General features: G+C 71.4%; 57 protein-coding genes and 1 riboswitch (2 of these 58 cut by a window edge). Of the genes, 30 read left to right on the top strand and 27 right to left on the bottom strand.

Annotated features, from left to right (window positions below; all coding sequences use genetic code 11):
* Both LX12_RS10345 and LX12_RS10350 read left to right on the top strand, forming a co-directional pair.
* A protein-coding gene (locus LX12_RS10345; protein WP_253654442.1) for a GAF domain-containing protein crosses the window boundary here: on the top strand, positions 1 to 433 show its 3' portion. The gene continues 287 nt to the left of window position 1, outside the view; only the last 433 of its 720 coding nucleotides appear in the window; its start codon lies off the left edge, out of view; it ends in the stop codon at positions 431 to 433.
* The gene (locus tag LX12_RS10350) at positions 430 to 1209 is read left to right on the top strand and encodes a GAF domain-containing protein (protein ID WP_253654443.1); all 780 of its coding nucleotides are present in this window, start codon (positions 430 to 432) and stop codon (positions 1207 to 1209) included. The genes LX12_RS10345 and LX12_RS10350 overlap by 4 nt, the downstream gene beginning before the upstream one ends.
* Positions 1210 to 1240: 31 nt before the next feature.
* Here LX12_RS10350 and LX12_RS10355 read toward each other — a convergent pair whose 3' ends face one another.
* The 4 genes from LX12_RS10355 to LX12_RS10370 all read right to left on the bottom strand — a co-directional run bounded on the left by LX12_RS10355 (position 1241) and on the right by LX12_RS10370 (position 4891).
* Positions 1241 to 1609 (bottom strand): FKBP-type peptidyl-prolyl cis-trans isomerase, encoded by a 369-nt coding sequence (locus LX12_RS10355; RefSeq protein WP_253654444.1) that lies wholly within the window; start codon positions 1607 to 1609, stop codon positions 1241 to 1243.
* Positions 1609 to 2925, bottom strand: coding sequence for a citrate synthase (locus tag LX12_RS10360; protein ID WP_253654445.1), 1317 nt, complete (start codon positions 2923 to 2925; stop codon positions 1609 to 1611). The genes LX12_RS10355 and LX12_RS10360 overlap by 1 nt, the downstream gene beginning before the upstream one ends.
* A 72-nt stretch (positions 2926 to 2997) precedes the next feature.
* The gene (locus tag LX12_RS10365; RefSeq protein WP_253654446.1) at positions 2998 to 3945 is read right to left on the bottom strand and encodes a PfkB family carbohydrate kinase; all 948 of its coding nucleotides are present in this window, start codon (positions 3943 to 3945) and stop codon (positions 2998 to 3000) included.
* 19 nt (positions 3946 to 3964) lie between these two features.
* Positions 3965 to 4891, bottom strand: a complete 927-nt coding sequence (locus LX12_RS10370) for an aldose 1-epimerase family protein (protein WP_253654447.1) — start codon at positions 4889 to 4891, stop codon at positions 3965 to 3967.
* Positions 4892 to 4954: 63 nt separating this feature from the next.
* Here LX12_RS10370 and LX12_RS10375 point away from each other — a divergent pair, with 63 nt between their 5' ends.
* The 5 genes from LX12_RS10375 to LX12_RS10395 all read left to right on the top strand — a co-directional run bounded on the left by LX12_RS10375 (position 4955) and on the right by LX12_RS10395 (position 8741).
* A complete protein-coding gene (locus tag LX12_RS10375; protein ID WP_253654448.1) occupies positions 4955 to 5620 on the top strand; it encodes a 5-oxoprolinase subunit B family protein in 666 nt (221 codons plus the stop codon).
* A complete protein-coding gene (locus tag LX12_RS10380) occupies positions 5617 to 6492 on the top strand; it encodes a 5-oxoprolinase subunit C family protein (protein WP_253654449.1) in 876 nt (291 codons plus the stop codon). Before LX12_RS10375 ends, LX12_RS10380 begins: the two co-directional genes overlap by 4 nt.
* Positions 6493 to 6547: 55 nt before the next feature.
* A complete protein-coding gene (locus tag LX12_RS10385; protein ID WP_253654450.1) occupies positions 6548 to 7540 on the top strand; it encodes an oxygenase MpaB family protein in 993 nt (330 codons plus the stop codon).
* 162 nt (positions 7541 to 7702) lie between these two features.
* Positions 7703 to 8002, top strand: coding sequence for a DUF1540 domain-containing protein (locus tag LX12_RS10390; protein WP_253654451.1), 300 nt, complete (start codon positions 7703 to 7705; stop codon positions 8000 to 8002).
* Positions 8003 to 8195: 193 nt separating this feature from the next.
* On the top strand, positions 8196 to 8741 hold the full coding sequence (locus LX12_RS10395) for a TetR/AcrR family transcriptional regulator (RefSeq protein ID WP_253654452.1): 546 nt from the start codon (positions 8196 to 8198) through the stop codon (positions 8739 to 8741).
* 34 nt (positions 8742 to 8775) lie between these two features.
* Here the strand turns inward: LX12_RS10395 and LX12_RS10400 are convergent, their stop codons facing one another.
* Complete coding sequence (locus LX12_RS10400; protein WP_253654453.1) at positions 8776 to 11820, bottom strand: MMPL family transporter; 3045 nt, start codon at positions 11818 to 11820, stop codon at positions 8776 to 8778.
* 77 nt (positions 11821 to 11897) lie between these two features.
* On the opposite strand from LX12_RS10400, the gene LX12_RS10405 reads away from it, so the two are divergent.
* Complete coding sequence (locus LX12_RS10405) at positions 11898 to 12425, top strand: DUF4442 domain-containing protein (protein WP_253654454.1); 528 nt, start codon at positions 11898 to 11900, stop codon at positions 12423 to 12425.
* Here LX12_RS10405 and LX12_RS10410 read toward each other — a convergent pair.
* The 3 genes from LX12_RS10410 to pdxH are packed head-to-tail and all read right to left on the bottom strand — an operon-like array spanning position 12346 to position 15084.
* Complete coding sequence (locus LX12_RS10410) at positions 12346 to 13149, bottom strand: phosphatase PAP2 family protein (RefSeq protein WP_253654455.1); 804 nt, start codon at positions 13147 to 13149, stop codon at positions 12346 to 12348. The two genes, LX12_RS10405 and LX12_RS10410, sit on opposite strands and share 80 nt — an antisense overlap.
* Positions 13150 to 13171: 22 nt before the next feature.
* The gene (locus tag LX12_RS10415) at positions 13172 to 14437 is read right to left on the bottom strand and encodes an MFS transporter (protein WP_253654456.1); all 1266 of its coding nucleotides are present in this window, start codon (positions 14435 to 14437) and stop codon (positions 13172 to 13174) included.
* Positions 14437 to 15084: a pyridoxamine 5'-phosphate oxidase gene (gene pdxH, locus LX12_RS10420; RefSeq protein ID WP_253654603.1), complete on the bottom strand. Its 648-nt coding sequence runs from the start codon at positions 15082 to 15084 to the stop codon at positions 14437 to 14439. The genes LX12_RS10415 and pdxH overlap by 1 nt, the downstream gene beginning before the upstream one ends.
* Before the next feature lie 117 nt (positions 15085 to 15201).
* On the opposite strand from pdxH, the gene LX12_RS10425 reads away from it, so the two are divergent.
* On the top strand, positions 15202 to 15600 hold the full coding sequence (locus tag LX12_RS10425; protein ID WP_253654457.1) for a hypothetical protein: 399 nt from the start codon (positions 15202 to 15204) through the stop codon (positions 15598 to 15600).
* Between the two features lie 94 nt (positions 15601 to 15694).
* On the opposite strand, the gene LX12_RS10430 is transcribed toward LX12_RS10425, so the two are convergent.
* Positions 15695 to 17347: a catalase gene (locus tag LX12_RS10430; RefSeq protein WP_253654458.1), complete on the bottom strand. Its 1653-nt coding sequence runs from the start codon at positions 17345 to 17347 to the stop codon at positions 15695 to 15697.
* A gap of 126 nt (positions 17348 to 17473) precedes the next feature.
* Here LX12_RS10430 and LX12_RS10435 point away from each other — a divergent pair, with 126 nt between their 5' ends.
* The 4 genes from LX12_RS10435 to LX12_RS10450 all read left to right on the top strand — a co-directional run bounded on the left by LX12_RS10435 (position 17474) and on the right by LX12_RS10450 (position 21757).
* On the top strand, positions 17474 to 18622 hold the full coding sequence (locus LX12_RS10435) for a citrate synthase 2 (protein WP_253654459.1): 1149 nt from the start codon (positions 17474 to 17476) through the stop codon (positions 18620 to 18622).
* Between the two features lie 52 nt (positions 18623 to 18674).
* Positions 18675 to 19820, top strand: coding sequence for a phosphoserine transaminase (gene serC / locus LX12_RS10440; RefSeq protein ID WP_253654460.1), 1146 nt, complete (start codon positions 18675 to 18677; stop codon positions 19818 to 19820).
* A 101-nt stretch (positions 19821 to 19921) separates the two neighbouring features.
* Positions 19922 to 20953, top strand: a complete 1032-nt coding sequence (gene sepH, locus LX12_RS10445; protein WP_253654461.1) for a septation protein SepH — start codon at positions 19922 to 19924, stop codon at positions 20951 to 20953.
* Between the two features lie 21 nt (positions 20954 to 20974).
* On the top strand, positions 20975 to 21757 hold the full coding sequence (locus LX12_RS10450; RefSeq protein ID WP_253654462.1) for a DUF6928 family protein: 783 nt from the start codon (positions 20975 to 20977) through the stop codon (positions 21755 to 21757).
* A gap of 156 nt (positions 21758 to 21913) precedes the next feature.
* Here the strand turns inward: LX12_RS10450 and LX12_RS10455 are convergent, their stop codons facing one another.
* Positions 21914 to 22189: a DUF2537 domain-containing protein gene (locus LX12_RS10455; RefSeq protein WP_253654463.1), complete on the bottom strand. Its 276-nt coding sequence runs from the start codon at positions 22187 to 22189 to the stop codon at positions 21914 to 21916.
* Positions 22190 to 22255: 66 nt separating this feature from the next.
* Between LX12_RS10455 and LX12_RS10460 the strand changes: the two genes are divergently transcribed.
* Positions 22256 to 23671, top strand: a complete 1416-nt coding sequence (locus tag LX12_RS10460) for a phytoene desaturase family protein (RefSeq protein ID WP_253654464.1) — start codon at positions 22256 to 22258, stop codon at positions 23669 to 23671.
* Between the two features lie 10 nt (positions 23672 to 23681).
* Here LX12_RS10460 and LX12_RS10465 read toward each other — a convergent pair whose 3' ends face one another.
* On the bottom strand, positions 23682 to 24512 hold the full coding sequence (locus LX12_RS10465; RefSeq protein ID WP_253654465.1) for a TrmH family RNA methyltransferase: 831 nt from the start codon (positions 24510 to 24512) through the stop codon (positions 23682 to 23684).
* Between the two features lie 158 nt (positions 24513 to 24670).
* Positions 24671 to 25918: an MFS transporter gene (locus LX12_RS10470; protein WP_253654466.1), complete on the bottom strand. Its 1248-nt coding sequence runs from the start codon at positions 25916 to 25918 to the stop codon at positions 24671 to 24673.
* Between the two features lie 90 nt (positions 25919 to 26008).
* On the opposite strand from LX12_RS10470, the gene LX12_RS10475 reads away from it, so the two are divergent.
* Together LX12_RS10475 and LX12_RS10480 are read left to right on the top strand one after the other, a co-directional pair.
* The gene (locus LX12_RS10475) at positions 26009 to 27232 is read left to right on the top strand and encodes a GNAT family N-acetyltransferase (RefSeq protein WP_253654467.1); all 1224 of its coding nucleotides are present in this window, start codon (positions 26009 to 26011) and stop codon (positions 27230 to 27232) included.
* A gap of 7 nt (positions 27233 to 27239) precedes the next feature.
* On the top strand, positions 27240 to 27872 hold the full coding sequence (locus tag LX12_RS10480; protein WP_253654468.1) for a maleylpyruvate isomerase family mycothiol-dependent enzyme: 633 nt from the start codon (positions 27240 to 27242) through the stop codon (positions 27870 to 27872).
* Positions 27873 to 27995: 123 nt separating this feature from the next.
* Here LX12_RS10480 and LX12_RS10485 read toward each other — a convergent pair whose 3' ends face one another.
* The 3 genes from LX12_RS10485 to LX12_RS10495 all read right to left on the bottom strand — a co-directional run bounded on the left by LX12_RS10485 (position 27996) and on the right by LX12_RS10495 (position 31363).
* A complete protein-coding gene (locus LX12_RS10485; RefSeq protein WP_253654604.1) occupies positions 27996 to 29255 on the bottom strand; it encodes an MFS transporter in 1260 nt (419 codons plus the stop codon).
* Positions 29256 to 29341: 86 nt separating this feature from the next.
* Complete coding sequence (locus LX12_RS10490; protein ID WP_253654469.1) at positions 29342 to 29773, bottom strand: Rv0880 family HTH-type transcriptional regulator; 432 nt, start codon at positions 29771 to 29773, stop codon at positions 29342 to 29344.
* Positions 29774 to 29878: 105 nt separating this feature from the next.
* The gene (locus LX12_RS10495) at positions 29879 to 31363 is read right to left on the bottom strand and encodes an NCS2 family permease (protein WP_253654605.1); all 1485 of its coding nucleotides are present in this window, start codon (positions 31361 to 31363) and stop codon (positions 29879 to 29881) included.
* A gap of 103 nt (positions 31364 to 31466) precedes the next feature.
* On the opposite strand from LX12_RS10495, the gene LX12_RS10500 reads away from it, so the two are divergent.
* Positions 31467 to 31748, top strand: coding sequence for a DUF2530 domain-containing protein (locus tag LX12_RS10500; RefSeq protein WP_253654470.1), 282 nt, complete (start codon positions 31467 to 31469; stop codon positions 31746 to 31748).
* Here LX12_RS10500 and LX12_RS10505 read toward each other — a convergent pair.
* From LX12_RS10505 to LX12_RS10515, 3 genes are read right to left on the bottom strand one after another with little or no spacing between them, the layout of a single operon-like run.
* Positions 31687 to 32271 carry a phosphatase PAP2 family protein gene (locus tag LX12_RS10505; RefSeq protein WP_253654471.1) on the bottom strand — a complete coding sequence of 195 codons (585 nt, stop codon included), beginning with the start codon at positions 32269 to 32271 and terminating at the stop codon, positions 31687 to 31689. The genes LX12_RS10500 and LX12_RS10505 overlap by 62 nt on opposite strands.
* Complete coding sequence (locus LX12_RS10510; RefSeq protein WP_253654472.1) at positions 32268 to 35033, bottom strand: sacsin N-terminal ATP-binding-like domain-containing protein; 2766 nt, start codon at positions 35031 to 35033, stop codon at positions 32268 to 32270. The genes LX12_RS10505 and LX12_RS10510 overlap by 4 nt, the downstream gene beginning before the upstream one ends.
* A gap of 11 nt (positions 35034 to 35044) precedes the next feature.
* Positions 35045 to 35848, bottom strand: coding sequence for a DUF3027 domain-containing protein (locus tag LX12_RS10515; RefSeq protein ID WP_425581080.1), 804 nt, complete (start codon positions 35846 to 35848; stop codon positions 35045 to 35047).
* A gap of 246 nt (positions 35849 to 36094) precedes the next feature.
* Here LX12_RS10515 and LX12_RS10520 point away from each other — a divergent pair, with 246 nt between their 5' ends.
* Positions 36095 to 37951: an MFS transporter gene (locus LX12_RS10520; protein WP_372504976.1), complete on the top strand. Its 1857-nt coding sequence runs from the start codon at positions 36095 to 36097 to the stop codon at positions 37949 to 37951.
* The gene (locus LX12_RS10525) at positions 37939 to 38478 is read left to right on the top strand and encodes a DUF2771 family protein (RefSeq protein WP_253654473.1); all 540 of its coding nucleotides are present in this window, start codon (positions 37939 to 37941) and stop codon (positions 38476 to 38478) included. Before LX12_RS10520 ends, LX12_RS10525 begins: the two co-directional genes overlap by 13 nt.
* Before the next feature lie 22 nt (positions 38479 to 38500).
* Here the strand turns inward: LX12_RS10525 and LX12_RS10530 are convergent, their stop codons facing one another.
* Complete coding sequence (locus LX12_RS10530; RefSeq protein WP_253654474.1) at positions 38501 to 38914, bottom strand: cold-shock protein; 414 nt, start codon at positions 38912 to 38914, stop codon at positions 38501 to 38503.
* A 187-nt stretch (positions 38915 to 39101) separates the two neighbouring features.
* On the opposite strand from LX12_RS10530, the gene LX12_RS10535 reads away from it, so the two are divergent.
* The 5 genes from LX12_RS10535 (at position 39102) to LX12_RS10555 (ending at position 42408) form a co-directional block, all read left to right on the top strand.
* A complete protein-coding gene (locus tag LX12_RS10535) occupies positions 39102 to 39344 on the top strand; it encodes a hypothetical protein (RefSeq protein ID WP_253654475.1) in 243 nt (80 codons plus the stop codon).
* Positions 39341 to 39874, top strand: coding sequence for a flavin reductase family protein (locus LX12_RS10540; protein ID WP_253654476.1), 534 nt, complete (start codon positions 39341 to 39343; stop codon positions 39872 to 39874). Before LX12_RS10535 ends, LX12_RS10540 begins: the two co-directional genes overlap by 4 nt.
* Positions 39871 to 40965 carry a GTP 3',8-cyclase MoaA gene (gene moaA, locus LX12_RS10545; RefSeq protein WP_253654477.1) on the top strand — a complete coding sequence of 365 codons (1095 nt, stop codon included), beginning with the start codon at positions 39871 to 39873 and terminating at the stop codon, positions 40963 to 40965. Before LX12_RS10540 ends, moaA begins: the two co-directional genes overlap by 4 nt.
* Positions 40962 to 41228 (top strand): MoaD/ThiS family protein, encoded by a 267-nt coding sequence (locus LX12_RS10550; protein WP_253654478.1) that lies wholly within the window; start codon positions 40962 to 40964, stop codon positions 41226 to 41228. Before moaA ends, LX12_RS10550 begins: the two co-directional genes overlap by 4 nt.
* A gap of 345 nt (positions 41229 to 41573) precedes the next feature.
* Positions 41574 to 41771: riboswitch (cyclic di-AMP (ydaO/yuaA leader) on the top strand.
* Between the two features lie 10 nt (positions 41772 to 41781).
* Entirely contained in the window at positions 41782 to 42408 is a 627-nt protein-coding gene (locus LX12_RS10555) for a transglycosylase family protein (protein WP_253654479.1), read from the top strand.
* 273 nt (positions 42409 to 42681) lie between these two features.
* Here the strand turns inward: LX12_RS10555 and LX12_RS10560 are convergent, their stop codons facing one another.
* Genes LX12_RS10560 through LX12_RS10575 form a run of 4 tightly spaced genes read right to left on the bottom strand, consistent with a single transcriptional unit; the run spans position 42682 to position 44260 of the window.
* Positions 42682 to 43113 carry a molybdenum cofactor biosynthesis protein MoaE gene (locus LX12_RS10560; RefSeq protein ID WP_372504977.1) on the bottom strand — a complete coding sequence of 144 codons (432 nt, stop codon included), beginning with the start codon at positions 43111 to 43113 and terminating at the stop codon, positions 42682 to 42684.
* Positions 43110 to 43586: a molybdenum cofactor synthesis domain-containing protein gene (locus LX12_RS10565; RefSeq protein WP_253654480.1), complete on the bottom strand. Its 477-nt coding sequence runs from the start codon at positions 43584 to 43586 to the stop codon at positions 43110 to 43112. The genes LX12_RS10560 and LX12_RS10565 overlap by 4 nt, the downstream gene beginning before the upstream one ends.
* Positions 43579 to 44007, bottom strand: coding sequence for a cyclic pyranopterin monophosphate synthase MoaC (gene moaC, locus LX12_RS10570; RefSeq protein ID WP_253654609.1), 429 nt, complete (start codon positions 44005 to 44007; stop codon positions 43579 to 43581). Before moaC ends, LX12_RS10565 begins: the two co-directional genes overlap by 8 nt.
* Before the next feature lie 58 nt (positions 44008 to 44065).
* On the bottom strand, positions 44066 to 44260 hold the full coding sequence (locus LX12_RS10575; protein WP_253654481.1) for a hypothetical protein: 195 nt from the start codon (positions 44258 to 44260) through the stop codon (positions 44066 to 44068).
* A 42-nt stretch (positions 44261 to 44302) separates the two neighbouring features.
* Between LX12_RS10575 and LX12_RS10580 the strand changes: the two genes are divergently transcribed.
* Together LX12_RS10580 and LX12_RS10585 are read left to right on the top strand one after the other, a co-directional pair.
* Entirely contained in the window at positions 44303 to 46717 is a 2415-nt protein-coding gene (locus LX12_RS10580; RefSeq protein ID WP_253654482.1) for a helicase-associated domain-containing protein, read from the top strand.
* 62 nt (positions 46718 to 46779) lie between these two features.
* Positions 46780 to 48450, top strand: a complete 1671-nt coding sequence (locus LX12_RS10585) for a DNA repair helicase XPB (RefSeq protein ID WP_253654483.1) — start codon at positions 46780 to 46782, stop codon at positions 48448 to 48450.
* Here LX12_RS10585 and LX12_RS10590 read toward each other — a convergent pair.
* Both LX12_RS10590 and LX12_RS10595 read right to left on the bottom strand, forming a co-directional pair.
* Positions 48442 to 49317 carry an LppU/SCO3897 family protein gene (locus LX12_RS10590; RefSeq protein WP_253654484.1) on the bottom strand — a complete coding sequence of 292 codons (876 nt, stop codon included), beginning with the start codon at positions 49315 to 49317 and terminating at the stop codon, positions 48442 to 48444. The genes LX12_RS10585 and LX12_RS10590 overlap by 9 nt on opposite strands.
* Before the next feature lie 9 nt (positions 49318 to 49326).
* On the bottom strand, positions 49327 to 49911 hold the full coding sequence (locus LX12_RS10595; RefSeq protein ID WP_253654485.1) for a hypothetical protein: 585 nt from the start codon (positions 49909 to 49911) through the stop codon (positions 49327 to 49329).
* Between the two features lie 51 nt (positions 49912 to 49962).
* Between LX12_RS10595 and LX12_RS10600 the strand changes: the two genes are divergently transcribed.
* Positions 49963 to 51123, top strand: a complete 1161-nt coding sequence (locus tag LX12_RS10600) for a pyridoxal phosphate-dependent aminotransferase (protein ID WP_253654486.1) — start codon at positions 49963 to 49965, stop codon at positions 51121 to 51123.
* A gap of 132 nt (positions 51124 to 51255) precedes the next feature.
* Entirely contained in the window at positions 51256 to 51888 is a 633-nt protein-coding gene (locus tag LX12_RS10605) for an alpha-ketoglutarate-dependent dioxygenase AlkB (RefSeq protein ID WP_253654487.1), read from the top strand.
* A gap of 7 nt (positions 51889 to 51895) precedes the next feature.
* On the opposite strand, the gene LX12_RS10610 is transcribed toward LX12_RS10605, so the two are convergent.
* A complete protein-coding gene (locus LX12_RS10610) occupies positions 51896 to 52777 on the bottom strand; it encodes an oxidoreductase (protein WP_372504983.1) in 882 nt (293 codons plus the stop codon).
* Between the two features lie 76 nt (positions 52778 to 52853).
* Here LX12_RS10610 and LX12_RS10615 point away from each other — a divergent pair, with 76 nt between their 5' ends.
* The gene (locus LX12_RS10615; RefSeq protein ID WP_253654489.1) at positions 52854 to 53807 is read left to right on the top strand and encodes a threo-3-hydroxy-L-aspartate ammonia-lyase; all 954 of its coding nucleotides are present in this window, start codon (positions 52854 to 52856) and stop codon (positions 53805 to 53807) included.
* A gap of 43 nt (positions 53808 to 53850) precedes the next feature.
* Positions 53851 to 54870 (top strand): LLM class flavin-dependent oxidoreductase, encoded by a 1020-nt coding sequence (locus tag LX12_RS10620; RefSeq protein ID WP_253654490.1) that lies wholly within the window; start codon positions 53851 to 53853, stop codon positions 54868 to 54870.
* A gap of 288 nt (positions 54871 to 55158) precedes the next feature.
* Here LX12_RS10620 and LX12_RS10625 read toward each other — a convergent pair whose 3' ends face one another.
* Positions 55159 to 55895: the 3' portion of an adenylate/guanylate cyclase domain-containing protein gene (locus LX12_RS10625; protein ID WP_253654491.1), read on the bottom strand. It continues 898 nt past the right edge of the window; 737 of the gene's 1635 nt are visible here — the last part of the coding sequence; its start codon lies off the right edge, out of view; the stop codon is at positions 55159 to 55161.

Raw genomic sequence — 55895 nt, forward strand, 5'->3', positions numbered from 1 at the left:
CTTCCGCGCGGAGGTGCGGGCGATGGACATCGGGGCCGTGTTCGTGGTCCCGGTCAGCGCCGACGACTTCACCGTCGGGGTGTTGGAGCTCTACCGCCGTCGTGCCGGCGACCTCACCCACGACGAGCGGCAGGCCGCGCAGGTGTGTGCGCGCCTGGCCGCGGTCACCATCCGACACAACGTCGACGAGGTCGCCGAGAGCGCCGACGCCGTCGAGGAGTTCATCGAGGACACCCACGAACACCTCGGCCGCGACGACGTCCACGTCGCGGCGGGCATGATCGCGGTGCAGCTCGGCGTCAGCACCGGCGCGGCCTTGGAACTGTTGAAGGGGGCCGCGTTCCGGCTCGGCCGACCCATCAGCCTCCTCTCCGGGGAGATCGTGACGCGCAACCGGACCTTCCGCGAGATCGAGAGCGAGTACCGACCGTGAGCGACCAGACCAGCGGCGTCACGACGGGGACCGTGCCCGGCCACTCGGTGGTCGCCGTCGCCGACATCGTCCACAGCCTCACCCGACCGTTCGACGTCGCCGAGTTGATGGACGCCGTCGCCGACGCCGCCCGGCGTGGGTTCGCGGCACAGTCGTCGGCCGTGGTCGTCCTGGACCGCACCCGAGAGCCGGTCCGCGCCGAAGCCGTGGCCGCCGCGGGCGACGCGTCGGCCGTCGACGACCCGAGCCTGTCGACCTCGGGGCCGGGCCTGACCGCTGCCGGCGACGGGGCGCTGGCGGTGATCGGTGACCTGGACGAACAGAGCGACCGCTGGCCGCGGTACCGGGAACACGCGCGCGACGCGGGTATCCGTGCGGTGCATGCGTTCCCGATCCGCTTCATGGACCGGCCGGTCGGATCGGTGGTGGTGCACACGGCGGATCCGTGGGGCCAGAACCGACCGGTGATGCTCGGTCAACTCCTGGCCGACCTGGCCGCGATCGCCCTGTCCGCGGGGATCACCGACGCGCAGCCCGCCACCGTCGAGGTCGTGGTCGACCGCCTGATCCGGGACAACCGGACCATCGCGACGGCGGTCGGGATCACCGCGGCGACAATGGATCTCGACCCGGTCGCCGCGCGACGCGAACTGCGGCGCCTCGCGGCCGCGCACCAGGCACCGTTCGCAGCGCACGCGCGTGCGCTGGTGGACGCGCACGACCGACGGCCGGGCGACCACGGCGGACTGCTGAGCGACCCCTACACCCGCAGCTGACCCGCGCGGGGTGGGCGTCCGACCGGTCGGGTCAGCCGACGCCGAGGAGGTCGATGACGAAGACCAGCGTCTTGCCCGACAGCCGGTGGCCGGCTCCCGCCGGCCCGTAGGCCATCTCCGGGGGCACCGTGAGCCGGCGGCGGCCGCCGACGCGCATTCCCGGGATGCCCTCCTGCCAGCCCACGATGAGGCGGTCGAGCGGGAAGTTGGCCGACTGGCCACGGTCCCAGGACGAGTCGAACTCCTCGCCGGTCTCGTACTCCACCCCGACGTAGTGCACGTCGACGAGTCCGTGCGGTACTGCCTCGTCGCCGTCGCCGACGATGATGTCCTCGGCGACGAGCTGCGTCGGCGCGGGGCCCTCGGGGAATTCCACCTCGGGCTTCTCGTTCTGGGCCATCAGCGATCACCCATCCCGACGAAGTCACGCTCGGTGTAGCCGGTGTAGATCTGGCGCGGTCGGCCGATCTTCGTGGTCGGGTCGGAGTTCATCTCCTGCCAGTGCGCGATCCACCCGGGCAGGCGACCGAGCGCGAACAGCACCGTGAACATGCGCGTCGGGAAGCCCATCGCGCGGTAGATCAGGCCGGTGTAGAAGTCGACGTTGGGGTACAGCTTGCGCTCGATGAAGTAGTCGTCGGAGAGCGCGACCTCCTCGAGCCCCTTCGCGATGTCGAGCAGGTCGTCGGTGACGCCGAGCGTCTCGAGGATCTGGTCGGCCGTCTTCTTCACGATCGCCGCGCGCGGGTCGTAGTTCTTGTAGACGCGGTGCCCGAAGCCCATGAGCTTCACGCCCGGCTCCTTGTTCTTCACGCGCTTCATGAAGTCGGTGGTGTCACCACCGCCGGCCTTGATGTCGTCGAGCATCTCCAGGACGGCCTGGTTGGCGCCGCCGTGCAGCGGGCCCCACAGCGCGTTGATGCCACCGGAGATCGAGGTGAACAGGTTGGCCTGCGACGACCCGACCAGGCGGACGGTCGACGTCGAACAGTTCTGCTCGTGGTCGGCGTGGAGGATGAAGAGCATGTCGAGCGCCTTGGCGACCCGCGGGTCCACCTCGTAGGGCTCGGCGGGGAAGCCGAACGTCATCCGCAGGAAGTTCTCCACCAGCGACAGGGAGTTGTCGGGGTAGAGGAACGGCTGTCCGACCGACTTCTTGTACGCGTAGGCCGCGATGGTCGGCAGCTTCGCCAGCAGGCGGATGGTCGAGAGCTCGACCTGCTCGGGGTCCTTCGGGTCCAGGGAGTCCTGGTAGTACGCGCTCAGCGCGTTGACGGCGCTGGAGAGCACCGGCATCGGGTGCGCGTTGCGCGGGAACCCGTCGAAGAACCGCTTGAGGTCCTCGTGCAGCAGGGTGTGCCGCTGGATACGGGTGGTGAACTCCTCGAGCTGCGACGCACTCGGCAGCTCCCCGTAGATGAGGAGGTAGCTGACCTCGATGAACGTCGACTTCTCGGCGAGCTGGTCGATCGGGTACCCGCGGTAGCGCAGGATCCCGGCCTCACCGTCGATGTAGGTGATGGCCGACTTCGTCGACGACGTGTTCACGAACCCGCCGTCGAAGGTGGTCATCCCCGTCTCGGACAGGAACTTGCCCAGCGCGACGCCGTCGGCACCCTCGGTGGCCTCGACGATGGGGAGGTCGACCGCTCCCCCCGGGTACTCGAACTTCGCGGACCGGGTCTGCGACCCGTCAGACACTGCTTCGGCGGACACTCGGGCCCCTTTTCGACTGGCTGGACCCGTCTCGTGAACGGTGATCCAGGTGTGCGTATCCCTGCCTTCACGCTAGTCGCTGGTCAGCTCACCCGCCCACGGAGGGTCGGCGCCGGCCCGCGACACCGTGATCGCGGCCGCACGGGCGGCGAACGCGGCCGCCGCGCGCCAGTCGTCGTCGGTCAGACGACGGACGGCGTCGACGCCGAGCGCGTCGTGGCGGTCGAGCCAGTGCAGCAGCGCACCGACCGTCGTGTCGCCCGCGCCGATCGTGTCGACGGCGTCGACCGGGGGCGCCGGGACGGCGACCGTCCCGGACGCCGTCGACACCGCGATCCCGTCGGGTCCCCGTGTCGAGATCACCGCCGCCACACCGGCGTCGAGCCAGTCCTGCGGGTGCGAGCCGTGTGGACCCTGTGCGAGCCACTCGGCGTCGTCGTCGGAGACCTTCACGACGTCGACGGTGCGCACCCACTCGGTGAACCGGCGTCGGTAGCCGTCCGCGTCGTCGATGACGGCGCTGCGGATGTTCGGGTCGAGCATGACCAGGCGCCCACGGTCGTGGTGTTCGGCCATCATCTGCGCGTACACCGACGCGCCGGGCTCGAGCACCAGCGACAACGTGCCGAAGGCCAGTGCCCCCACCGACTCCGGCAGCGATCCGGGATCGGTCACCCGACGGTCGGCGGTTCCCTCGACGTAGAAGCTGTAGGCGGCGGACCCGTCGGCACCGATGGTGGCCAGCGCGAGAGACGTCGGCGCCGGGTCCCGCTGGACCAACGCGGTGTCGACACCGGCATCGCCCAGGGAGGCCATCAGCGCGTCGCCGAAGTGGTCGGTGGAGACGCGGGAGAAGAACGACACCGACGACCCCAGTCGGCCGAGGGCGATCGCGGCGTTGAACGGGCCGCCCCCGGGGGCCGGCTGCAGGGGCGCGAGCCCGCGCGCGTCGGAGTCACGGCCGCGCGCGTCGAGGACCAGGTCGACCAGGGACTCGCCGCAGACGACGATCCGGCTCACGCGGACGCACCCGTCCGGCTCATGCCGCCGAGTCCCGGTGTCGCAGACCCCACTCCCCCGACCAGGTCTGCCCGGGCTCGAGGACGATGAGGTCGTCGCCGGAGGCCAACGCGTTCGGCGGCGCGGTCATCGGTTCGACCGCGACCGCCCGACCCCGGCCCGGGAAGCCCTGGTCGTGGTCGGGATCGGCGGTGAACACCTGCGCCCACCGGAACCCCGTGTCGGTCCACAGTTCGGTCGCGCGGCCGTCGGGGTCGGTGAGGGTGGTGACGTGTCGACCGTCGGTGTCGGCGAAGTCGGTGAAGGGGGTGTCGAGCCATACGCCGGCGAGCGCCCGTCCAGAGCGGAAGTCACCATCGGTGTCGTCGACCGGGACCGGATCACCCTGCGGCAGCTGTCGTTCCGGGTCCAGCGGCAGTGTCTTCGCGGCGGACAGCGTGAGCGTGCAGTCGTCGACCGGCGCGTCGCCGGCGCGGACGAACGTGTGGAACCCCAGGGCGAAGGGAGCGCGAACGTCGCCGCTGTTGGTCACCGTGCTGGTGACCGTCAGCCCGGTGGCCGCGTCCACCGTGTAGTCGACCACCAGGGTGAGGTCGAAGGGCCAACCGGGATGCCGCCCGATGGGCACACCGAGGGTGACCGAACGCTCGGTGGCGTCGTACAGCGACCACTCGACGGTGCGGACGAACCCGTGGTTGGCGTTGTTGCGGTCCTTCTCGGTGATGTCCAGGTGGTGCTCGACACCGTCGAAGACGAATCGGCCGTCGGCGGTGCGGTTCGGCCACGGCGCGAGGACCAGACCTGCGGACAGCGGCGGCTTCTCGTCGGGACGCACGGGCGGCGACTCGGTGAGCAGTCGGCCCGCGTGGCGGACCTCGCGCAGACCGGCGCCCTGCGAGACCACCACGGCCGAGTAGTCACCGGCGGAGACAGCGAACTCACCCACGGTCCGAGTCTGGCACACCGGAACGGTCCGTCGGCCCGGACTCGGGGGTCGTACGGTGAGGCGGTGCGCGAGACACCGGCCGGCCACGACGCACTGCTGCTCGACTTCGCCGACGACGAGATCCCCTGGCGTCGCGCCCTGCACGCCGGACGGACACTGCGGGCGGCGGTCGAGGACGGTCGACTGCCCCACGTCGTCGACGTGATCCCGACCGCGCAAGCCGTGCTCGTGCAGTCCCGGCCCGGCGGCGGCATCGACCGGCTCGGCGTCCATCGGGTGTTGCGCGCCGCGGGGGACCCGTCGACCGAGGTGGACGCGCTCGACCCCGAGCCCGTCGAGATCCGGGTCGTCTACGACGGTGACGACCTCGACGCCGTCGCCGACCGTCTCGGCACCGATGTGACCGGGGTCGTCGCCGCACACACCGGGATCCTCTGGCGCGTGCAGTTCATGGGCTTCGCACCGGGTTTCGGCTACCTCGTGCCCGACGAACCCCCGGACGACCCCGTCGTCGAGAGGCTGTGCTCGGTGCCCCGGCGCGCGGAGTCGCGGACGACGGTCCCGGTCGGCGCGGTCGCCGTGGCCGCGGGCCACTCGGCGGTGTATCCCCGGTCGTCACCCGGGGGATGGAACCTGCTGGGGCGCACCGACGCCGCGCTCTGGGACCTCGACCGCGACCCTCCCGCACTGCTCGAGCCCGGTCGTCGGGTGCGGTTCACGGCGTCATGAGCGCCCTCGTCGTCGCCGACCCCGGCCCCTTCACCACCGTCCAGGACCTCGGCCGCCGTGGCTACGCACATCTCGGCGTGACCCAGTCGGGTGCGGCGGACCGCGGGTCCGCCGCGACCGCGAACCGGTTGGTGGGCAACCACTCCCGCGCCGCGGTGCTGGAGGTGACGGTCGGTGGCCTGCGAGCCGTCGCGGAGGGGACCCTCACCGTCGCGGTCACCGGAGCGCGGTGCCCCGTCACCGTTGCCGGCACGCCGGTCGGCCACGCGTCGACGGTCGTCGTCCCCGACGGGGCTCTGATCGAGGTGGGCACGGCCGTGTCCGGCCTGCGCGCCTACCTCGCGGTGCGTGGCGGCATCGAGGTCCCGCCGGTGCTCGGTTCGCGCTCCACGGACACCTTGTCGGGGATCGGTCCCGACGTGGTGGCCGCGGGCGCGCGACTGCCGATCGGCACCGACACCGTCGGGTGGCCGAGCGAGACCATGGCGTTCGGGGACATCGGATCCGACGACGACGAGGTCGTCGTGCTGCGCTCTGTTCGCGGGCCCCGCGACGACGCCCTTCTCGATCCCGCGGCGCCGACGATCGGCGACTGGCTCGTCGATCACCGCAGCGATCGTGTCGGGGTGCGACTCGAGCGGGACCCGGACCGTCGCGACCCGCCGCTCGAACTGCGGCCCGGCCGCGACGAGGTGCCGTCGGAGGGCGTGGCCCTCGGTTCTGTTCAGGTCCCGCCGAGCGGGCAACCGGTGCTGTTCCTCGCCGACCACCCCGTCACCGGCGGCTACCCGGTGGTCGCCGTGCTCACCGCCGACTCCACCGACCGCGCCGCCCAGCTCGTCCCCGGACAACGGGTGCGCCTGCGTACCTGACCCGGGACAGCACCACCGTTGACCGAGGTTTGAGACGAGAATACGATTTCGTCTCATGACGTCGTCCCCACCGGCCACCGATGTCGCGTCCTTCGGTCCGCACTCCGCGAGCTGGCGGTTCTTCGGCGGCTGGCACGGCATGCTCATGGGTCTGTGGTCGGGGTCGATGCAGAACATGCACCCCAAGCTCGGCGAGGCGGTGTGGGTGCACTCCGACTTCTTCGGCGAGCGGTGGCAGCGCCTCATGCGATCGCTGTACCCGATCATCGGCGTCGTGTTCGACCCCGCCGGCGAGTCGGGCCGGGTGGAGACCGGACACGAGATCCGCGACTACCACCGCGACATCAAGGGCACGATGCCCGACGGATCGCGCTACCACGCCCTCGACCCGGACGTCTTCTATTGGGCGCACGCCACGTTCTGGTACGGCGCGGTGCGGTGCGCCGAGTACTTCGGCCCGCCGATCACCGAGGCCGACAAGCGGGCGATGTTCGCCGAGTCGAGTGCCTGGTACGCCCGGTACGGCGTCAGCATGCGGCCGTGCCCCGAGACCTACGAGGACTTCCTCGCCTACTGGGACCACATGTGCCGGGAGGTGCTGAAGGATCACCCCGCCGTCCGCACGGTCCTCGACATCTCCGAACTGCCCCCGCCCCCGTTCCTGGCGTGGATGCCGGCCCCCGTGTGGCGACAGCTCGCGAAGCCGGTGGGTCGCGGATTCCTGTGGATCACCACCGGTCTCTACGACGAGCCGGTGCGCGCCATGCTCGGACTCGAGTGGTCGTCGCGGGACGAGAAACTCCTGCGGTTCCTGGGCCGCTGGTTCGACCGCGGCTTCCGTCTGCTCCCCCACCGCCTGCGTCTGCACCCGCGCGCCCGCGACGGATGGGACAGGGCCACAGGACGTCTCGCGCCCGACGCCCCCGTGATCGAGACACCCGCACGCAACCTCCCGCCGCGCAGCGAGTGGGGATCGTCGATGCACTACTGCCCCGTGACCGCCGCCCGTCGGGCCGATCTGCCGTGGGAGCGCGCCGTCGAAAAGTGAGGTAAGGGTTGCCTTTTGGCGACGATGTCCGATTTCGAAGGGTTGCCTGACCTTGCTGGTGGAGTGTCCGGAACTTCCCTATCGTTCCGGTCAGACACGCGGTTCGACGATCCGCATCGCGTCGTCGACAGCCCGATCGACAGCGAGATCACGGAGGTTCACATGGCCACTCTCGAGATGCCCCACGTCAGCGAGTGCAGTGTCAGCAGCTGCTCCTACAACCACGACGGCTGCCACGCCTTCGCCATCAACGTCGGCGGCACCAACGGCACCGCCGACTGCGGAACCTTCATCCCCCTGTCCGTCAAGGGTGGCCTCGACGTCGTCTCGCCGCAGGTCGGCGCCTGCCAGCGGTCGGACTGCCAGTACAACTCGAACCTCGAGTGCACGGCTGCCGCGGTCCGCATCGGCGCCGGCGAGAGCTCCGACACCGCGAACTGTCTCACCTACAGCAAGGCCTGACGACACCTCGCACCCGATCGACGAGAACGCCCCGCCCCATCGGCGGGGCGTTCTGTCGTCGGCAGCAGGTCTGCACCCGCCGGACGGCCGAGACCGATCGATCTCTGCACCCCGTCCTGCGGACTATGCTCGCGCACGTAGTCGACGGACAGGGAAGCGCGTGATGGCACGACGGGGCGAGACACGAAGACGGATGGTGCACAGCGCCATCGGGCTGATGCAGCGGCGCGGTGCCGCCGCCGTCACCGTCGACGCAGTCCTCGCCGACAGCGGCGCCCCGCGCGGGTCGGTCTATCACCACTTCCCCGGCGGCCGTGACGAGATCGTGGCCGCGGCCCTGCAGGCGTCCGGCGATGTGATCGGCGCGATGCTGACATCCCCGGGCCACCGCGCCCCTGCCGAACTGCTCGACCTGTTCGTCGACTTCTGGACCCGCCAACTCCTCGACAGCGACTTCACCGCGGGGTGCCCGGTCGTCGGGGCCGCGGTCAGCGGGCCCGAGGTCGACCCGCACCTCGCCGAACTGGTCGCGGACATCTTCGCGACCTGGCACCGCACCCTCGCGGCGGCATTGACCGAGAGCGGGGTCGACGAGACCCGCTCCCGGACGCTGGCCTCGACCGCCATCGCAGCGGTCGAGGGTGCGTTGCTGCTGTCGCGGTCGCAGCGATCGATGGATCCCCTGCACGACGTGGCGGGCGAACTCCGCACCCTCCTCGAGGCGGCCATTCGCTCCTGAGCCCCGTCAGCCGGGCCGGTGTCGCGAGCTTCTCTCAGGCCCGGGCCGGCCACCAGATGCGGTTGCCGATTGCGGCCATCGCCGCCGGCACCAGGACGGTCCGCACGACGGCGACGTCGAGGATGAGGCCGACGCCGACCGTGAAGCCGATCTGCAGCAGGTTGATGACGGTCGCGCTCATCAGCGCGAACATGGTGACCGCGAATACGACGCCGGCGGTGGTGATCACGCCACCCGTCGTTCCGAACCCACGGATCACGCCGCCGATCATCCCGTGACGCGCGTGTTCGCGGATGCGGGATGCGAACAACATGCTGTAGTCGGCACCGACCGCGACGAGCGCCATGAACGACACCGGGATCACCGACCAGTCGAGGTCGACACCGAGAAGGTGCTGCCAGAACAGGATGCTCACGCCGACGGTGGCCCCGAACGACAGCAGCACTGCCGCGACGAGCAGAACCGGCGCGAGCAGACTGCGCAGCAACAGGATCAGGATCGCGAGGACAGCCAGCACCGCGACAGCGGCATACAGGGCGAAGTCGCGCTGCACCTGCCTGTTCATGTCCGCCGACAGTGATGTCAGGCCTGTCGACGACACCGCCGCGTGCTCGAGCACGGTGCCGCGTGCACCGGCGCGGGCGGCATCGACGATCGTGCCGACCTCCGACAGCGCGCGATGGCCGTAGGGGTTCGTCGATCGGATCACCAGCATCCGCGCCGACCGGCCGTCGGGGGACATGAGCAGTCGCGTCCCCGCGACGAAGCGAGGGTCCGACAACGCCTGCGGCGGCAGGTAGAACCCGGCACCTGCACCCGACCGTGTCGCGTCGGACATGGTGGTGAGATAGTCGCCGGCCCGGCGCAGTCCGGCGGTGAGCTCGGCCGTGAGCGTGACGGTCTGGTCGGTGCCGGCTTTGGCCTGGCGGAGTCCATCGGCGAGGCTGTCGAGCCCTGTCGACAGCCGCGAGACACCATCGGTCAGGTCGCCCAGCTGCGCCCTCAGCTCCGCAGGCGACCGTCCGTCGAGACGGTCGAGCAGAGTCTGCAGCTGCGACAGTCCGGTCCGCAGTTCGGGGAGCAGGGCATGTGCCCGCGCGACCGCGGCCGACGGCGCCGACGCCGCCGAGGTCGCCCCGCGCAGAGCCTGTCCCGCTCGCCCGCCGGTCGCCCGGTCGACGGCCAGGAAGGCGGCGCGGGCCGCGGCGCAGGCAGGGTCGCGAGCGCAATCCGGGCCGTTCGCACCCGCCAGCATCGGACCGAACACCGATCGCAGTCCGTCGGCCGCAGCGGCGGAACGTCGCGCATCGTCGTCGATGTCGGTGAGCAGCGCCGACACCGTGTCCGCGAGCGCGGCCAGCGTCCGCACGCTCGACGGGAGGGTCATGGTCCCATCGGAGGCGATCGCGATGATCCGTTCCGCGGTGCCCACCGCGGAGAGGACGCCGTCGGCGAGCGAGACGACCTCGTCGGTCCCCGCGACCAGCCGCGGCATCTGCCGGGCCGCCTCGTCGGCCCCGTCGCGCAGCGCGGTCACGCCGGTCGCGAGCCGCTGCAGTTCGGGGGTGGCCGCCTCGACGCGACGATGCGCGTCGGTGAGCTGTCCGCCGACGGCCCCCGTCGAGAACCCCGTTGCCGACTCGGCCAGGGGGCGCCCGTCCGGCCGCGTGATGGACCGGACGTACGCGATCCCCGGCGCCTTCGACACCGACATCGCCATGAGCTCCAGGGCCGCGAGATCGGTCGTGTTCCGCATGTCGTGATCACCCCGCACCAGCAGGTACTCGGGGACCACCTCGTTGACACCCCAGCGCTCGCGGACCAGGTCGTAGCCACGCGTCGAGTCACTGCCGTAGATCTGCACCGACGACTCGTCGTAGCTGACGCGGAAGGTGGGGATGACCGCGGCGAGCGCCAGCAGCACCACCATGGCGGCCACCGCCAGTGCGCCGGACCGACGCACGACGCCCGCCCCGACACGGCGCCACCGGCGCTCGGTCGACGCGCGCGGCTCCAGGTGTCCGCGCCGCGCGGCCACGGACATCAGTGCCGGGGTCAGGGTGAGGCACACAGCCATCGTGACCAGGACTCCGAGCGCCGTCGGCGGGCCGGAGGTGCGGAACATCCCCACCTGGGTGAACGCCATGGCGCCGGCCGCGGCGGCGATGGTCGCGGCCGACGCCACGACGATGGCCGACGTCCGGCCCGTCGCCTCCGCCACCGAACCGTCCGGGGATCGACCCCGTCGGCGGGCATCGTGGTGGCCGGCGATGAGGAAGATCGCGTAATCCGTTCCGGCACCGAGGATCAGGGCGGTCATGATCGCGATCGAGAAATTCGAGACCCCGACCACGTCGTGGAGACCCAGGAGCGACACGATCGGGCGTGCCACCCCGAGCGCGACGCCGATCGTGATGAGCGGGACGAGCGCGGTGATCACCGACCGGTAGGCGACCACCAGCAGCAGGGTGATGAGCAGGACCGACACCGCGGTGATGATCAGCAGCGACAGGTCGATCGAGCTGAACAGGTCGGCCAGGGTCGGCGACGGCCCGGTGTAGTGCACCCGGAGACCGTCTGGGCGCGGTATGTCGTCGACGAGGGCGCGGATCGCCACGGTGCTGTGATGCGCCCGTGTGCTGCCGACGTCGCCCTCGGCCGCGACCGTGAGGTGCACGGCCTTGCCGTCGGGACTGCGCGCCGCTGAGCGGGTCGCGGGGTTCCCGTCCATGTCGAGGACGTAGGCGACGTTCTCGTGGTCGGCGGTGAGCCGGTCCACGAGCGTGCGATACCACCGCTCGTCGGCCGCATCGAGACCGCCGTCGTCCGCAGCCACGATGCTCCCGAGCGCGGTCGACGCGGGCGAACCGAAGTCGCGCGACATCGCCCGCAGGGCGTCCTGGGAGGGCATGTCCGACGGCAAGAACGGCGCCGACCGCTGGGCAACCGTCGACTCCAGTTGCGGCACGGCGACATTCAACCCGGCGGCGAGGACGACCCAGAACGCGATGACCCACCACCGACGTCGCGCCATCTCCTCGCCGATCCGCGCGAACCGGGCACTCCGTCCGTGCGCCATGCGTCCCCTCCCGATCAACCACCGCGTGTTTATTATGGTGTGACGCATAGTAACGTTTACATGACAGGAGTCCAGTGATGGCGAACACACCCACGACGCTGCGCCGGGTGATGCGATGGTGGCCGCCCTACCTCGGGGCCGGCGTCCGTGTGGTCGAGGCCGACCCGGCGGGCCGGCATCTCACCGTCGAGCACCGCGTCACGCGGTGGACACGCAACGCGTTCGGCACCGCGTTCGGCGGGACGATGGCATCGATGACCGACCCGTTCTTCTGCCTCCTGATCGCCCACCGACTGGGATCCGGCTACAGGGTGTGGGACACACAGGGACACATTGTGTTCCGCACTCCGGGACACGGTCGGTTGCGCGCGACGTTCGTCGTCACCGACGAGGACCTCGCGCAGATCCGCGAGGCCACCGATGAGGGACAGAAGCATCTGCGGTGGTTCCGCACCGCGATCGTCGACGAGTCGGGAACCGTGGTCGCGGATGTCTCCCGCGAGGTCTACGTCCGACGGGCGCGGGTCACCACGTCCGAGCAGGCACCTCACGAGGAGTCCCCGACGCGTGCGGACCGACCGACCGGCGGGACGGTCCGAGGGTGAGCAGCGCGAAGACGACCGCGGCGACCACGCCGACCACGGCGAGGATCGGGTGCCCGGTGTACGCGGCCCACAGCAGCGGTCCGACCAGTCCGACGACGGCGGTCCCGACCGCGGCGACCGGCCCCCACCCGCGCTCCCGCGAGGACGTCGGGACCAGGATGAGCAGCGCGCCGACCATGAACAGGGACCCGATAACGTCGCTGGGCCGGTGCGCCCCGACCTCCATGAGCCCCTGGCCGACGACGGTGACCCACATCGCGCCGACGACGGCCATGATCGGGGCGAGCGGTCGCGGCGCCGCGCGGATCGCCGCGGCCACACACCCCGCCGCCGCGGCGGTGTGCCCGCTGGGGAAGGTGTTGTAGGCGGCCCGGACGATGTCGATGAGTTCGGGCCGGGGCAGGATGACCGTCCGGAGAGCCCGGGCGACCACGACGCCGACGACAGGCAGCACCAGCAGCGGGATGATGCTCGCGCGCCGGCGGGACAGCAGCCCCAGCCCGATCACCACGACACCCGCGACCACCCACAGCCGGGGGTCGGTGACGCGTTCGAAACCGATGCGGTGCAGCAGCTCTCGCCACGAGCTCGCGCCGAACATCTCCTCGTAGAGCCGCTGGTCGGCGGACTGCCCGCGTCGGGTCCAGACGGCGACCAGATAGACCGCGGCCATCCCGGCGAGCAACACGATGCTCCCGGTGACGCGCGCGGCCATCTCCTTCATCGACGCAACGGTACCGGCGTGGTCAGTGGGTCACGCGGTAGCGCACGAAGGCGGGCACGGCCAGCGCGGCGACCATCGTGAACACCACGACGAGGATGCCGCCGCCCGCCGTGGTGACGGCCACACCCGCGACGGCGGCGACACCTCCGTGGGCGACGTCGGCGATCCGTGGCCCGCCCGCGACGACCACCGTGAACACACCCTGCAGACGCCCGCGGACGTCGTCGCTCGCGGCCGACTGCAGCATCGACTGTCGGAACGCCGCCGACGCCATGTCGGCCGCACCACCGACCATGAGCAGCGCGATGACGATCGGCAGGACGGGCAGAGCCGACCCGCCGGCGAACGCGACCGCGACGCCCGCCCCGGCGATCGCCAGACCCCACACGACGATGCACACGATCACCGCGAGTCCCTGCCGCTGCACGCGGGACACCCAGCCGGAGAACACACCTCCGACGACGGCACCCGCACCGATGGCCGCGAACAGCAGCGCGAACGCGAGGCCGCCGTCCTCGGGACCCCCGAAGTTCTCATGCGCCATCTGCGGGAACAGCGCACGCGGCATGCCGAAGACCATCGCGATGAGGTCGACGACGAACGACATGAGCAGCACCTTGTGACCGCGCAGGTAGACGAAACCGTCGATGACCGAGCGCAACCCGGCCACGCGCGGCGTCGACGCGTCCCGGTCGGGCCTGAGCGACGGCAACGCGATGACGGCCCACAGCGTCGCGAACAGGAAGATGGTGTCGATGAGGTAGAGCGTCGAGTAGCCCAGTTGCGGGATGAGGGCACCGCCCACGACGGGCCCGACGATGGCGCCGGCCTGCATGACGGTCATGTTCAGCGAGTTGGCGGCGGGCAGGTCGACGATCGGCACGATCTTCGGCAGGATCGCCGACTTCGTCGGTTGGTTGACCGCGAAGAACGCCTGCTGCACGGCGAACAGCGACAGGATCACCCAGACGTTGTCCAGCCCGACGGCCGCCTGCAGCCAGAACAGCGCGCTGCAGCCGATCAGGCCCAGGGTGGTGATGATGAGCAGGATCCGGCGGTCGACGACGTCGGCGACGGCGCCGCCCCAGAGGCCGAACACCACCAGCGGGACGAGACCGAACAGCCCGGCGAGCCCGACATAGGCAGAACTGCCGGTGACGGAGTAGATCTGGGCGGGGACGGCGACGACGGTCAGCTGCGCGCCGATGACCGTGACGATGTTGGCCGACCACAGTCGGCGGAACTGCGGACTGCGCAGCGGCGCGGTGTCGGCGAGGAGGCGCGCCATCAGGGCTGCAGGCGCGCGACGGTCCACCCGTCGTCGGTCCGCGTGGCCCGCACCCGGTTGTGCAGACGGTTGGCGCGACCCTGCCAGAACTCCACTGTCGTCGGCCTGATGCGGAACCCACCCCACCCGTCGGGCAGCGGGACCGGGCCGTCGTCGTCGGAGGCGCCGAACCGCCGCTCGACTTCGTCGGCGCGATCCCGCAGCGCCTCCCGTGAGGCGATGGGTCGGGACTGGTCGGAGGCGACGGCCCCCAGCCGCGAGCCACGCGGGCGGCTCTCCCAGTAGGCGAGCGTCTCGTCCCGGTCGACGCGGACGACCGGTCCTCGCACGTGGACCTGCCGCTCCATCGCGATCCACGGGAACGTCGCCGATGCGACGGGCCGCCGCTCGAGGTCGCGTCCCTTGTCGGACCCGAAGTTGGTGTAGAACACCACGCCCCGCGCGTCGACACCCTTGCAGAGAACCGTCCGCGTCGACGGCGCGCCGTCGGTGTCGACGGTCGCGACGACCATCGCGTTGGGCTCGGGCACGCGGGCCTCCACGGCCTCGGCGAGCCACCGCTCGAACAAGTCGAGCCAGATGGGGTCGCCGGTCAGCCAGTCGGGTTCCAGATCGTCGTCACCGCCGGGTTTGTACCCGACACGCATCGCCGAGACGTCCACCGAATCGCCATCCACGTGCCCCGACGCTACTCCGGCGTGCCGTGGCGCTCGCCGCGAGAGGCGGTCTGTTAGGCGTGCGGCATCGGTGGGTATGCGTGATCCATGACCACGATCACCGACACCCCCTCCGCCGACGCCGTCCGCACCGCGCTCCCCCGCGTGTTGGGGGCCGTCACCGCCGCCTACAGCGCAGCGTTGCTCGTCCGGCCCCGACTGCTCGCGAAGCCGTGTGGCTTCGCCGCCACCGACGAGGTGCCGCGGTCGGTCGCCGTGCTCGTCCGTGGGATCGCCGTCCGCGACCTCGCGAGCGGTGCCGCGATGGTCGCCGCGCCGCAGGGCGAGCCGCTGCGGGCCGGCATCGCGGTGCGCGCCGCCGCCGACTTCGGCGACGCCATCGTGTTCGGGACCGGCCTCACCCGACAGCGCGCCCCCAAGATCGCCGGTTTCGCGGCGGTGTGGGGGGCGCTGTGCGCGGCGAGCGGGGTCGTCGCCCGCACCTGAGGGTGATCGCCCGCTCCGTCACGGTCTCGCCACGCCGGCCCGAGTTCGCCCGCGACAGGCTGCGGGCGAACCCGGGATCCGGTGGCGAATTGACTCAGCCCCCGACCACCACGTGCTCGTCGGGGACGCAGTGCGTCATCGTGAGACCGGTGACGTCACGGGGTCCGTTGGCGCCCAGGTTCGCCTGACGCTTCTCCTCTTCGTCGGAGAGTGTCTGCGACGGCAGCGGCTCGAGGTCGCGGACGGCGTCGGCGGAGATGCCCAGGCCCTCCCCGACGCGGCCCCCGAGCTCGTCGTCGGCCATGAGGAAGTGCCACACCATCCGCTGCTGCACCTCGGGCACGGCCTCACCGATGTTGGCGACGAGGTTCGCGACGAGGTCGTCCTTCTCCCACTCCTCCATCAGCTGATAGCGCTCACCGGCCTGCTGGTAGTCGTTGGTGAGCGGGATTCGTGCGCGCGTCACCCGTCCGGTGATCTGCGAGCCGATCTCGTCGGGTGACGCGGCCTGCGCCTCGCGCAGTCCGCCGGTGACCGACGGCTCGTAGTTGACGTGAGGATTGGCCCCGGCGTCGTCGACGCCGTACATCATCGGCCCGCCCTGCTGATTCGTGCGGACCGGCGCCTTGGGCTGGTTCACGGGCAGCTGCAGGTAGTTCGGTCCGACGCGGTAGCGCTGGGTGTCGGAGTAGGAGAACGTGCGGCCGACGAGCATCTTGTCGTCGGAGAACTCGAGCCCGTCGACGAGGACGCCGGTGCCGAACGCGATCTGCTCGTTCTCGGCGAAGTGGTGGGCGACGTTCGACGTCAACGTCATCCGACCGACCAGCTGCGGCGGGAAGTCGTTCTCCGGCCACACCTTGGTGTCGTCGAGGGGGTCGAAGTCGAGCTCGGGGTGTTCCTCGTCGGACATGATCTGCACCAGCAGATCCCACTCCGGGAACTCGCCGGCCTCGATGCGGTCGTAGAGGTCCTTGCTCGCGTGGCCCAGGTCGTTCGCCTGGATCGCGGCCGCGTCGGCCTCGGTGAGACTCGCGACGCCGACGGTCGGCATCCAGTGGTACTTGACGAGATGGGTCTCCCCGTCGGCGTTCACGCGATAGGTGTTCACCCCGAAGCCCTGCATGGTCCGGTAGTTCGCGGGGATCCCCCTGGGCGAGAACAGGTTGACGAGCATGTGCGTCGCCTCGGGCGTCTGCGACATGAAGTCGAAGATGCGGGCCGGCTCCTGGCGGAACGTCACCGGGTCGGGCTTGAGGGCGTGGATGACGTCGGGGAACTTGATGGCGTCGCGAATGAAGAAGACGCCCAGGTTGTTCCCGACGAGATCCCAGTTCCCGTCCTCGGTGTAGAACTTCACCGCGAAACCGCGGGGGTCGCGCGCGGCCTCCGACGAGTCCCGGCCACCGATCACCGTCGAGAAGCGGATGGCCAGGTCGGTGCGCTTGCCGGCCTCGGAGAAGAGCTTCGCGCGGGTGTACCGCTCGATGGGCTCGTCGCCCAGCTTCCCGGTCGCCTCGAAGTGCCCGTAGGCGACCGCGCCCCGCGCGTGCACCACGCGTTCCGGGATGCGCTCGCGGTCGAAATGACTGATCTTCTCGAGGAAGTGGTAGTTCTCCAGCGTCGCGGGACCACGGGCGCCGACGGTGCGCTGGTTCTGGTTGTCGGCGACAGGATGGCCCTGGCGCGTGGTGAGGACCTCACGGTCGTCGTCGGGGGCGGGTCCCTGGGCAGCGGTGTCGGTCATGGGCCTTCCTCGGGTCGAGTGCAGATGGCACGCGGATGCCCATCGACCCGGGGACTCAACCGTGGTGCATCGCCGGAGCACTACAGTCCAGGTGACAGCGTGAGATCTCCCGGAGGAGTCACCACCATGGCAGGTACCGCAGAGACGCCGACCAGGTCAGCGGGGGTCCCCGACGACTTCGTCCCCGGCCTCGAGGGCGTCACCGCCTTCACCACCGAGATCGCCGAACCGGACAAGGCGGGCGGCAACCTGCGCTACCGCGGTGTCGACATCGAGGACCTCGTCGAGAACCACGTGACGTTCTCGGACGTGTGGGCGCTGCTCGTCGACGGCCGGTTCGGCGACGGCCTGCCACCGGCCGAGCCGTTCCCGCTACCGGTGCACACCGGCGACGTCCGCGTCGACGTGCAGGCCGCGCTGGCCATGCTCGCGCCGATCTGGGGGTACCGCCCGCTGCTCGACATCGACGACGCGACCGCCCGCGACAACCTCGCCCGCGCGTCGGTGATGGCGCTGTCCTACGTCGCGCAGTCCGCCCGCGGGATCCACCAGCCCGCGGTGCCGCAGGCCGAGATCGACGGCTGCGACACCGTCACCGCCCGCTTCATGACGCGGTGGAAGGGCGACCCGGACCCGAAGCACATCCGCGCGATCGACGCCTACTGGGTGAGCGCCGCCGAGCACGGCCTCAACGCGTCGACGTTCACCGCCCGCGTCATCGCATCGACCGGTGCCGACGTCGCGGCCTCGCTGTCGGGGGCGATCGGCGCGATGTCGGGACCGCTGCACGGTGGCGCCCCGGCGCGCGTGCTGCCGATGATCGAGGAGGTCGAGCGGACCGGCGACGCCCGCGGCCTGGTCAAGGGCATCCTCGACCGCAAGGAGAAGCTGATGGGCTTCGGGCACCGGGTGTACCGGGCCGAGGACCCGCGCGCCCGCGTCCTGCGCCGCACCGCCCAGGAGTTGGGTGTCCCCCGCTTCGAGGTCGCCTCCGCGTTGGAGCAGGCCGCCCTCACCGAGCTGCGCGAACGTCGACCCGACCGCGCGATCGAGACCAACGTCGAGTTCTGGGCCGCGGTCATCCTCGACTTCGCCGAGGTGCCGCCGCACATGATGCCCGCGATGTTCACCTGCGGCCGGACGGCCGGCTGGTGCGCGCACATCCTGGAGCAGAAGCGTCTGGCCAAGCTCGTGCGGCCCGCCGCGCTGTACGTCGGCCCCGGCCCGCGTCGCCCCGAGGACGTCGTCGGCTGGGAGTCGGTCACCACGCACTGATCGCGCCGACCGGCCGGTCTGAGGCGTCGGCCCGCCCACTACGATCGACCACATGAGCGACACGACGACGGCGCCGATCCCCATCCCCGCCGATCTCCTGCCCGCCGACGGCCGATTCGGTTGCGGCCCGTCCAAGGTCCGCCCCGAGCAGCTGCAGTCGCTGGTCGACACCGGCGCATCCGTGTTCGGCACGAGCCACCGCCAGAAGCCGGTGAAGAACGTGGTCGGGCGCATCCGGGCCGGTCTCGCCGAGCTGTTCTCGCTGCCCGAGGGCTACGAGGTGGTCCTCTCCAACGGCGGCACCACCGCCTTCTGGGACGCCGCCGCGCTGGGTCTCGTCGAGAAGAAGTCGCTGCACCTCACCTACGGCGAGTTCTCGTCGAAGTTCGCCTCGGTGACGAAGAAGGCCCCCTTCCTCGACGACCCGACCGTGATCTCGACCGACCCGGGCACCGCGCCGGACCCCGCGGCCATCACCGCCGAGCAGGCCGCCGACGTCGACCTCATCGGCTGGGCCCACAACGAGACCTCGACCGGCGTGGCCGTCCCGGTCTCGCGGCCCGCGACCGCCGGTGACGCGCTCATCGCCATCGACGCCACGTCCGGCGCCGGCGGCCTCCCGGTGGACGTCGCCGACACCGACGCCTACTACTTCGCCCCGCAGAAGTGCTTCGCCTCCGACGGCGGCATCTGGGTCGCGCTGCTCAGCCCCGCGGCCCTCGATCGCATCGCGCGGATCGGCGCCACGGACCGCTGGGTGCCCGAGTTCCTGTCGCTGCCGACCGCCGTCGACAACAGCGGCAAGGACCAGACCTACAACACCCCCGCCGTTGGTTCGCTGCTGCTGTTCGCGAACCAGGTCGAGTGGATGCTCGCCCAGGGCGGCCTCGACTGGTGCGTGCAGCGCACCGCCGACAGCAGCTCGCGCCTGTACGACTGGGCCGAGAAGAGCGAGTTCGCACGGCCGTTCGTCACCGATCCGGCGCTGCGCAGCCAGGTCGTCGGGACCATCGACTTCGACGACTCCGTCGACGCCGCGGCGGTGGCGAAGACGCTGCGCGCCAACGGTGTCGTCGACACCGAGCCCTACCGGAAGCTCGGTCGCAACCAGCTCCGCATCGGCATGTTCCCGGCCATCGAGCCCGACGACGTCACCGCGCTCACGCAGTGCATCGACCACGTCGTGGCCGCTCTCTGAGCAGTCGGCACACCCGTATCGGACCTGCGTGTCGGGGCCCTGCGGGGTGGTCGCTGCACTAGAGTCGGATGAACCCCGAACTCTGGTGGTGAGGAGGGCAGATGCGCGAACTGCGTGTCATCGGCGTCGACGCCGAGAGTGGTTCGGTGATCTGCCGCGACCCCGTCTCCGGTGAGGAGTTCACCGTTCCCGCCGACGATCGCCTCCGTGCGGCGCTCCGTGGCGACATCTCGCGGATCGGGCAGATCGAGATCGAGATGGAGAGCGCGCTGCGTCCGCGCGAGATCCAGGCGCGCATCCGTGCCGGCGCCTCGGTCGCCCAGGTGGCCGCCGCCGCCGGCGTATCCGTCGACAAGATCGACCGCTTCGCACACCCGGTGCTGCTGGAACGGTCGCGCGCTGCCGAACTCGCGGCGTCGTCGCACCCGATCCGTCTCGACGGTCCCGCTCTGTCCACCCTCGGCGAGGTCGTCGCCGCGGCACTCGGTGCCCGCGGACACGACCCCGACAACACCGAGTGGGACGCCTGGAAAGGCGACGACGGCCGCTGGGTGGTCGCCGTGTCGTGGCGCGTCGGTCGGTCGGAGAACCGGGCGCACTGGCGCTACCTGCCCGGGTCGAGCGGGGGCACCACGGAGCCGCTCGACGAGACCGCCGACGAACTGACCGACGCGGACCTCACGCGACCGCTGAGCGGATCCGGGTCGGTCGTCTCCCTGGCGACTCCGCCGACCGCACGTCCGTCCGGCCGGCCGACACCCGTCTCCGGCGAGGTCACCCTGCCCGCGGACGACGTCATCCACGCGCAGCGGTCCCGGTCGCGACACACCGACGACGAGACGGTGTTCGAGGACCCGTCACCCGAGATCGCCGCCGCTGCAACCGATCTCACGCCGGCGCGTCGGAACGACTCGATCGAGGACCTCGAGGCCGCCGACTTCGACCCCGACGACGTCCCCACCCGTCGTACCGCGGAGGCCGACGCGCCCACCGACACAACGGACGACGAGTCCGAGAGTGCGACCCCCGCCGCCCCGGCACCTGCCCGCAGGCCGCGGAAGGCCTCCCGGAAGCCGTCGGTCCCCGCGTGGGAAGATGTGCTCCTCGGGGTGCGCAGCAACGGCAGCCAGTAGGACACGACCGGAAGGGTTGGTGTGGGAGCAAACGCGGGGATGCTCTGGTTCGTCGACAGCGACGACCCGATCGCCGATCTGCAGTTCGGTGTCCGCAACGATCCCGACGCCGCCGCACGCCTCGCGCAGACCGTCGTCGGCGACTCCGTCCTGATAGCCCGCGGTGAGACAACCCTGGATCGCGCGGCCACGACGGACGACGAGGTCTCCGTCGGTGTGTTCGGTCGGATCGCGGTGGTCGTCGGCGCCCCCGTCGCGACCGACTTCCCGTCGCAGCTGCCCGATTCCGTCATCGGGGCGCGACCGGCGAAGGTCGTGCACCTCGTCGTGACCGATCTCCAACGATCCTTCGGCGCGTTCGCGTCGTGGGAGAACGGCACTCTCCGACGGTCGTTCGCGTCGAACCCGGTCGACATCTCCGAGAACATCGGACTGCCCTACGTCTTCGAGCGGGAGTTCTGGGCCGGCGAGCGACCCCTGCGCTACAGCGAGGGCGCCATGCCCGATCCGCAGGCGCTGCCGTTCCACCCCACCGAGTTCGCCGACCACGCGTCGACACTCTGGGTGGGCCTGCGTCTCACGCCGCCGTTCGGCCCCGACGTCATCTCCCCCGAGGCGATCCCGGTGTCGCGCTTCGCGATCCGTCCGCCGGGCCATCAGCCGACCGCCGACGATCTCCGTGAGCCCCGTCGTCCGGAGCCACAGACCGCCCCGCCGCAGGACAGCGAACCCGAGGCCGGCGGTGACGACGACGTCTCGGCGCCGACGAAGGTCGCGCGCTGGTTCGGTTTCGGACGTCGCTGACGGGCGGGACATCCCGGGCGGCGCCGGCGGCGTCCTGCGCGCGCCGGCACCGGCCGGAGATCGCCGAGTTCGCCACACCCCACGAGTTCTGCGGCGAGATCAGCAGTGGCTCGATTATACGTTCGGTGCGCTAACTATCGTCAAGCGTGGGTCTGCTCACCGCACCGCGGCCAGTGCGGTCGCGATCACCAGCCCGACCACCAGACCGATCAGCGCACCGGACCCGATCCAGCGCAGCACCGGCCGACGCCGCCACACCCAGGCCGACGGTCCCAGGCCCCCGCAGACCACGACGACGGCGAGGACACCGAGGATCCTGCCCGCCTCGGCCACCACGCTGTAGACGCCGGCGACCACCCCGGCGACCACGACCGCGCACACGGCGGCCAACGTGATGCCCGGTCCCCACGGGGTGGGCTCTGCGGCGGTCATCTGCCCATTCTCGCGCCGGACCGCCGTCCCGGGGACGCGACGTGCCGGTCGGCTACCGTCGAGTCCATGACCACCGCCGTCGTCGTCGGTTCCGGCCCCAACGGCCTGGCCGCCGCCGTCCACCTCGCCCGGTCCGGGGTGTCGGTGACGGTGCTCGAAGCCGCGAACACCATCGGCGGCGGCACCCGGTCCGGTGAACTGACCCTGCCGGGCCTGATCCACGACCACTGTTCGGGGTTCCACCCGCTCGGCGTGGGCTCACCGTTCCTCGCCGGCCTCGATCTGGAGCGATACGGCCTGCACTGGGACCACGCCCCGATCGACTGCGCCCATCCCCTCGACGACGGGACGGCTGCGCTGCTCCACCGGTCGATCGACACGACGGCCGACGGCCTGGGACGCGACGGCGCCCGGTGGCGCGCCCTCGTCGGACCCCTGGCCTCCCGCTTCGACGACCTCGCGTCCGAGGTGATGCGCCCGATCGCTCATGTGCCGAGGCATCTTCTCGCGCTGGCGACGCTCGGCCCGCGTGCCCTCCCACCGGCGTCGGTGACGATGCGACTGTTCGGCACACCGCAGGGACGCGCCGCATTTGCCGGCTCCGCCGCCCACGCCTACACGCGCCTGGACCGACCGCTGACGTCGGCGGTCGGGCTGATGCTCGCCGCCTCCGGGCACCGGTTCGGGTGGCCGGTCGCGCGGGGTGGATCCGCCTCGATCACCAACGCGCTCGCCGCGATGCTCACCGATCTCGGCGGGACCGTCGAGACCGGATGTCACGTGCGGTCCGCGGCGGAGATCCCCCGCGCCGACGTCGTCCTCCTCGACACCTCACCGGGCGTCGCCGTCGACATCTACGGTGACGCCATCCCCCACCGCATCCGCAAGGCCTACACACGGTTTCGTCGCGCGCCCGGTGCGTTCAAGGTGGACTACGCCGTCGAGGGTCCCGTGCCGTGGGCGGCCGAGGGGGTGGCCTCGGCGGGGACCGTCCACGTCTGCGGCGACGCCGACGAGGTGGTCGAGGCCGAACGCCAGGTGTCTGCGGGCGTCATGCCGTCGCGGCCGTTCCTCATCGTCGGGCAGCAGTACGTCGCCGACCCGACGCGCTCGGCCGACGGCCTGAACCCGCTGTACGCCTACGCCCATGTGCCGCACGGGTTCACCGGCGACGCGACCGAGACGATCACGGCGCAGATCGAGCGGTTCGCACCGGGCTTCCGCGACCGGATCCGCGCGACCACCGTGACGACGACGACCGAGTTCGCGCAGTCGAATCCGAACCTCGCCGGGGGCGACGTGATCGGTGGCTCGAACGGCGGGCTGCAGGTACTGCTGCGGCCGCGTCCCGCGATCGACCCGTACGCCACCGGCGTCGACGGCGCGTACCTGTGCTCGGCCTCGACGCCGCCCGGCGCCGGGGCACACGGGATGTGCGGCTACAACGCGGCCGAGTCCGCGCTCCGGCACCTCCGCCGCTGACCGGGAGACCTCACCGGGCGGCGCGGGCGTAGAACGCGATGGCCGCGGCGGTCGCGACGTTGAGGGAGTCGGTTCCGCGGGCCATCGGGATCCGGGCGCGGACGTCGCCCGCCCGCATGGCGGTCTCGGACAGTCCGGGGCCCTCGGCGCCCACCATGAACGCGACGCGGTCGGCGTCGACGGCGTCGGCGAGCGCGACCGCGTCGGGATCCGGGGTCAGCGACACGACCGTGAAACCGTTGTCCCGCAACGCATGCAGATCGCCGGGCCAGTCGTCGGCGGGCGCGAACGGCACGAGGAGAGCGTGTCCCATCGACACACGGACAGCGCGGCGATAGAGCGGGTCAGCACATCCGCGTCCGAAGACGACGGCGTCGACGCCGAGTCCGGCGGCGTTGCGGAAGATGCTGCCGATGTTCTCGTGGTCGTTGACGCCCTCGAGGACCGCGATCGTGCGGGCGTCGGCGACGACGGCGTCGAGGGACAGACGCTCGGGGCGTCGTGCGACGCCCAGCACGCCACGGTTCAGGTGGAACCCGACGATGTCGGCCATCACCTCCGCCGACGCCCGATAGAAGGGGACCCCGTCGACGGACGCGTCGGTGAGGTCGTCGGCGAGTTCGGCTCGACGCTTCTCGACGCCCAGGAAGGCGTGCGGCGCGAACCGCGACGCGATCATCCGCTGCACCACCAGCACACCCTCGGCGACGACGAGTCCGCGTCCCGGTCGGCCACCGGGGAGCACCGGCAGGTCGGGACGGCGGTCGACGGAGTTCAGGTCACGGAAATCGTCGACCCGCGGGTCGTCGGGATCGGCGATGTCGATGACGTCGACGGGCATCACGCCAGTCTGCCGGATGTGCTCCGACCGCCCACCCGATGGTTCCGGCTGCCCAACGAACGGTCCCTGCTGCCCAACAAATGGCGTACCCCCGTTCGTCGGGCGGCTGGAACCGTCTGTTGGGCGGTTGGAACCGTCTGTTGGGCGGTAGGAGCACTTCAGTGGGCGGTCGCGTCGGCCTTCTGCGTGTCGTCGTCGATCCGGGTCTGCTCCCGCCACGCCAGCACCCCGGCCGTCAGAGCGAGCGCCGACACCACGCAGGCGAAGACGATGCCGGCCGTCTTCACCCCGACAGCCCGCGACAGCAGGCCCTCGGCGACGACGGGGATGCTGATCGCGATGTAGGTGATGACGAAGTAGGCCGACGTCGTGGCGGCCTTGCGGTCGGCCGGTGCGCCGGTCGCGATCCCCGACAGCCCCCGGGCGAACGCGACGCCCTGACCGAACCCACCGACCAGACCGGCGGCCGCCAGCAGTTCCCAGTGCCCGGCGAGCAGCGTCGCGACCAGCAGCGCCATGCCGGCGATCATCATCGTGATCGCGACGATCTCGGACACGCGGTCGTCGAGCGCGCGACCCGCGATCTGACCTGCCAACGAGCCGCCCATCACCGCGGCGACGAGCAGCGCCTGGCCGATCACCGAGTCGACGCCGGCGAAGCGCGACGCGATCGTCGGCGCGAGGGCGGTGAACAGGCCCATCACGGCGAAGCCCGCGAACCCCAGGATGGCCGCGCGCACGAAGAACGCCCGGATCTCCGCCGGGACGGTCAGCGGCATCAACCCGAGCTTCTCGTCGCGGTGGCGACCGCGGGTCTCGGGGACCGCGACGATGATCAGCGCCGCCACGACCATGAGCCCCAGGTGCACCCAGTACGTGGTCCGCAACGGGCTCGGCGCCCAGGTGACCAGCAGCGACGCGAGGATCGGGCCGAGGCCCAAACCACCGATGGTCGCCAGACTCGCGAGCAACGGCGCCCGCGCGGACAGACGCCCCTGCGCCATCTCGATGATCGCGACCGACGCGGTGCCGACGAACACGCCGGCCGACAACCCGGACACGACGCGCGCGACCAGGAGCACCGCGGTGTCGTCGGCGAGGAGGAACACGACGTCGCTGGCCGCGGCGAAGAACACCCCCAGGGCAAGCACGGGCCGACGCCCGAGGACGTCGGACCACGTGCCGAACGCGATGAGCGCCGCGAGGACGCCGACCGCGTACATGGCGTACACCACGGTCACGGTGAGCAGGGAGAACCCGAACTCGCGCTCGTAGTCGGCGTAGAGCGGGGTCGGCATCGTCGTGCCGACCATCACGGTCGCCAGCACGATCATCAGGCCGACGGTCTGCGGCGCCCGGCTCCCGCTGCCCGTCGTCGGAGCGGCGGAGGTGGTGGCTGAGGACATGGGATGTACAAGCCCATCGGGGCGTCCGACCATTCCGCGTGGTCAGCAGCGGTACCGGGACGTCTTCGTCACACCCGATAGGTTGTGACGGTGACCGACTCCGAACTCGTCCTGCGGCGGGCCACCGACGACGACTGGCCGGCGATCATCGCGGCCGACGCGCGCGCGTTCGCGTTCATCCACCCCCTCGACGCCGAGGCCGAGGCGGACATCCGCAGCAAGCTGCGCGACGGCGACGTGGTGGTGGTCTACGACGAGTCCGGTCCGGTGGGTCCCGTGCTCGCCGGTGTCGCGATGTTCTATCGCATGACGCTGACGCTGCCGGGCGGCGCGCGCGTCGACCTGCCGGGGCTGTCGTGGGTGTCGGTGGCGGCGACACACCGTCGCCGCGGCATCCTGCGGCGGATGATCACCGAGCTGTTCGACCAGTGGGAGCGGGAGAAGTCGGTCTTCTCCATCCTCACCGCCAGCGAGGCCACGATCTACGAGCGGTTCGGTTACGGGCCCGCGTGTTTCGAGCAGAAAGCCGAGATCGACCTGTCGAAGGCGGAGCTCCGGGAGCCGCCGCCGGCCTGGACGCCGGTGCGGTTCGCGACCGCCGAGCAGGTCCGTGAACTCGTCCCCGACCTGCACGACCGCTGGGCGTCGATGAACCCGGGCGCGATCGTGCGGTCACGGGTGTGGTGGAACATGATCTTCGCCGACCGGGAGATGTTGCGCGACGGGCAGAGTGCGCTGCACTATCTCGTGCACCCCGACGGCTACGCCAGCTACCGGATCAGCCACGAGGGCGGGAAGGCCTCGGCGAACGTGTCCGAGTTCTTCGCCGTGACCGACGCCGCCCACACGGATCTGTGGCGGGTCCTGCTCGGGCTCGACCTCATCCCGACGATCCACGTCTCCATGCCCGTCGACGATCCGCTGCCGATGAAGCTGACCAACCTGCGGGCGCCGAAGATGACGGCGCTGTCGGACTCGATGTGGTTGCGCATCATCGACATCCCCGCGGCCCTCGAGGCGCGCACGTACTCCGAGGACGTCGACGCCGTGCTCGAGATCACCGACCGGTTCCGCGGCAACGGCGGGCGTTTCGCGTTCACGGTCCGCGACGGTGTCGCGACGGTCTCGGTCACCGACGACCCGGCGACGGTGCGGATGGACGTGTCGGTGCTGTCGAGCATCTACCTCGGCGGCTACCGCGCAACGGAGTTCGCGGCCGCCAACCGGCTGTGGGCGTCGGACCACGCCACACTGTGCGAATTGGACCAGGCCTTCCTCACGGATCGGAAGCCGTTCTCCGGCACGTTCTTCTAGGAGCGCGATGGACGACGCACAGATCTTCGCCGCGATCGCCGACGAGCGCCGTGTGCTCGCCGATGTCCTCGACGGGCTCGACGACCGGCAGTGGGCGACGCAGTCGCTGTGCGGTGCGTGGGATGTCCGGGGCGTCGCGGCGCATCTCCTCGGGCCCACCGTCACCGGCATCCCCGAGGTCCTCTGGCTCGTGCTCCGGGCGCGGGGGAACTTCGCGAGGTCGAACATGGCGCTGACCGACCGCGTCGTCGCCAAGTACGGCGCCCGGCTCCCACAGATGCTGCGCGCCAACGCCGATCACCGGTTCACGCCGCCCGGCGGCGGTCCGATCGCACCCCTCACCGATCTGCTGATCCACGGTCAGGACATCCGTCGTCCGCTCGGACTCGCGCGGTCGTTCGACCCCGACCGGCAGCGCGCCGCGCTCGACTTCCTGACCTCCCCCGCCTCGCGCCGCGGGTTCGCTCCGCTGCGCCTGCCGATCCGGTGGGTCGCCGAGGACATCGGCTGGGAGTCGGGGACGGGAGCGACGGTGTCCGGCACCGCCGAGGCCGTGATGCTCGCCCTCACCCGACGTCCCGTCGTCCTCGACGAGCTGTCGGGTGACGGCGTCGGCGTCGTTCGCACCGCCCTCCACTGACCGGATTCACCACGGCGCAGGCGATTTTTGGCACGGTCGGCGGGATCCACCGCACGGTCGGCGGGACCCACCGCACAGTCGGCGGGATCTGGTGCACGCTCGGCGGCGCGGGAACGCAGCTGATCAGCGCGTGACGCCGACCTCGGCGGTCGCGTCCGGCGTCGTCACCGCGTCGTCTGTCGCCCGGACCCTTCTCTGTGCAGCCGCACCGAAGACCGCGGCCGCCGCCACCGCCGAGACCGCGCTGATCGCTCCACCCACGACGAGCGGCGCGCGGGGGTCGGTGACCTGGGCCAGCCAGCCGAGCAGCGGGCTGCCCAGCGGCGTCCCGCCGAGGAACGCGAGCATGTACACGCCCATCACCCGTCCGCGCATCGACGAGTCCACCGACAGCTGGACGATGTTCATCGCCGCCGTACTGAAGGTGAGCTGCGCGGCGCCCACGGGGATCAGGACGACGGCGACGAGCGCGAACGTCGGCATCAGTCCCGCGACCACCTCGAGGACACCGAACGCGATGGCCGCGATCATCAACTGCCGCACCCGTGCGGGGCGCTTGCGCCGCGCCGCCATGGTCGCCCCGGCGAGTGTCCCCACCGCCAGCACCGTCGACAGCAGCCCGTACCCACCGGCGGATCCGGCGAAGGTGTTCTTCGTCAGCAGCGCCAGCGACAGCGGGAAGTTGAGCCCGAACGTCGACACGAAGAAGACGGTGGTGAACAGGGCGACGAGGTGCGGTCGGGCCCGGATGTAGCGCAGTCCCTCGACCACCGAGCTCCGGCCACGGGCCCTCTCGCTGCGGTGGAGTTCCCCGGTCCGCATCATCAGCAGACCGGTCAGCACCGCGACGAACGTCGCCGTGTTGACCAGGAACACCGGCCCGGTGCCGATCGCCGTGATGAGCACCCCGGCGATCGCCGGCCCGATGATGCGGGCGGTGTTGAACGTCATCGAGTTGAGCGCGACCGCGTTCGGCAGGTGCTCGGGTCCGACCATCTCGACGGTGAAGGACTGGCGGATCGGGGCGTCGACCGCCGAGATGCAACCGAGCGCCAGGGACAGCGCGTAGACCTGACCGAGCGTCGCGACGCCGAGTGTGTCGGTGACACCGAGGATCAGCGCGCACGCGGCCATGCCGATCTGGGTCAGCATCAGCAGCTTCCGCTTGTCGAAGCGGTCAGCGAGGGCGCCCGCGGGCATGGACAGCACGGCCGTCGGGCCGAATTGCAGGGCCATCACGATCCCGATGGCGACGCCACTGTTGCCGGACAAGTGCAGAACCAGCCAGTCCTGGGCGATCCGCTGCATCCACGTCCCGACCAGCGATACGACCTGCCCGCCGGCCCACAGACGGTAGTTCCGTACCCCGAGGGACGAGAACATGGTGGGCAGCGGCACTTGATCGATGGTAACCGCCACTAATCAGAAGGGTCGCAACCCTTCCGCGCACATCCGCCGAAGCGGACGGATCAGTCGTCGCCGGCGACGATCCCGGACATGATCTCGACGGCGCTGCGCAGGGTCGCCTGCTCCTCGTCGCCGAGCTTCGCGAGCTGACCGCGAAGCCACGCCTCGCGGGCGTGGGTCTCGTCGGCGATGACCTTCTGCCCCAGGTCCGACAGGGTGACGATGATCTGGCGGCCGTCGGTGGGGTGCGGGTCGCGCTTCACCATGCCGAGGTCGGCGAGGGAGGCGATGACGCGGGTCATCGACGGCGGCTGCACGCGCTCCTGCGCGGCCATGGCACCGGGCGTCATAGGTCCCTGTTGCGACAGCGTGTTCAGAGCGGAGAGCTGGGTCAGCGACACGGTCGACGTCGCGCGGCGTCCGCGCAGGTGCCTGGCCAGGCGAACGACTGCCAACGACAGGTCACTGGCCAGATTGTCGTCTTTCCCACTCACGGGCTCAACAATAGGACACCGCAACTGGAATGCACGACGAACTACCGATGCGAACACGCCGGTCGCGGCGGCGCGTCGCGGCGTGTCCCTCGCACGGATGACAGGTCAGGAGTCGATCAGCGACTCGATCGGGCCTTTCGCGAAATACAGGACGAACAGGACGGCGACCACCCACAGCAGCGGGTGGACCGAGCGGACCTTCCCGCGTGCCGTCGCGAGCACCACCCAGCTGATGAACCCGACGCCGATGCCGTTGGCGATCGAGTAGGTGAACGGCATGACGACGATGGTGAGGAAGCACGGCAGCGCTACCTCGAACCGGGTGAGGTCGATGTGCCGGATCTGGGCGATCATCAACGCGCCCACCACCACCAGCGCCGGCGCCGCCGCCTCCAGCGGGACGATCGAGTACAGCGGCGTGAAGAACATCGCGACGAGGAACAGCACGCCGGTGACGATGTTCGCCAGACCGGTCCGCGCTCCCTCCGCGATGCCGGACGCGGACTCGACGAAGACGGTGTTCGACGACGATGACGCGGCGCCGCCGACGATGGCGCCGGCGCCCTCGACCGCGAGTGCCCGGCCGATGTTCGGGAGGTTGCCGTCCTTGTCGGCCAGACCTGCCTCCCGGCCGAGACCGGTCATCGTGCCCATGGCGTCGAAGAAGTTCGACAGCACGAGGGTGAAGACGAACACCGACGCCGACAGCACACCGATCCGCACGAACGCACCGAACAGGTCGACGTCGCCGACGAGCGAGAGGTCGGGCAGATCGCCCACGGCCTTCGGCCACTCCGGGATGTTCAGGCTCCAGCCCGACTTCCCGTTGCCGGACGCGGGCAGGTCGGCGAACGCCTGCACGATCACCGCGATGATCGTGGTGACGACGATGCCGATGAGCAGTCCGCCGCGGACCTTGCGGACCACGAGCACGCCCATGATGAGGACGCCGAGCACGAAGATCAGCGTCGGCAGGGTGGTGATCGAGTTGCCGTTGCCCAACCCCACCGGGACGGTCGTGCCCGCGGCGTCGGGGACGCGGGTGACGAAGCCGGCGTCGACGAGGCCGATGAACGCGATGAAGCAGCCGATGCCCGCCGCGATCGACGCCTTCAGCTCGGTCGGGATGGCGGTGAACACCCGCGTCCGCAGACCGGTCACCGCGAGCAGCACGATGATGATGCCGTCGATGACGACGAGGCCCATCGCCTCGGGCCAGGTGACCTGGGGGGCGATGCTCACGGCGAGGAGGCTGTTGATGCCGAGCCCGGTCGCGATGGCGAACGGGTAGTTGGCGATGGCCCCGAACAGGATCGACATGATGCCCGCGACGAGCGCGGTCACGGCCGCGACCGCGGCGATCGGCAGGACGTTGCCGAGGACGTCGGCGTTGCGCTCGCTGCCGGCGACTCCACCGATGATGATCGGGTTGAGCACCACGATATAGGCCATCGTGAAGAATGTGACGAGGCCGCCGCGGACCTCCTGCCCGAACGACGAACTGCGTTCGGTGATCTGGAAATAGCGGTCCACCCGGCCGCGGACACCGTGGGGTGTCTCGGTGGGGGTCTCGTCCGTGGTCGTCGCCAGCTTGTCGAGCTCCTCCGACACGCCTACCTCCTCGCCTCCGCGGAGGAGGCCACCCGGGGGCGGACGTTGTCCACCCGTCGCGGGGGACCTTACGCTGGCCGTCGTGAGCACGAACGACGGTCCGCAGCCCTCCGGCCCACCCGGCCCGGACGACCTGCCCCGTCTGCCGCACTGGCTGGCCGAACCGGCGAACGTCGTCTACGTCGGGATGGCCTGCTGGCTGGTCGCTACCATCGTCGTGGCCGCGGCCGGGATCGGCTCCACCTCGACTCTCGTCAGCTGCCTCGTCGGGCTGGCGGTCGGCCTCTTCGGCACGACGATCTTCACGCTGCAGCGTCGCTCGAGTCGGCGGGGCGACCGCGCCGCGCAGCGCGGCCTCGACTGACCGCTCCCCCCACCGCGAGCGCCATCACGACCCACAGCGCGCCGATGACCCATCCCGCGACGACGTCGGTGGTCCAGTGGACGCCGAGATAGACACGGCTGGCACCGATCAGGGCCGACGCGACGGGTGCGACAGCGAGGACCGCCGCGTGGGCCCGCACCCACGTCGACGTCCGCCATGCCGCGACCGCCACGAGTCCCAGCACGATCGCCGACATCATCGCGTGGCCCGACGGGAACGAGTACGTGTCGATGGCGAGCACGCGGAACCGCTCCGGCGGTCGCGGGCGGGCGACCCCGTACTTCAGTGCCTGCATCAGCAGCCAGCCGGTCGCCGACCCCAGCAGGACGGTCAGGGCGAGCGCCCGGTGACGTCGCCACAGGACCACCGTCGCCACCACCGCGATCAGCGTCATCGCTGCCGTGTTGCCCACCGTCGTGATCACCCGGAAGACCGACGTCAGCCAGTCGACGCGGTGGTCGGCGACCCACTCGGTGACGTCGCGGTCGAGGCCTGGGGTCATCGTCGGGTCCCGTCGTCGCGTGTGAGGTGGTGGATCCCGGCGTCGTCGACCCACCAGTCGACCTCGACGGTCCGGCGCACACCGTCGCGCTCGACGTCGAGGCGCAGCACGTCGTGCAGGCGCACCTCGCCGGACGGGAGCCCGATCCCGCGAGCCACCGCGAACGCCAGGGACGCGGGGTCGTCCGACCACGTGGACGGCACGCCGGGTTCGGTCGGGGTCACACGCAGGGCTTCCGACGCGGTCGGGAGGTCGAGCACCGTGGCGAGGTCCCGAGCGGCGTCGGCGGTGACGGGCGGGGTGAGGACGACGGCGTCGGCCGCACCCACCGCGGGCAGCAGCCAGGGCAGGTCCACCACGACACCGTCGGTGGTGGCGCCGCCGGTGACCGCGCGCACACGGTCGGGCGGGTCGAGCCGGTCCAGGTCCAGATCACCTCGTCGGTGCGCGCGGACCAGCGCGGCGTGCGCGGCGGCGGCCACCCCCGGCGTGACGGGGCGGGCGGGGTCGCCGAGACGATCCACGACGAGCGCGGCGAGGTCGGTCGTCGTGATCTCCGTGCCCGCGAACGCGGTCGCGACGGCAGCGGCGTCGGGGTGGTCGGCGACGTCCAGGAGACCGGTGAACGTGGTGTCGTCGGGTGCGCGCAGATGGCCGAGGGGCACCCCGTCGAGCCGGGCGAACCGTCTCAGCCACCAGGCGGTGTACCCGTCGGGATCGGCCATGGCGTCCCGACAGTCGGACTGCGCGGCGAGCAGCGACAGCGCCTCCCGCCATCGGTCCGGGTCGACGAGGTCGAGATCGCGGACGGCGACGACCCGCTGCGGCTCGTCGGCACGCGTGTCCCACCAGAGGTCCTCGTCGGGCAGGTCGTGGTCGGGACCGACGGGCATCTCGTCGGTGACGACGGTGAACCCCCAGCCGACGCCGATGCGCCGCAGCACATCCGGCCCCCACCGGTCGACGCAGGCGTCGGCGACGACGCCGAACGGCGAGTCGTCGACGAGCACACCCCGCAGCGGGCTGTCGGGGAGGAGGAGTTCGTCGGCGGGACGGTCCTCCCCGTCGCCGTCGGGCAGTGGCAGACCACCGAGCCACGGCGGGGTCGGTGCGTCGGTATCGGCGGCGACGAGAGTCAGGACCGCCTGGACGACAGCGTCGTCGGGGTCGCCGTCCTCCAGGACGGCCTGCAGCGCCGGGTCGTCGAGGACCTCGGCCACCGAGACCCGTCGGGCCCCGAGGCGGTCGAGCAGCGGGTGGTCGGCGTCGGGGTGCACGGTGGCGATCCAGGAGATCTCGACCTCGCCGAGCGCGGCGGCCACCTCGGGCGTCGGTGCGTCCACGACGACGAGCCCTCGCGCCCCGACCGCCATCCGCCCGTCGGCGCGCGGGACGGGGACGGTCGCGATCGCCTCGCGCACGCGGTCGTCGACGACGACCGGCGTCAGCGCCTCGTACAGGTCGCGCCACCACGTCGGCGGGCGATCGGTGCCGGTGAGCGTGTCGCACAGCGCATCCCACGACAACTCCGTCACGCCGACGGACCGCAGCAGCGACAGCGCGGCCTGATCGCCCAGGCTCGGGTGGCCGACACGGGCGTCGAGGACACCGTCGACGATGTCGGCGAGCAGGTCGATGAGGGCGGCCGGGGCGCCGGGGACGACCACGGCACGCTCGGGTGCGACGACGTCACCGGACGCGGTGGGCAGCCACGGCCCGGAGGTCAGGTCGGCGACGACGGCGGCGCGCAGGCCCGCGTCGACCGGACCGGCCGGGATGGTCGGGGTCGGGACGGCCGCGAGTCGCACCGCGGGGTCCAGCGCGAGAGCGAGCCGGTGGTATCCGAGTGCGACGGAACCGATCTCCGCCGACGGGTCGAGCGTGCGCCGGTCCGGCGTCAGGGCGACATCGGCGACACACAGGGCGGGCACCGTCAGTTCCACGTCGGTGACCGTGGGTGCGTGCAGACGTTCCAGTTCCAGGGGTCGCGGCGTGGCTGTGGTCCCGGGCATGAGCCACCGTGAACCACGCGTCGTGATCTGGACCCACGACCGGTCGCCGACGGTGAGCTCGTCGTGGGCGGGGTCGTCGATGGTCTCGACCGTGCGCCGAACGGCTGTGCCCTGCACGGTGATCGACTCCAGAGCGAGGAGCTCGACCAGCAGCATCGGGGCCTGCTCGGCGGCGGCGGCCACGAGCGCGTCGGCGTCGGACCGCGGCGTCAGCACCACCTCGGTGTCGAATCCGTCCCTGGGCGGCGTCGGATCGGGCCAGGCCAGTCGCAGCAGCGGCGCCCGGACGACCGGGTCGGCGATGCCGTCGGCGGCCAGAGCGTCGGCGGTGCGCGCACGCGAGAACAGCACTCCCCCGTCGCGCGACCGGACGGCGACCTCGTCGGCGACCGCGGCGACGGCGCTGAACCCGACGCCGAACCGTCCGACGGTCGCGTCACCGGCCTTCGCCGAGACCCGCAGCGCGGCCAGCGATCGCACGCCGGCGGCGGTGAGCGGTTCACCGGTGTTGGCGACGCTCACCGTGCCGTCGTCGCGGAGGCGGATGTCCAGTCGCCCCGGCGATCCGGCGATGGTCGCGGCGTCGGCGGCGTTGGCGGCGAGTTCGGTGACGACACGGTCGCGGTAGCCGATGCGCGCGAGGTCGTCCTCGGCGGCGGCGTCCTCGGCCAGGCGGGTGGGCGAGGCGGCCCACGCCGCGAGCACCGTCGCGCGGAGCGACGCGGTGTCGAACGGGTCGTCGGGCGTCACCGCCGACAAGATCAGCTGCGGCTGTCGGTGGCGACGGCGTCGGGGGCGACGACCTCGATGGCGCCGTCGTCGTAGGCTTCGTAGGCGGGCGAGCCCTCACCCGACGGTGCGACGGCGTCGGAGTGTGCGCCGCAGCCGTACTCCGCGGACACGACGTGCCCGTCGGCGGCGTACTCGTTCGCGCAGACCCCGAACGCCACCCGCAACGAGCCGGCCAGCGGCAGGTAGAAACCGCATGTACCGCACGAGAAACGGGTCGCGGCCGCCATCTCGCTGTCGGGTCCGTGATCGCCGGTGTACCAGCGGTCGGCGGCCTCGTCGCGTCCTTCGCGGCTCAGCACACGACGGCGGCCCAGTCCGAGCGCGAGGTGGATGTCGGTGGCCTCGTCGAGCAGTCCGGTCGACTCGAGCTCGGCCGCGTCGACGTGGTTGGGGACCAGACGGGGGTCCTCGGGTGGCGCGGCGAGCGTGTCGCCGGGTCCGAGATCGCCGGGCGCGATCCGCTCCGACCACGGCACCCAGTCCGGTGCGGTGAGGGCATCGCCGCCGGGCAGCAGCGCGACCTCGCTGACCGTCACGACGGGCTCACCGTCGGCGTCGTCGGCCGGGCACGTCGCGAGCACCACACACCAGACCCACCCGCGGTAGCCCGGCAGATCGGCGGAGAAGTAGTGGGTGACGGTGCATTCGCCCTCGACGACCGCGTCGAGGTGCTCACCCACCGAGGTCTCACCGACGGCGACGGCGGCGTCGCGCGCGACGTCCACGGCGGCGGAGACGGTGGCCTCCAGGCGTGCGCGGACCTCGGGGTCGATCGCGGGCCGTTCGTCGGCGACGGGAGCGGCGTCCGCGACGTCGGCCGTCGTCTCCGGCGCGGATGTCGGAGAGGCGTCCGACGGCTCGTCGGCGGGCGGGGTCGTCTGCGAATCGGCGTCGGTCACGTCGGTGTCCACGCCCTCCAGTCTGCCGTATCCGCACCTCGTGGCGCCGCTGCGGGTGCAGGCGCGGCCTGGTCGTCACGCCGCGTGGCACCGTGCGACGCCGTCGCGGCATAGGGAAGAATGGACCCGATGAACCGGCCTGGCGACCGACGCGCGGACGCACCCCGGCGCTCGCGGTTGGATCCGCGTGAACGCCGCGGTGACGCCACCCGCCGGATGCCCGGTGCGCCGCGCCGCCCCGAGGAACACCCCGGCGCCGTGAACTACCCCGTCGACGAGGGACGAGAGGCCCAACCGCGTCGTGGTGGTCGGCCGCAACCGCCCCCGGGCCCACCACGCCGCGGCCCGTCGAAGGCCGACGCGTACCGGCCGCCCCCGACCCGCAACCCCCACCTCGACCCGATCGACGCTCCTCGTGTGGACGACGAGCGGGAGCACGAGGCCGCGCCGCCCGGTCCGTTCGGTCCCGACGGCCGCGCCATGCCCCGCAAGCTGACCGTGACGCGCGTGGCCGCGTTCCGCGGTCGCCAGCTGACGTCGAAGGGTGTCGGGCGGGTGCGCGCCGCGGCGACCGCCGACGGCGCCGACCGGTCGGGACTCACCGCGCTGACCCTGCCCGTCGTCCTCAACTACGCGGTCGACGCGGCGATGACGGTCGCCCTGGCCAACACGCTGTTCTTCGCCGCCGCCAGCGCGGAGAGCAAGGGCAAGGTGGCGCTCTACCTGGCGTTGACCATCGCCCCGTTCGCGTTGATCGCGCCCCTGATCGGGCCCATGCTCGACAAGCTGCAGCGGGGACGTCGCATCGCGATGGCGACCACGTTCGGACTGCGCGCCCTGCTCGCCCTGCTGATCATGGCCAACTCCGGGTGGGACCCGGCCTCGAACCAGCTGACCTACGACCCGTGGGTCCTCTACCCCAGCGCGCTGGGGCTGCTGGTCCTGTCGAAGTCGTTCGGCGTCCTCAAGTCGGCGGTCACCCCGCGCGTCCTGCCGCCGTCCATCGATCTGGTCCGGGTCAACTCACGGCTGACGACGTGGGGGCTCGTGGCGGGCACCGTCATCGGCGGCGCGCTGGCTGCGCTGTTCGAGACGGCGCTGGGACGCGTTCTGCCCCTGCACCTCCCGGGCGCGTTCGTGCTGCTGCTGATCCTCGCCGCGGTCGCGTCGTACGCGTGCATGCGCATCCCTTCCTGGGTGGAGTCGACCGCGGGCGAGATCCCGACGACGCTGACCTACCACGGCGAACCGCCCGCACCCGAGCCGCGCCGCAAGTCGTTCACCCCGGCGGCACTCGCCGCGACCATGCGCCAACCGCTGGGACGCCATGTCCTGACCGGGCTCTGGGGCAACGGGACCATCCGTGTGCTCACCGGCTTCCTCACGCTGTACATCGCGTTCTACGCGAAGTCGAACCAGGGCAACCACTCCGGCTGGGTCCAGCTCGCGCTGATCGGGTCGGTCGGTGCGGCCGCCGGCATCGGCAACTTCGTCGGCAACGCCGCCGGTACCCGCCTCGAACTGCGCAATCCGCAGCGGATCGTCGTCGCGTCGACGGCGGCGAGCCTCGCCGTGTGTGTGCTGGCCGCGGTGTTCGGGTCGATCGTCCTCGCGGCGCTCGCCGCGCTCGTCGCGTCGGGCACCAGCGCGATCGGCAAGGTCTGCCTCGACTCGTCGATCCAGAACGACCTCCCCGACGAGTCGCGCGCCTCGGCGTTCGGGCGGTCGGAGTCGGTGCTGCAGCTGTGCTGGGTGCTCGGCGCCGCGCTCGGTGTGCTGCTGCCGCCGACCCTGTGGATCGGGTTCACCGTCGTCTCGGTCATCATGGCGATCGGAGCCGTGCAGACGATCGTCACCGACCGCGGGGCGACGCTGGTCCCCGGACTCGGCGGCCGTCGTCCCGACCAGGCCATGCCGACCGGGGGCATCCCGATGGGCACGCACGGCGGACGGGAGGAGAGCACGTGGGCTCGCTGACGCGAGGCGAGAAGAAGTTCGGGCTGATCGCGGCGGCGGTGATCCTGGTCGCGGCGCTCGTCGTCGTCGGGTCGGTCTACCTGCTCACCCGCGACGGGTTCGACGAGAAGCCCTACGTGCAGGCCACCACCGGCAAGCGCCTGGTCACCGTCGAGCCGACGATCTTCTGCGGCATCGACCTCTCCGACTGCGAGCAGGGCGAGCCGGGCACGTTCGCCAAGAAGCTGCCCGTCCCGGCCGGACAGAGCGTCCTGGTGTCGGTGAGCAAAGAGATCGCGTCGGCGCCCTGGGTGCTCACCCTCGAGTACCTGACCCCGCGCGGTTTCGAGCAGCGCCCCCCGCAGTTCTTCGCGCCGAACGAGAAGTTCTCCTTCACCGCGCGCTCCACGCCCGACGCAGTCCTCAGCACCGTCGAGGTGCGGCTGCCGTCGAGCCGCGTCGACACCTCCGGCGCGCCGATCACCCGCGCCTTCTGGTCGATCAGCACCCTGCCGCCGGGCACGAAGGTCCCCGCAGGCGCGTCCTAGACGGCCTGCGACGTCGCGCGACTCAGTGGTCGAGTTCGCGCGCGACCGCGCGGACGACCTCCGAGATGCGCTGCGCGGTCTTGCGGTCGGGGTAGCGGCCCTTGCGCAGGTCGGGCTGGACCTTCGCCTCGAGGAGCGTGATGAGGTCGGCGACCATGCCGTGCAGCTCGTCGGGGGTGTGGCGCTTGGCGGCCTCGCGGGCCGCCTCACGGTGGTTCTTCGCGACACTCGGCGCGGGGTCGAGCACGGTCACCGACAGGGCCTGGGGTCCCCGTCGGCCGGCGGCCATGCCGAACTCGACGCGCTGGCCGGGCTTGAGGGACTCCACACCACCGGGCAGCGCGCTGGACCGGACGTAGACGTCCTCACCCTCGTCCTGCGAGAGGAAGCCGAAGCCCTTCTCCGCGTCGTACCACTTCACCTTGCCGGTCGGCACCGTGTCACCTTCAACTCTTGTCGGATGTCGCTCCATGACGAATGCGCCCACCGGACGGGGTGGAAGCCCCTCGGAGGACGCATCGATGTCCCATTCTACCGCGCACCGTCGGAAAGTCCGCACTCGTCACGGCGTCGCGCGACCCCGCGGATGGCCGGTCCACCGGCCGCCGGTCTACCGTTTGACCATGCGAGAACAGCCGAGCGACCGGCTCCTGCACGTCGCCCTCGCCGTCTTCGCGATCGGCCTGGTCGCCACGATCACGATGTTCGCGGTGCCCGCCCTCGACGACGGTGTCCGCGCCCCCGTGTGGGTGTACGCACTGACCCTCGGGCTGCCGATCGGGTTCGTGCTCGCGATCGTGTTCGCACTGCGGTCGGGGCGTCGCCGTCCCGGCCTGCACGACGACGACAGCCGGGGGACCCGATGACCTTCCACGCCGTCGAGACGTTGCAACCGGCCACCGACGGCAAGGCCCTCCGCCGCGCCTACAGCTGTTTCCCGTCCGGGGTCGTCGGTGTCTGCGCGAAGATCGACGGCGCCCCCGTCGGGATGGCGGCGAGCTCGTTCGCGACGGTCTCGCTGGAGCCGGCGCTGGTGTCGCTGTGCGTCCAGCACACGTCGTCGACGTGGCCGCGGCTGCGGTCGGCGCCCAGCCTGGGCCTGAGCGTCTTCGCCGCCGACCAGGAGGCGCTGTGCACACGTCTCGCCGGCCCGGCCGCGCACCGCTTCGACGGGTTCGACCCGCTCGTCGCCGACACCGGTTCGGTCTTCGTCCCCGGGGCGGCGGCCGTCCTCGACTGCACCGTCTACAACGAGGTGCCCGCGGGCGACCACGTGCTGGTCCTCCTGCGCATCGACACGCTCGACGCGGACCCGTCGGTGGAGCCCCTCGTGTTCCACGCCAGCACCTTCCGCGCCCTCGAAGCCCGTTCGGAGACGTCTACGCTGGGGGGATGACCACCATCGGCCTGGGGATGCCCGTCGCGGGGCCGCCCCGACAGCCCGACATCACGGGCATGCCGACGGCCGGACCCATGGTCGACACCCACGGCCGCGTCACCCGTGATCTCCGGGTGTCGGTGACCGACCGGTGCAATCTCCGCTGCACCTACTGCATGCCCGCCGACGGCCTCGACTGGCTGCCCGCCGACGACCTCCTCTCCGCGTCGGAGATGATCCGGCTGATCCGCATCGCCGTCGGCGAGTTCGGGGTCACGTCGGTGCGGTTCACCGGTGGCGAGCCGCTGCTGCGCCGCGACCTCGTCGACATCGTCGGCGCGGTCCGTGCCCTGCCGGACGCGCCCGAGGTGTCCATCACGACGAACGGGCTGTCGCTGCGACGGCACGCCCGCGCTCTCGCCGACGCCGGACTGTCCCGCGTCAACGTCTCCCTCGACACCGTCGACCGTGAGCGGTTCGCCGCGATCACCCGGCGCGACCGACTGCACGATGTGCTCGACGGCCTGGCCGCCGCGCACGAGGCCGGTCTGCGCCCGGTGAAGGTCAACGCCGTCCTCGATCCCGACGGCGGTCTCGAGGACGCGCCTGCGCTCCTGCGCATGTGCCTCGAGAACGGCTACTCGCTGCGGATCATCGAACAGATGCCGCTCGACGCCGACCACGCCTGGTCGCGCACCCGGATGATCACCGCGGCCCAGGTGCACGAACGCCTCGCCCGCGACGTCGAGCTGCTCCCCGACCCCCGTCCGCGAGGAGCCGCGCCGGCGCAGACGTGGCTCGTCGGCGGTCACACCGCCCTCGACCGTGAGGGCAGGGAGGTCCCGGCGCGCGTCGGCATCATCGCGTCGGTGACGCGTCCGTTCTGCGGCGACTGTGACCGCACCCGACTGACCGCCGACGGCCAGGTGCGGACGTGCCTGTTCTCGACCACGGAGACCGATCTGCGCGCGCTGCTGCGCGACGGCGCCGACGACGAGGCGGTCGCCCGCGCGTGGCGGGTCGCGTCGTGGGGGAAACTGCCGGGCCACGCCATCGACGACCCGTCGTTCCTGCAGCCCGACCGCCCCATGTCGGCGATCGGCGGATGACCGGCTCGACGCGGCGCCGGGTGGAGGTGCGCTACTTCGCGGCGGCGGAGGCCGCGGCCGGGCTGCACTCCGAGGTCGTCGAGATCGAGCCGTCGACGACCCTGACCCAGTTGCGCGACCGGCTCGGCCACGCCCGCCCGGGGTTGGCCCGCGTCCTCGACCGCAGCTCGTTCCTGCGTGATTCCGTGGTCGTCCGGGACCACGAGGCCCCGCTGGCGGAGGCGTCCCTCATCGAGGTGCTGCCCCCGTTCGCGGGCGGCTGAGGCCGGCTCCGGGTCCGACTGGCCCGATCTGCGAATTCGTGTGCGGCACAGCGTCACAGACGCTCGCCCGTGGAGCACCCGACTTTTCTTCCCGCAGCGTGTCGCGAGAACTGTGAGGTTCTTCACATAACGGCGCGGTCACGGATCGGACACGGGTCGGGTATCGGCCCGCTCACCAGCATCGACGCCGTCACCTCGCCGAAACACGGCCCCGACAGGCCCGATCGTTCGTCGTCCGAAGGTATGACTCGACGCGCTCGACCACGTAGCGTCCGAGGCGGCCACAGCAGTGGTCACCACCAAGCCAGGTCCTGTTCACCGCGCCGAACCTCGTTCCACGGACAGGACCACGTCAGACCAGACTTCAGGAACGAGGACGGGGGACCCACCTCGTCGACGGACACCAGACGGTGAACGGGGTCGACGAGGATCGGGCCGGACAGACATCCGGATCCCTTGGGGTGAAGCTCCGCGACGCGGAGCCGGGCAACCTCTCAGCCCGAACCCGACAGCTCACCTCGCAGGCGCGTGGGGAGAGGAAACACGAACACCTATGTCCGGACGTCATCGCAAGCAGTCCTCCGCCACCCGCACCGCCGCCAAGGTCGTCCTCACCTCCGCCGTCATCGGCGGGGGCGCGAGCGCGTTCTTCGGTGTCGGCTCCGCCTCCGCTGCCACCGACGCGCAGTGGAACCAGGTCGCGCAGTGTGAGTCGGGCGGCAACTGGGCCATCAACACCGGCAACGGCTACCAGGGCGGCCTGCAGTTCAGCCCGAGCACCTGGGCCGGCCACGGCGGCACGGAGTTCGCGCCGACCGCCAACCAGGCCACCAAGGAGCAGCAGATCACCGTCGCCGAGCGCGTGCTCGCCGGCCAGGGCAAGGGCGCATGGCCCGTCTGCGGCACCGGCCTCGGCGCGCCGACCCCGCGCACCGCTCCGACTGATCTGCCGAAGGCGCCGCAGCTGCCCTCGGTCCAGGACGTGAAGGACCAGGCCGCCAAGACGACCGACGACGTGAAGAAGCAGGTCGACGAGATCGTCGAGAACGCCCAGGCCAAGGGCAAGATCGACCCCGCGATCGTCGGGCTGTGGGAGCAGGCCAAGAAGAGCGGCCTGAACCTCTCCGCCGACCAGATCGCCCTGTTCAACCAGAACAAGGGACTGATCCCCTTCCAGTGATCATCACGGTGATCCGGTAGGGCCTCACAGACGAAGGGCCCCGCACGAGACCTCAGGTCCGTGCGGGGTCCTTTTCCATTCCCGGGGCCTCTCAGGCCCGTTCTCGCCCGTCGAGTGGGCGTTTCCGGACGTCGAGTGGGCGGGTTAACACGTCGAGTGGGCGTTTCCAGACGTCGAGTGGGCGGAATCGGACGTCGAGTGTCGTCATCCGCCCAACCAACGTCCGGAATCGCCCAGTCGACGTCTGTAACCGCTCAGTCGACGGGTGAGGGGTCAGGCCGACCCGACCCATTCGTCGGTGCCGTCGGCGAAGTGTTGGTGCTTCCAGACGGGCAGCGCAGCCTTGACGTCGTCGACGACGCGGGAGCACGTCTCGAACGCCGCGCTACGGTGGTCGGCCGCGACCGCCACGAGGAACGCCACGTCACCGATCGCCAGATCGCCGACGCGATGCGACACCGCGATCGCCCGTACACCCTCGACCTCCGCCGCGATCCCGCCGACGACGTCGGCCAGGACCTGCTCGGCGCTCGGGTGGGCCGTGTAGTGCAGTGCCCGCACCGACCGCGCGCTGTCGTGGTCGCGCACGGCGCCGGTGAAACAGACGACGGCGCCCGCGGCGTCGTCGGCGACGAGCCGTTGGTGTTCGTCGGGGTCGAGCACGGCCTCGGTGACGACGGTCCGCGCCACGCGGGCACCGCTCACCGGTGGTCCCCGCCGCGGATCTGGTCGAGCGCGTGGTCGAGGACGGGCTCGAGCACCGCCAGCCCGTCGCGGACGCCGCCCGTCGACCCCGGCAGGTTCACGACGAGGGTGGTCCCGGCGATCCCGGCGACCCCGCGCGAGAGCATCGCCGTCGGCACAGCGTCGGAGCCGGCCGCGCGAACGGCGTCGGCCAGTCCGGGGATCTCACGGTCCAGCACCGGTCGGGTCTGTTCGGGGGTCACGTCGGTGGGCGTCAGTCCGGTCCCCCCGGTGGTGAGTACGAGAGTCGCACCGGCCTCGAGGGCACGCCGCAGCGATCGTCCGACCTCGTCCCCGTCGGCCACGACGTCCACGCGGACGGAGAAACCACGCTCGGTCAGCCACGCCTCGATGAGCGGACCGGTCCGGTCGGGGTACGTACCGGATGCGGCGCGGGTCGATGCGACGACGACGTGTGCCGAACGCTCAGTCACGCGTCCACCGCCCGTGCTTGCCCCCGGTCTTCTCGACGAGGCGGATGTCGGTCATGCTGGCGCGCGGGTCGAGGGCTTTCACCATGTCGTGCAACGTGAGTCCGGCGACCGCGACGGCGGTCAGCGCCTCCATCTCGACGCCGGTGCGGTCGGCGGTGGCCGCGGTCGCGACCACCTCGACGGAGGCGTCGCCGACGCGGAGATCGACGGTGACCGACGACAGCGCCACCTGGTGGCAGAGCGGGATCAGATCGGGCGTGTGCTTGGCGCCCATGATCGCTGCGATGCGGGCTGTCGCGAGGACGTCGCCCTTGGCGACGGACCCGTCGGCGATCGCCGCGACCACCTCGGGGGTGGTCTGGAACGTGCCGGCCGCGACGGCGACACGATCGGTGACGGGCTTGCCGCCGACGTCCACCATGCGGGCGGCGCCGTCGGCGTCGACGTGCGACAGCCGACGGGCCGGATCGGTCACGAGGTCAGCGGTTGACCGTGGTCTTGGCGTGCGTGTACGGCAGCTGGTCGACCGGGAGCGGGAACTCGGTGTCACCGAACGGCGAGAGCGCACCGGAGATCGAGGCGGCGAACTCCGACACCGCGTGCTCGTGATCGCCCTCGTCGCTCTGGGGCCACCCGTTGTCGACGTACCGCTTCTTGCTGCTCTTCTCGGCCACGGGCTCATTCTGCCATGCGGCCCCCTCCCTATCATCGATGAGATGACCTCGTCCGAGCGTGCGCGGCGCACCGCCACGGCGTCCGCACCCGGCACCCTGGCCGAGGATCTCGCCGCCCGCCCCGACGACGCGCTCGTCGCCCTGCTCGCGGCCCGCCCCGATCTGGCGAGTCCGCCACCGGCGGGGACGGCCGTCCTCGCGCAGCGGGCGCTGGCCGCGCCGTCGATCAACCTCGTCGCCGACGACCTCGACCTCCTCGGTGTCGCCGTCCTCGAGCAGGTGATCCGGCTGTGTTCGGCGGCTGCGGGCCGTCGCGCCGACGAGGCACCCGGCGCCGGCACCACCAGCGCCGACGACGTCCGCGACGCCCTCGCAGGACGGGCCGACGACGCCGACATCACCGCCCGCATCGAGACCCTCCGCGACCGCGCGCTGATCTGGGGCCCCGACGACGCCATCCGGACCGCCGCCCACGCTCCCGCCGCGCTCCCGGGGCGGGGTCTGCACCTGACCGGCCCCCTGGCCGAGCTCGACACCGACGCGTTGCGCGCCCGCATCGACGGTCTCGGCGAACGGGAACGCGAACTCCTCGACACCCTCGCCCAGGGGTCGCCGCTCGGGCGGACCCGCGACGCCGCGCCCGGCGCCGACCCCTCCCGGCCCGTCCCCCGACTGCTCGCGCTCGACCTCATCACCCGCGTCGACGACCAGACCGTCGAGCTGGCGCCGGTGGTCGGGGCGCTCGTCCGGGGCGAGCGCACCCGCGGACCGCACGACCTCCGCGAACCCGTGCTGGAGGCTGCCGGTGGCCCGGCCGCCACGAGCGGCCGACGTTCCGGGATCAAGGACGTCGACGCGGCGGCAGGTGGCGAGGCGCTCGAGCTGCTGCGCCACCTCGCGGACACGCTCGACGTCCTCGGGACGACCCCGGCGGCGGTGCTGCGCTCGGGCGGGCTGGGTGTCCGGGAGCTGCGACGCGTCGCCAAGGCCACCGGGCTGGACACGACGCTGCTCGCCTTCGTCGTCGAGGTCGCCGTCGCGGCACGTCTGGTGGACAACGGGTTCCCCGATCCGCCCGTCGGCGTCGGCGAGGCGGTCTGGGCCCCGACCGTCGCGGTGGACACCTGGTCACACCAGCCGGCCGAGAAGCGATGGCAGACCGCGCTCGAGGCGTGGTGGACCATGCCGCGGCGCGCGTGGCTGATCGGCGAACCCGGTTCCGAGGGCTCCCCCACACCCGCGTTGGCGGGCGATCTCCACGACGTCGCCGCCCCGCTCGAACGGCGGATGATCGTGGCCGCGATGGCATCCGCCGACCCGGGCACGTCGGTCGACATCGACTCCCTGATGGAACTGTTGGCGTGGCGACACCCGCGGTGGCAGCGCCGACTGCACCGGCGCTCGGTGGAGGCGACCCTCGACGAGGCGCGCATGGTCGGCGTCGTGTCCCGCGGTGCGCTGTCGTCGGTCGGACGGGCGCTGCTCGACATCACCGTCGACCGGGACCCGCGTCCGACCGCGCCGGAGTCCGACGTCGACAAGACCCTGCGCCTCGCGATGGTGGCCGCGCTGCCCGAACCCATCGACTTCTTCCTCACCCAGGCCGACCTCACCATCACCGTGCCGGGCCCGCTGACACCCGAGCTCGCGACCGAGCTGTCGGCGTTGGCCGACCTCGAATCCGGCGGCGCCGCATCGGTGTACCGCGTCACCGAGGACTCCGTACGCCGCGCCCTCGACACCGGGCGGACGGGCACCGAGATCACCGGGTTCGTCGCCGCGCACTCCCGCACGCCGGTGCCGCAGTCGTTGGAGTACCTCGTCGCCGACGTCGCCCGGCGGCACGGCCAGCTCCGGGTCGGGGTGGCGTCGTCGTTCGTGCGGTGCGAGGACGCGACGACGCTCGCCGCGGTGCTCGCAGCGCCCGTGTCGGAGTCGCTGGCGCTGCGGGCGCTGGCGCCCACGGTCGCGGTGTCGCAGGCACCCCTGCGCCAGGTGCTCGACGAGTTGCGTGAGGCCGGGTTCGCGCCGGCCGGTGAGGACTCCCGCGGCGCGCTCGTCGACATGCGTGACCACGGCATCCGCCTGCCCGGCGGTCGTGGACCCCGACGGGCACCGACCCGTCGTCCCGGTCAGATCGGGCCCGACCGTCTCGCGGCGGTGGTCGAGCGCATGCGGTCGCACGACGCCGCGGAGTCGGCCACACCCGCGCGGGGAAAGGCGGCGGTGAGCGCGGGCAGCGGGGAGTCGGCGACGGCGCTGCTGGCGCTCGCGGTGCGCACCGGACGCCGCGTGCGCATCGGCTACGTCGACGCCCACGGCTCCGCGAGCAGACACGTCGTCGTGCCCTCCTCGGTCGGCGCCGGTCAGCTCGTCACCGGCCCCACCGACGGCGACGACCCCGGCGAGCGCTACTCGTTGCACCGCATCACCTCGGTGGAGCTGCTCGAGAACTAGTTCTGAGCTGCGACGATCCGCGCCGGACGGGGTGGCGTCGTCCTCGTGTGGACAATGGATGGGTGACCGATGGCCCGTTGATCGTCCAGTCCGACAAGACCCTCCTGCTCGAGGTGGACCACCCGCAGGCCGCGGAGGCCCGCGCCGCGATCGCCCCGTTCGCCGAACTCGAGCGTGCACCCGAACACGTCCACACCTACCGCGTGACGCCGCTGGCACTGTGGAACGCCCGCGCCGCGGGCCACGACGCCGAGCAGGTGGTCGACGCCCTGGTGTCCCACTCGCGCTACGCCGTGCCCCAGCCGTTGTTGATGGACATCGTCGACACGATGGGCCGCTTCGGCCGCCTCCAGCTGGTGAAGAACCCGGCGCACGGACTCACGCTGGTCTCCCTCGACCGCGCGGTGCTCGAGGAGGTGATGCGCAACAAGAAGATCGCCCCCATGCTCGGCGCACGGATCGACGACGACACGATCATCGTCCACCCGTCCGAGCGCGGGCACATCAAGCAGCTGCTGCTCAAGATCGGCTGGCCCGCCGAGGATCTCGCCGGCTACGTCGACGGTGAGGCGCACCCGATCGAGCTCGTCCAGGACGACTGGGAGCTGCGCGACTACCAGCAGCTCGCCGCGGACTCGTTCTGGGAGGGCGGATCCGGCGTCGTCGTGCTCCCCTGCGGTGCGGGCAAGACGATGGTCGGCGCGGCCGCGATGGCCAAGGCCGGTGCGACGACGCTCATCATGGTCACCAACACCGTCGCCGGACGACAGTGGAAGCGCGAGCTCATCGCCCGCACGTCGCTGACCGAGGAGGAGATCGGCGAGTACTCCGGCGAGCGCAAGGAGATCCGCCCCGTCACCATCGCGACGTACCAGGTGATGACGCGGAAGTCGAAGGGCGAGTACCGCAACCTGGAACTGTTCGACTCCCGTGACTGGGGTCTGATCATCTACGACGAGGTGCACCTGCTGCCCGCGCCGGTGTTCCGGATGACCGCCGACCTGCAGTCGCGACGTCGGCTGGGGCTCACCGCGACGCTGGTCCGCGAGGACGGGCGCGAGGGCGACGTGTTCAGCCTGATCGGACCCAAGCGCTACGACGCGCCGTGGAAGGACATCGAGAACCAGGGCTGGATCGCCCCCGCCGACTGCATCGAGGTCCGGGTCACCCTCACCGACAACGAGCGCCTGCAGTACGCGGTGGCCGAGGCGGAGGAGAAGTACAAGCTCTGCTCCACCGCGCACACGAAGGTCAACGTCGTGAAGTCGATCCTGGCCCGCCACCAGGGCTCGCCGACGCTGATCATCGGCGCCTACATCGACCAGCTCGAGGAACTCGGTCAGGCGCTCGACGCCCCGGTGATCCAGGGGTCGACGAAGAACAAGGACCGCGAGGTCCTCTTCGACCGATTCCGCGCGGGCGAGATCTCGACCCTGGTCGTCAGCAAGGTCGCGAACTTCTCCATCGACCTGCCCGAGGCCTCGGTCGCGGTGCAGGTGTCGGGCACGTTCGGGTCCCGGCAGGAGGAGGCGCAGCGCCTCGGTCGGCTGCTCCGCCCGAAGAAGGACGGTGGGCAGGCGCACTTCTACTCGGTGGTCTCCCGCGACACCCTCGACGCCGACTACGCCGCCCACCGGCAACGCTTCCTCGCCGAGCAGGGCTACGCCTACCGCATCACCGACGCCGACGACCTCCTCGGGCCGGCGATCGGCGAGGGGTCCGGGTCAGCCTGACGTGAGGACGTCGGCGCAGTAGCTCACCGGGTTCGGGCGGCGATAGGAGAGCTGCTCCCCCGTCGAGCACACGTCCGGTGCCGACGACTCGACGCGCTGCTGCACCTTGATGACGGTCTTCGAGATCGCGAGACCCGTTGCGGAGCAGTCGACCTCGGCGAAGTCGGTGACCGACCCGGACTCCCCCGGCAGCGAATAGCACTTGCCCTCGCGCAGGTTCGGGGTGAGGCAGAGCCGACCCTTGCCGCGCTGGGTGAGGTGCAGAGCGTAATCGTCGGCGCACTGCGCGTTCTCGCCGACCTTCTGGCCGACGTAGAAGCTGAAGTCGGTCGACGAACAGTTCGCCCGGTGCGGCGTCGCCGCGTCGCTCGTCCCGGAGACGGTGATGCACTCCCCGGTGGCGGTGTCGTCGATGTCGGAGATCTCGCGGGACTGCACGAACAGCCCGGCGACGACGACCGCGACGACGAGTACCAGCGACACGACCGACGCGACGACGACCCACTTCACCCACGGGCGCTTCCGCGGGGGCTGGTCGCCCCACGGTGGCGGCGGCCCTCCCGGGAACGACGGCGGCGCACCGGGATACGTTCCGGGCGGCGGACCTCCCTGACCGGGGTACGCGGGGTGGGGACCCTGCGGATACGGCTGGTGCGGATACCCGCCGTACTGGGGCGGCTGGCCGTACTGCGGCTGCTGACCGTACTGGGGCTGCTGTCCGTACTGGGGTGCCGTCCCGGGGTCGGCCTGCCCGTACTGCGGGTACGTCGGCTGCTGATCGCCCGATGCATCCGGGGCGCGGCCCCATCCCGGGGACTCGCCGTTCTCGGGGCCCTGCGCGCCGGGGCCGTCCTGGGGACCGCTCATCGCTTCACACTAACCGGCGCGCGTCGGCGTCAGGCAGTACGCGATCGGCCGCGGTCGCCCGGTACCCCAGCCGATCTGCCCGGCGGGGCAGTCGACGCGCGTCGCCCCGTCGGCTCGGCGGGTCACCGCGTAGATCGGCGAATCGGCGGTGCCCGCCACCGTCGAACACCCTTTGCGCTCGTAGCGTGCGGCGCGTCGCGCCGCCGACGACCCGTCCCGCGCGGCGGGCAGCAGGTAACAGCGCCCCTGACGGAGATCCGGCACCAGGCAGATCGCGTCACCGCCGAGCTCGACGCGGAGGTCCGGCGCCAGCCGGGCGGGATCGGTCACGGCGGGACAGCCGGCGCGACCGGTCGGCCTGGCCGCGACGTAGAAGGTCATGCCGTCGCCGGTGCACCCGACGGCGTCGACGGCGACAGCGTCGTTGCCGCGGTCGTTCACGACGACACAGCCGCCGACGGCGACGTCGGCCGACGTGCGCACCGCACCCCGACCTCCGATCACCGCCACCACCACGACGGCGACGAGCAGCACCACGATCACCACGACCGCGACGAGCAGCGGCCACGTCGCTCGCCTGCGCACGTCGGTCACCGGGTGACCCTACGACCGGGAGGGCGTCCGCCGCTGTGACAGCCTGGACCGATGAGCACCGTCGCCCGCCTGGCCCCGTTCGCCACCACCGTGTTCGCGGAGATGTCGCAGCTCGCCGTGGCCCACGACGCCATCAACCTGGGTCAGGGTTTCCCCGACACCGACGGACCCCGCTCGCTGCTCGACGCCGCCTGCACCGCGATCACCTCGGGCGCCAACCAGTACCCGCCGGGTCCGGGCATCCCGGCGCTGCGTCGCGCGGTCGCCGACCAGCAGTCGCGCACCTACGGCCTCGACTACGACCCCGACACCGAGGTGCTCGTCACCGTGGGCGCCACCGAGGCGATCGCCGCGGCCGTCGTCGGACTCGTCGAGCCCGGCAGCGAGGTGGTGCTGATCGAGCCGTTCTACGACGCCTACGCCGCCGCGGTGGCGATGGCCGGCGGGTTCCGACGGTCGGTACCGCTCGTCGCCGACGGGGACGGCTTCGTCCTCGATCGCGACGCGCTCGCCGCCACGGTGAGTGACAAGACCGCCGCGGTCGTCGTGAACAGCCCGCACAACCCGACGGGGTCGGTGCTGTCCGACGACGATCTCGCGGCGATCGCCGCCGCGTGCGTCGAGCACGACGTCGTCGTCATCAGCGACGAGGTGTACGAGTACCTGGTGTTCGACGACCGCGAGCACCGCTCCATCGCGTCGCTGCCGGGCATGCGGGAGCGCACCATCCGCATCTCCAGCGCCGCGAAGACGTTCAACGTCACCGGGTGGAAGGTCGGCTGGTTGAGCGGTCCGGCACGCCTGGTCGCGGCGGCACGGACCGCCAAGCAGTTCATGACGTTCGTCGGCAGCGGGCCGTTCCAGCCGGCCGTCGCCGGTGCCCTCGACACCGAGATCGACTGGGTGCACGCCAACCGCAAGGACCTGCAGCGCAAGCGCGACGTCATCTCGGAGGCGTTGGCCGACATCGGTTTCGGTGTCCACCGCACCGAGGGCACGTTCTTCGTCTGCGCCGACCCGCGTCCGCTCGGGATCACCGACGGCGAGGCCCTGTGCCGCGAACTGCCGGGCACCTACGGCGTGGCCGGGGTGCCGGTCAGCGCCTTCGTCGACCGGCGCGAGCCGTGGCAGCACCTGATCCGCTTCGCCTTCGCCAAGCGCGACGACGTCCTGCACGAGGGCATCGAACGCCTCCGCCGTCTCGCCGGCTGATCTTCCCGCGACCGTGTCGACCCCTTTCGCGACCGTCTCCGCCTCCTGAGACCGTTGCGACGGTCGCGGCGAACAGATTCGGTCGCGGGAAACCGCTCGCACACACGTTCGATCGGGGCGTACGCTGGTCCCATGACCTCCGCCGGGACCCAGGGGTCGCTGTTCGCCGCCGACGACACCGAACCCACCGTGATGCCGCTGGGCGCGGCCGTCCGTCGTCGGGTGCTCACCGAGGGCGCATGGGTCGACGTCCGCCCGGGGTTCATCGAGGGCGCCGACGCACTCTTCGACCACCTGCGCACCGAGGTGCCGTGGCGGGCAGAACGTCGGCAGATGTACGACCGCGTCGTCGACGTCCCCCGACTGCTCAGCACCTACCACGAGGACGACCCACTCCCCCACCCCGTTCTCGACGAGGCGCGTGACGCTCTCACCGCGCACTACCGTCACGAGTTGCCCGAGGGGTTCGCGACGGCCGGGATGTGTTTCTACCGCGACGGTTCCGACAGCGTCACCTGGCACGGTGACACGATCGGGCGCGGTAGCACCGAGGACACGATGGTCGCGATCGTCTCACTCGGGTCACCACGTCCGCTCATGCTTCGGCCGCGCGGCGGCGGCGCGTCGCTGCGGTTCGTCGTCTCCCACGGCGACCTGCTGGTGATGGGCGGCAGCTGTCAACGCACCTGGGAACACGCGGTCCCGAAGGTGACCGGCGTCGGTCCCCGCATCAGCGTGCAGTTCCGACCTCTTGGGGTGTTCTGAGCCAATCTCAGATGTCGTAGGTGACGCCGGTGAGCTTCTCCGACGCGATCCACAGCGCCTGAGCGACCGACTCGTCCCGCGCCTTCGACAGCGGCTTGGTCAGCACCGGCTCGCCGCGCAGGCCACCGAGGTTCTTCGGTCCGTAGAACGCACCCGACGCGGCGTCGGGCGACGTCGCGGCGTACAGCTCCGGCAGCGCGCCGTTCGCGGCGGACTGACCGACGAGGAGGTTGGTCACCGACATCAGCCGGTCGTAGAGCGACTCGGTGTGCGACTGCAGGTTGGTGCTCGCGTACCCGGGATGCGCGGCCATCGACCCGAGGGTGGACCCCGACCGGCCGAGGCGACGGGCGAGCTCGAACGCGAAGTGCAGGTTCGCCAGCTTCGACTGCCCGTAGGCCGTCCACCGCTCGTAGCGACGACGGTCATAGTTGAGATCGTCGAGCGCGATCTTGCCCGCCGCATGCGCGAACGACGACACGGTCACGACGCGGTCGGTGATCTTCGGCAGCAACAGACCGGTCAGGGCGAAGTGGCCGAGGTGGTTGGTACCGAACTGCATCTCGAACCCGTCGGCGGTGCGGCCCTTGGGCACAGCCATCACCCCGGCGTTGTTGATCAGCACGTCGACCTTCTCGACGGAGGCGGCGAACTCCCGCACCGACGACAGGTCGGCGAGATCGAGGCGGGACACGGTCGCGTTCGCGCCGATCTCCCTCGCCACGGGCTCGGCCTTCTCGGTGGAACGGCAGGCGAGGACCACCGAGCCGCCCGCGGCACCGATCGCCTTCGCGGCCTCGGCCCCGAGCCCACTGTTGGCACCGGTGATCACGAACGTCCGGCCGGTCTGATCGGGTATGTCGCGCGTAGTCCAGCTCACCGTCGCGATCCTACGTGCGCCCACAGCCGTGGTCGTGGACTCGTGCAGCGGTCACAGCGCGTCGTGCGACTCCTATGCTGCGGGCATGACCGCGCCGACCTACGACTCCGTCGCAGCGGCGGCTGCGACCCTCGCCGGCATCGCCCACCGCACACCCGTGGTGACGTCGCGACTGCTCGACGAGATCGTCGGCGCGCGACTGTTCTTCAAGTGCGAGAACCTGCAGCGCGCCGGGGCGTTCAAGTTCCGCGGCGCCTACACCGCCGTCTCCCGGCTGCCCGCCGACCGTCGTCGCGCCGGCGTGCTCGCCTACTCGTCCGGCAACCACGCGCAGGGCCTGAGCCTCGCCGCGTGTCTGCACGACGTCCCGGCGACGATCGTCATGCCGTACGACGCACCCGCCCCGAAGGTCGCGGCGACGCAGGCGTACGGTGCGACCATCGTCCGCTACGACCGCTACTCGCAGGATCGGGTCGCCGTCGCGGGCGAGATCGCCGATCGCACCGGGGCATCGATCATCCCGCCGTTCGACCACCCCGACGTCATCTCCGGGCAGGGCACCGCCGTCGCCGAACTGCTCACCGACGTCGCCGACCTCGACGTCCTGCTGGTCCCGCTGGGCGGCGGCGGACTGCTCAGCGGGTCGCTGCTGTCGGCGGCGGCGCTGTCCCCCACCACCGAGGTGTTCGGGGTCGAGCCCGCCGCGGGGGACGACGTGCTGCAGTCGTTGCGGGCCGGGTACATCGTCGAGATCCCCACGCCACGGACCATCGCCGACGGTGCGCAGACGACCCGCGTCGGCGATCGCACGTTCCCGATCATCCGTGACCTCGTCACCGACGTCCTCACCGCCGACGACGACGCGCTCCGGCACGCGATGGGGCTGCTCGCGACGCGCGCGAAGCTCGTCGTCGAGCCGACGGGCGCCCTCGGTCTCGCCGCCGCGATCGGTCACCGCGAGCGGTTCGCCGGTGCCCGTGTGGGCATCGTCCTCTCCGGTGGGAACGTCGACACCGCCGTCTTCGCGACGGCCCACTGAGCTGCGACTGGAACAAAAACGGACCGCGGTCCATTATAGGGACATGAAGAACATCGGTTTCCTGTCGTTCGGGCACTGGACGCCCTCTCCGCAGTCTCAGACGCGGTCCGCGGCCGATGTGCTCCTCCAGTCCATCGACCTGGCCGTCGCCGCCGAGGAGCTCGGCGCGGACGGCGCCTACTTCCGCGTCCACCACTTCGCCCGCCAGCTGGCGTCGCCGTTCCCGCTGTTGTCCGCGGTCGGCGCGCGGACGTCGCGGATCGAGATCGGCACGGGTGTCATCGACATGCGGTACGAGAACCCGCTCTACATGGTCGAGGACGCGAGCGCCGCGGACCTCATCTCCGGAGGCAGACTGCAGCTCGGCATCAGCCGGGGATCCCCGCAGCAGGTGATCGAGGGCTACAAGTACTTCGGGTACGCGCCCGCCGAGGGTGAGACCGACGCCGACATGGCGCGTCGCCACACCGCGGTGTTCCTGCAGGGCCTCGAGGGCCAGGGGTTCGCACGTCCGAACCCGCGGCCGATGTTCCCCAACCCGCCGGGACTGCTCCGCCTCGAGCCACACTCCGAGGGTCTGCGCGAGCGGATCTGGTGGGGCGCCGGCACGCGCGCGACCGCGGAGTGGGCTGCGCAGCAGGGCATGAACCTGATGAGCTCGACCCTGCTCACCGAGGACACGGGTGTGCCGTTCCACGAGCTGCAGGCCGAGCAGATCCGCGTGTTCCGCAAGGAGTGGCAGAACGCGGGTCACTCCTTCACACCACGGGTGTCGGTGAGCCGCAGCATCTTCGCGATCACCGACGACCGGGACCGCGCCTACTTCGGTCACGGTGGACAGGAGTCGGACCAGGTCGGGCACATCGACGGCGGCATCGCCCGGTTCGGGCGGTCCTACGCCGACGAGCCGGACAGGCTCGTCGAGCAGCTGGCCGAGGACTCGGCGATCGCCGAGGCCGACACCCTGCTGCTGACGGTCCCCAACCAGCTGGGCGTCGAGTACAACGCCCACGTCATCGAGTCGATCCTGACCCACGTCGCGCCGGAGCTCGGCTGGCGCTGAACGACTCTCGTCTGCGACCCCCGTCTGCCTGGCAGGCGGGGGTCGCGTCGTCCCCACCACTCGACGGGCACCGGGAACCGATCGTCGGGCACCCGGAACCGATGGTTGGGCACCAGGAGCCGTTGGTTGGGCAGTCGGGACCGTTCGTTGGGCACCCGGAGCGGCCCGGCGGCACGACCACTGCTCCAACCGCCCACCAGACGGTTCCTGCTGCCCAACGAACGGCTCCGACTGCCCAGCGAACGGCGGTCAGCGGTCTGAGCGGGCAGGGCGCGCAACCCGGGCGGGTCAGGCTCGCTTGCCGCGCAGGATCGACAGCGGACGACGGATGAGCCCGTCGACGAGGTCGGTGAACCTCAGGTCCGAGTCGGCGACGAGATCGACCGGCGCGTGGACGTCCGTCGGCGTCGCGCGACCGCGCAGTGTCACCTGACCGATGGCGGTCCACTCGTAGTACTCGTCGTGCTCGGCGGTCAGCATGCACTCGCCGTCGTCGTCGACGCCGGCGGACACCAGGCTGTCGACCGCGGCGCCACTGGCCAGCACGTTGGACCGGCTCTGCTTGGCGACGTCGGCGAGACGCGCGCACTCGTTCACCGGGTCGCCGATGACGGTGTACTCGTACCGGGTCTCGGCGCCGATGTTGCCCGCGAACACGCGTCCGCTGGAGACACCGATCCCCACTCGGAGCGGATGGATCTCCTCCAGCTCGGCGCCGAGCTCGCGTGCTGCGGCGAGAGCGGCCGCAGCGGGGTCGGCGACGGCGTTGGGCGCACCGAACACCGCGAGCGCGGCGTCGCCCTCGAACTTGTTGATGAAGCCGTGGTGCCGGGCGACGACCTCGGCGACGATCGTGAAGAAGCGGTTGAGGCTCGCCGCGACGGTCTCGGGATCGGTCGACTCGGCGAACCGCGTCGACCCCTCGATGTCGACGAACAACACGCCGACCTCGGCCTGAGACCCGTGCATGCCGATGTCGGTGCGCAGCGCGCGGGCCGCGACCTCCGTACCGACGTGGCGCGCGA

The organism is Williamsia serinedens (assembly GCF_024171725.1).
Lineage (GTDB): Bacteria > Actinomycetota > Actinomycetes > Mycobacteriales > Mycobacteriaceae > Williamsia_A > Williamsia_A serinedens.

Excerpts from the sequence above, each read along its gene's own strand:
- LX12_RS10535 (WP_253654475.1), top strand. The coding sequence starts at position 39,102 with ATGCGAGAACAGCCGAGCGACCGGCTCCTGCACGTCGCCCTCGCCGTC.
- serC (WP_253654460.1), top strand. The coding sequence starts at position 18,675 with ATGAGCGACACGACGACGGCGCCGATCCCCATCCCCGCCGATCTCCTG.
- LX12_RS10465 (WP_253654465.1), bottom strand. The coding sequence starts at position 24,512 with ATGCCCGTCGACGTCATCGACATCGCCGATCCCGACGACCCGCGGGTC.
- LX12_RS10400 (WP_253654453.1), bottom strand. The coding sequence starts at position 11,820 with ATGGCGCACGGACGGAGTGCCCGGTTCGCGCGGATCGGCGAGGAGATG.
- LX12_RS10355 (WP_253654444.1), bottom strand. The coding sequence starts at position 1,609 with ATGGCCCAGAACGAGAAGCCCGAGGTGGAATTCCCCGAGGGCCCCGCG.
- moaC (WP_253654609.1), bottom strand. The coding sequence starts at position 44,007 with ATGGTGGACGTCGGCGGCAAGCCCGTCACCGATCGTGTCGCCGTCGCG.
- LX12_RS10470 (WP_253654466.1), bottom strand. The coding sequence starts at position 25,918 with ATGTCCTCAGCCACCACCTCCGCCGCTCCGACGACGGGCAGCGGGAGC.
- LX12_RS10555 (WP_253654479.1), top strand. The coding sequence starts at position 41,782 with ATGTCCGGACGTCATCGCAAGCAGTCCTCCGCCACCCGCACCGCCGCC.
- LX12_RS10550 (WP_253654478.1), top strand. The coding sequence starts at position 40,962 with ATGACCGGCTCGACGCGGCGCCGGGTGGAGGTGCGCTACTTCGCGGCG.
- LX12_RS10460 (WP_253654464.1), top strand. The coding sequence starts at position 22,256 with ATGACCACCGCCGTCGTCGTCGGTTCCGGCCCCAACGGCCTGGCCGCC.
- LX12_RS10615 (WP_253654489.1), top strand. The coding sequence starts at position 52,854 with ATGACCGCGCCGACCTACGACTCCGTCGCAGCGGCGGCTGCGACCCTC.
- LX12_RS10405 (WP_253654454.1), top strand. The coding sequence starts at position 11,898 with ATGGCGAACACACCCACGACGCTGCGCCGGGTGATGCGATGGTGGCCG.
- sepH (WP_253654461.1), top strand. The coding sequence starts at position 19,922 with ATGCGCGAACTGCGTGTCATCGGCGTCGACGCCGAGAGTGGTTCGGTG.
- LX12_RS10540 (WP_253654476.1), top strand. The coding sequence starts at position 39,341 with ATGACCTTCCACGCCGTCGAGACGTTGCAACCGGCCACCGACGGCAAG.
- LX12_RS10415 (WP_253654456.1), bottom strand. The coding sequence starts at position 14,437 with ATGGCGCGCCTCCTCGCCGACACCGCGCCGCTGCGCAGTCCGCAGTTC.
- LX12_RS10395 (WP_253654452.1), top strand. The coding sequence starts at position 8,196 with ATGGTGCACAGCGCCATCGGGCTGATGCAGCGGCGCGGTGCCGCCGCC.
- LX12_RS10455 (WP_253654463.1), bottom strand. The coding sequence starts at position 22,189 with ATGACCGCCGCAGAGCCCACCCCGTGGGGACCGGGCATCACGTTGGCC.
- LX12_RS10410 (WP_253654455.1), bottom strand. The coding sequence starts at position 13,149 with ATGAAGGAGATGGCCGCGCGCGTCACCGGGAGCATCGTGTTGCTCGCC.
- LX12_RS10620 (WP_253654490.1), top strand. The coding sequence starts at position 53,851 with ATGAAGAACATCGGTTTCCTGTCGTTCGGGCACTGGACGCCCTCTCCG.
- LX12_RS10435 (WP_253654459.1), top strand. The coding sequence starts at position 17,474 with ATGGCAGGTACCGCAGAGACGCCGACCAGGTCAGCGGGGGTCCCCGAC.
- LX12_RS10605 (WP_253654487.1), top strand. The coding sequence starts at position 51,256 with ATGACCTCCGCCGGGACCCAGGGGTCGCTGTTCGCCGCCGACGACACC.
- pdxH (WP_253654603.1), bottom strand. The coding sequence starts at position 15,084 with ATGCGTGTCGGGTACAAACCCGGCGGTGACGACGATCTGGAACCCGAC.
- LX12_RS10590 (WP_253654484.1), bottom strand. The coding sequence starts at position 49,317 with ATGAGCGGTCCCCAGGACGGCCCCGGCGCGCAGGGCCCCGAGAACGGC.
- LX12_RS10390 (WP_253654451.1), top strand. The coding sequence starts at position 7,703 with ATGGCCACTCTCGAGATGCCCCACGTCAGCGAGTGCAGTGTCAGCAGC.
- LX12_RS10385 (WP_253654450.1), top strand. The coding sequence starts at position 6,548 with ATGACGTCGTCCCCACCGGCCACCGATGTCGCGTCCTTCGGTCCGCAC.
- LX12_RS10380 (WP_253654449.1), top strand. The coding sequence starts at position 5,617 with ATGAGCGCCCTCGTCGTCGCCGACCCCGGCCCCTTCACCACCGTCCAG.
- LX12_RS10430 (WP_253654458.1), bottom strand. The coding sequence starts at position 17,347 with ATGACCGACACCGCTGCCCAGGGACCCGCCCCCGACGACGACCGTGAG.
- moaA (WP_253654477.1), top strand. The coding sequence starts at position 39,871 with ATGACCACCATCGGCCTGGGGATGCCCGTCGCGGGGCCGCCCCGACAG.
- LX12_RS10425 (WP_253654457.1), top strand. The coding sequence starts at position 15,202 with ATGACCACGATCACCGACACCCCCTCCGCCGACGCCGTCCGCACCGCG.
- LX12_RS10600 (WP_253654486.1), top strand. The coding sequence starts at position 49,963 with ATGAGCACCGTCGCCCGCCTGGCCCCGTTCGCCACCACCGTGTTCGCG.
- LX12_RS10480 (WP_253654468.1), top strand. The coding sequence starts at position 27,240 with ATGGACGACGCACAGATCTTCGCCGCGATCGCCGACGAGCGCCGTGTG.
- LX12_RS10580 (WP_253654482.1), top strand. The coding sequence starts at position 44,303 with ATGACCTCGTCCGAGCGTGCGCGGCGCACCGCCACGGCGTCCGCACCC.
- LX12_RS10485 (WP_253654604.1), bottom strand. The coding sequence starts at position 29,255 with ATGTTCTCGTCCCTCGGGGTACGGAACTACCGTCTGTGGGCCGGCGGG.
- LX12_RS10505 (WP_253654471.1), bottom strand. The coding sequence starts at position 32,271 with ATGACCCCAGGCCTCGACCGCGACGTCACCGAGTGGGTCGCCGACCAC.
- LX12_RS10520 (WP_372504976.1), top strand. The coding sequence starts at position 36,095 with ATGGACCCGATGAACCGGCCTGGCGACCGACGCGCGGACGCACCCCGG.